At 68.4% G+C, this 56,253-nt stretch carries 58 protein-coding genes (2 of these 58 running past the window's edge); 40 read left to right on the top strand and 18 right to left on the bottom strand.

The features are described 5' to 3' along the window. The 5 genes from ACH46_RS08505 to ACH46_RS08525 all read left to right on the top strand — a co-directional run. On the top strand, positions 1-1,432 hold the 3' portion of the coding sequence (locus ACH46_RS08505; protein ID WP_062395160.1) for a YifB family Mg chelatase-like AAA ATPase. Its footprint begins 32 nt before the window's first position; only the last 1,432 of its 1,464 coding nucleotides appear in the window; its start codon lies off the left edge, out of view; its stop codon occupies positions 1,430-1,432. Then, the gene (gene dprA, locus ACH46_RS08510; RefSeq protein WP_062392522.1) at positions 1,429-2,583 is read left to right on the top strand and encodes a DNA-processing protein DprA; all 1,155 of its coding nucleotides are present in this window, start codon (positions 1,429-1,431) and stop codon (positions 2,581-2,583) included. The genes ACH46_RS08505 and dprA overlap by 4 nt, the downstream gene beginning before the upstream one ends. Positions 2,584-2,627: 44 nt before the next feature. Beyond that, a complete protein-coding gene (locus tag ACH46_RS08515) occupies positions 2,628-3,203 on the top strand; it encodes a hypothetical protein (RefSeq protein WP_157851028.1) in 576 nt (191 codons plus the stop codon). After that, complete coding sequence (locus tag ACH46_RS08520) at positions 3,200-3,424, top strand: hypothetical protein (RefSeq protein ID WP_062392524.1); 225 nt, start codon at positions 3,200-3,202, stop codon at positions 3,422-3,424. Before ACH46_RS08515 ends, ACH46_RS08520 begins: the two co-directional genes overlap by 4 nt. 75 nt (positions 3,425-3,499) lie before the next feature. After that, positions 3,500-4,363, top strand: a complete 864-nt coding sequence (locus tag ACH46_RS08525) for a siderophore-interacting protein (RefSeq protein ID WP_062392525.1) — start codon at positions 3,500-3,502, stop codon at positions 4,361-4,363. Positions 4,364-4,378: 15 nt separating this feature from the next. On the opposite strand, the gene ACH46_RS08530 is transcribed toward ACH46_RS08525, so the two are convergent. Next, complete coding sequence (locus ACH46_RS08530; protein WP_335334168.1) at positions 4,379-5,740, bottom strand: MFS transporter; 1,362 nt, start codon at positions 5,738-5,740, stop codon at positions 4,379-4,381. A gap of 262 nt (positions 5,741-6,002) precedes the next feature. Between ACH46_RS08530 and ACH46_RS08535 the strand changes: the two genes are divergently transcribed. Beyond that, positions 6,003-6,899 carry a tyrosine recombinase XerC gene (locus ACH46_RS08535; RefSeq protein WP_062392527.1) on the top strand — a complete coding sequence of 299 codons (897 nt, stop codon included), beginning with the start codon at positions 6,003-6,005 and terminating at the stop codon, positions 6,897-6,899. Between the two features lie 19 nt (positions 6,900-6,918). Here ACH46_RS08535 and ACH46_RS08540 read toward each other — a convergent pair whose 3' ends face one another. Next, positions 6,919-7,404 carry a M23 family metallopeptidase gene (locus tag ACH46_RS08540; protein WP_226995814.1) on the bottom strand — a complete coding sequence of 162 codons (486 nt, stop codon included), beginning with the start codon at positions 7,402-7,404 and terminating at the stop codon, positions 6,919-6,921. A 401-nt stretch (positions 7,405-7,805) separates the two neighbouring features. Here ACH46_RS08540 and rpsB point away from each other — a divergent pair, with 401 nt between their 5' ends. The 6 genes from rpsB (at position 7,806) to rlmN (ending at position 13,131) form a co-directional block, all read left to right on the top strand. Beyond that, on the top strand, positions 7,806-8,639 hold the full coding sequence (gene rpsB, locus ACH46_RS08545; RefSeq protein WP_062392529.1) for a 30S ribosomal protein S2: 834 nt from the start codon (positions 7,806-7,808) through the stop codon (positions 8,637-8,639). A gap of 125 nt (positions 8,640-8,764) precedes the next feature. Next, positions 8,765-9,589, top strand: a complete 825-nt coding sequence (gene tsf / locus ACH46_RS08550; RefSeq protein ID WP_062392530.1) for a translation elongation factor Ts — start codon at positions 8,765-8,767, stop codon at positions 9,587-9,589. A gap of 156 nt (positions 9,590-9,745) precedes the next feature. Continuing rightward, positions 9,746-10,498 carry a UMP kinase gene (gene pyrH, locus ACH46_RS08555; protein WP_062392531.1) on the top strand — a complete coding sequence of 251 codons (753 nt, stop codon included), beginning with the start codon at positions 9,746-9,748 and terminating at the stop codon, positions 10,496-10,498. A gap of 66 nt (positions 10,499-10,564) precedes the next feature. After that, a complete protein-coding gene (gene frr, locus ACH46_RS08560) occupies positions 10,565-11,122 on the top strand; it encodes a ribosome recycling factor (RefSeq protein ID WP_062392532.1) in 558 nt (185 codons plus the stop codon). Continuing rightward, positions 11,119-11,979 (top strand): phosphatidate cytidylyltransferase, encoded by an 861-nt coding sequence (locus ACH46_RS08565; RefSeq protein ID WP_062392533.1) that lies wholly within the window; start codon positions 11,119-11,121, stop codon positions 11,977-11,979. Before frr ends, ACH46_RS08565 begins: the two co-directional genes overlap by 4 nt. A 45-nt stretch (positions 11,980-12,024) precedes the next feature. Further along, positions 12,025-13,131 (top strand): dual-specificity RNA methyltransferase RlmN, encoded by a 1,107-nt coding sequence (rlmN, locus tag ACH46_RS08570; RefSeq protein ID WP_062395161.1) that lies wholly within the window; start codon positions 12,025-12,027, stop codon positions 13,129-13,131. A gap of 94 nt (positions 13,132-13,225) precedes the next feature. Here the strand turns inward: rlmN and ACH46_RS08575 are convergent, their stop codons facing one another. After that, complete coding sequence (locus ACH46_RS08575) at positions 13,226-13,489, bottom strand: DUF2631 domain-containing protein (protein ID WP_062395163.1); 264 nt, start codon at positions 13,487-13,489, stop codon at positions 13,226-13,228. A 65-nt stretch (positions 13,490-13,554) separates the two neighbouring features. On the opposite strand from ACH46_RS08575, the gene dxr reads away from it, so the two are divergent. The 5 genes from dxr to ACH46_RS08600 all read left to right on the top strand — a co-directional run bounded on the left by dxr (position 13,555) and on the right by ACH46_RS08600 (position 20,218). After that, a complete protein-coding gene (gene dxr, locus ACH46_RS08580) occupies positions 13,555-14,724 on the top strand; it encodes a 1-deoxy-D-xylulose-5-phosphate reductoisomerase (RefSeq protein ID WP_193392958.1) in 1,170 nt (389 codons plus the stop codon). A 40-nt stretch (positions 14,725-14,764) separates the two neighbouring features. Continuing rightward, complete coding sequence (locus ACH46_RS08585) at positions 14,765-15,973, top strand: M50 family metallopeptidase (RefSeq protein ID WP_062392535.1); 1,209 nt, start codon at positions 14,765-14,767, stop codon at positions 15,971-15,973. Positions 15,974-16,311: 338 nt separating this feature from the next. Then, positions 16,312-17,463 carry a flavodoxin-dependent (E)-4-hydroxy-3-methylbut-2-enyl-diphosphate synthase gene (gene ispG / locus ACH46_RS08590; protein WP_062392536.1) on the top strand — a complete coding sequence of 384 codons (1,152 nt, stop codon included), beginning with the start codon at positions 16,312-16,314 and terminating at the stop codon, positions 17,461-17,463. Positions 17,464-17,483: 20 nt separating this feature from the next. Next, positions 17,484-18,320: a GNAT family N-acetyltransferase gene (locus ACH46_RS08595; RefSeq protein WP_062392537.1), complete on the top strand. Its 837-nt coding sequence runs from the start codon at positions 17,484-17,486 to the stop codon at positions 18,318-18,320. A gap of 68 nt (positions 18,321-18,388) precedes the next feature. Beyond that, positions 18,389-20,218, top strand: coding sequence for a penicillin-binding transpeptidase domain-containing protein (locus ACH46_RS08600; RefSeq protein ID WP_062392538.1), 1,830 nt, complete (start codon positions 18,389-18,391; stop codon positions 20,216-20,218). 8 nt (positions 20,219-20,226) lie between these two features. Here ACH46_RS08600 and ACH46_RS08605 read toward each other — a convergent pair whose 3' ends face one another. The 3 genes from ACH46_RS08605 to ACH46_RS08615 are packed head-to-tail and all read right to left on the bottom strand — an operon-like array spanning position 20,227 to position 23,087. Then, positions 20,227-21,000 (bottom strand): heme ABC transporter ATP-binding protein, encoded by a 774-nt coding sequence (locus tag ACH46_RS08605; RefSeq protein ID WP_062392539.1) that lies wholly within the window; start codon positions 20,998-21,000, stop codon positions 20,227-20,229. Between the two features lie 4 nt (positions 21,001-21,004). Then, entirely contained in the window at positions 21,005-22,105 is a 1,101-nt protein-coding gene (locus ACH46_RS08610; RefSeq protein ID WP_062392540.1) for a FecCD family ABC transporter permease, read from the bottom strand. Further along, positions 22,098-23,087: a heme/hemin ABC transporter substrate-binding protein gene (locus tag ACH46_RS08615; protein WP_062392541.1), complete on the bottom strand. Its 990-nt coding sequence runs from the start codon at positions 23,085-23,087 to the stop codon at positions 22,098-22,100. Before ACH46_RS08615 ends, ACH46_RS08610 begins: the two co-directional genes overlap by 8 nt. Positions 23,088-23,202: 115 nt before the next feature. Between ACH46_RS08615 and map the strand changes: the two genes are divergently transcribed. Together map and ACH46_RS08625 are read left to right on the top strand one after the other, a co-directional pair. Continuing rightward, the gene (gene map / locus ACH46_RS08620) at positions 23,203-24,069 is read left to right on the top strand and encodes a type I methionyl aminopeptidase (protein ID WP_062395165.1); all 867 of its coding nucleotides are present in this window, start codon (positions 23,203-23,205) and stop codon (positions 24,067-24,069) included. Between the two features lie 14 nt (positions 24,070-24,083). Next, complete coding sequence (locus tag ACH46_RS08625) at positions 24,084-24,911, top strand: alpha/beta fold hydrolase (protein ID WP_417935284.1); 828 nt, start codon at positions 24,084-24,086, stop codon at positions 24,909-24,911. 17 nt (positions 24,912-24,928) lie between these two features. Here ACH46_RS08625 and ACH46_RS08630 read toward each other — a convergent pair whose 3' ends face one another. Continuing rightward, positions 24,929-26,359: a mycothione reductase gene (locus tag ACH46_RS08630; RefSeq protein WP_062392542.1), complete on the bottom strand. Its 1,431-nt coding sequence runs from the start codon at positions 26,357-26,359 to the stop codon at positions 24,929-24,931. Continuing rightward, a complete protein-coding gene (locus tag ACH46_RS08635) occupies positions 26,320-27,333 on the bottom strand; it encodes an alpha/beta hydrolase (protein ID WP_226995815.1) in 1,014 nt (337 codons plus the stop codon). Before ACH46_RS08635 ends, ACH46_RS08630 begins: the two co-directional genes overlap by 40 nt. 239 nt (positions 27,334-27,572) lie before the next feature. Between ACH46_RS08635 and mqo the strand changes: the two genes are divergently transcribed. Together mqo and ACH46_RS08645 are read left to right on the top strand one after the other, a co-directional pair. Then, positions 27,573-29,012: a malate dehydrogenase (quinone) gene (gene mqo, locus ACH46_RS08640; RefSeq protein ID WP_417935297.1), complete on the top strand. Its 1,440-nt coding sequence runs from the start codon at positions 27,573-27,575 to the stop codon at positions 29,010-29,012. Positions 29,013-29,141: 129 nt separating this feature from the next. Then, positions 29,142-30,782: a GAF domain-containing sensor histidine kinase gene (locus ACH46_RS08645; protein ID WP_062392543.1), complete on the top strand. Its 1,641-nt coding sequence runs from the start codon at positions 29,142-29,144 to the stop codon at positions 30,780-30,782. A 17-nt stretch (positions 30,783-30,799) separates the two neighbouring features. Here ACH46_RS08645 and ACH46_RS08650 read toward each other — a convergent pair whose 3' ends face one another. Then, the gene (locus ACH46_RS08650) at positions 30,800-31,486 is read right to left on the bottom strand and encodes a hypothetical protein (protein WP_062392544.1); all 687 of its coding nucleotides are present in this window, start codon (positions 31,484-31,486) and stop codon (positions 30,800-30,802) included. Further along, a complete protein-coding gene (locus ACH46_RS08655; protein ID WP_062392545.1) occupies positions 31,476-32,129 on the bottom strand; it encodes a response regulator transcription factor in 654 nt (217 codons plus the stop codon). The genes ACH46_RS08650 and ACH46_RS08655 overlap by 11 nt, the downstream gene beginning before the upstream one ends. Positions 32,130-32,229: 100 nt before the next feature. On the opposite strand from ACH46_RS08655, the gene ACH46_RS08660 reads away from it, so the two are divergent. The 3 genes from ACH46_RS08660 to ACH46_RS08670 all read left to right on the top strand — a co-directional run bounded on the left by ACH46_RS08660 (position 32,230) and on the right by ACH46_RS08670 (position 34,948). Further along, positions 32,230-33,198 (top strand): acyl-ACP desaturase, encoded by a 969-nt coding sequence (locus tag ACH46_RS08660; RefSeq protein WP_062392546.1) that lies wholly within the window; start codon positions 32,230-32,232, stop codon positions 33,196-33,198. Positions 33,199-33,264: 66 nt separating this feature from the next. Continuing rightward, complete coding sequence (gene cobA, locus ACH46_RS08665; RefSeq protein ID WP_062392547.1) at positions 33,265-34,485, top strand: uroporphyrinogen-III C-methyltransferase; 1,221 nt, start codon at positions 33,265-33,267, stop codon at positions 34,483-34,485. Position 34,486: 1 nt separating this feature from the next. Beyond that, positions 34,487-34,948, top strand: coding sequence for a hypothetical protein (locus tag ACH46_RS08670; RefSeq protein ID WP_062392548.1), 462 nt, complete (start codon positions 34,487-34,489; stop codon positions 34,946-34,948). A gap of 64 nt (positions 34,949-35,012) precedes the next feature. Here the strand turns inward: ACH46_RS08670 and ACH46_RS08675 are convergent, their stop codons facing one another. Both ACH46_RS08675 and yaaA read right to left on the bottom strand, forming a co-directional pair. Next, entirely contained in the window at positions 35,013-35,855 is an 843-nt protein-coding gene (locus ACH46_RS08675) for a DUF559 domain-containing protein (protein ID WP_226995816.1), read from the bottom strand. A 131-nt stretch (positions 35,856-35,986) separates the two neighbouring features. Next, on the bottom strand, positions 35,987-36,727 hold the full coding sequence (gene yaaA, locus ACH46_RS08680) for a peroxide stress protein YaaA (RefSeq protein WP_062392549.1): 741 nt from the start codon (positions 36,725-36,727) through the stop codon (positions 35,987-35,989). A gap of 60 nt (positions 36,728-36,787) precedes the next feature. Between yaaA and ACH46_RS08685 the strand changes: the two genes are divergently transcribed. Next, positions 36,788-38,518 (top strand): proline--tRNA ligase, encoded by a 1,731-nt coding sequence (locus ACH46_RS08685; protein WP_062395173.1) that lies wholly within the window; start codon positions 36,788-36,790, stop codon positions 38,516-38,518. A 4-nt stretch (positions 38,519-38,522) separates the two neighbouring features. Here ACH46_RS08685 and ACH46_RS08690 read toward each other — a convergent pair whose 3' ends face one another. Both ACH46_RS08690 and ACH46_RS08695 read right to left on the bottom strand, forming a co-directional pair. Further along, a complete protein-coding gene (locus tag ACH46_RS08690; RefSeq protein WP_062392550.1) occupies positions 38,523-38,948 on the bottom strand; it encodes a ferritin-like domain-containing protein in 426 nt (141 codons plus the stop codon). After that, on the bottom strand, positions 38,945-39,454 hold the full coding sequence (locus ACH46_RS08695; protein WP_226995817.1) for a twin-arginine translocation signal domain-containing protein: 510 nt from the start codon (positions 39,452-39,454) through the stop codon (positions 38,945-38,947). The genes ACH46_RS08690 and ACH46_RS08695 overlap by 4 nt, the downstream gene beginning before the upstream one ends. Before the next feature lie 124 nt (positions 39,455-39,578). On the opposite strand from ACH46_RS08695, the gene rimP reads away from it, so the two are divergent. From rimP to ACH46_RS08725, 7 genes are all read left to right on the top strand, one after another. Next, positions 39,579-40,145 carry a ribosome maturation factor RimP gene (rimP, locus tag ACH46_RS08700; RefSeq protein ID WP_062395174.1) on the top strand — a complete coding sequence of 189 codons (567 nt, stop codon included), beginning with the start codon at positions 39,579-39,581 and terminating at the stop codon, positions 40,143-40,145. Between the two features lie 39 nt (positions 40,146-40,184). Beyond that, complete coding sequence (gene nusA / locus ACH46_RS08705) at positions 40,185-41,228, top strand: transcription termination factor NusA (protein WP_062392552.1); 1,044 nt, start codon at positions 40,185-40,187, stop codon at positions 41,226-41,228. Between the two features lie 75 nt (positions 41,229-41,303). Beyond that, entirely contained in the window at positions 41,304-41,549 is a 246-nt protein-coding gene (locus ACH46_RS20780) for a YlxR family protein (RefSeq protein ID WP_335334164.1), read from the top strand. Positions 41,550-41,651: 102 nt separating this feature from the next. Further along, a complete protein-coding gene (gene infB / locus ACH46_RS08710; RefSeq protein ID WP_062392553.1) occupies positions 41,652-44,474 on the top strand; it encodes a translation initiation factor IF-2 in 2,823 nt (940 codons plus the stop codon). Between the two features lie 3 nt (positions 44,475-44,477). Then, positions 44,478-44,942, top strand: a complete 465-nt coding sequence (rbfA, locus tag ACH46_RS08715; protein WP_062392554.1) for a 30S ribosome-binding factor RbfA — start codon at positions 44,478-44,480, stop codon at positions 44,940-44,942. Next, a complete protein-coding gene (locus ACH46_RS08720; RefSeq protein ID WP_062392555.1) occupies positions 44,939-45,907 on the top strand; it encodes a DHH family phosphoesterase in 969 nt (322 codons plus the stop codon). Before rbfA ends, ACH46_RS08720 begins: the two co-directional genes overlap by 4 nt. Positions 45,908-45,920: 13 nt before the next feature. Then, a complete protein-coding gene (locus tag ACH46_RS08725) occupies positions 45,921-47,195 on the top strand; it encodes an MATE family efflux transporter (protein ID WP_062392556.1) in 1,275 nt (424 codons plus the stop codon). Positions 47,196-47,204: 9 nt separating this feature from the next. Here ACH46_RS08725 and ACH46_RS08730 read toward each other — a convergent pair whose 3' ends face one another. Then, positions 47,205-47,537, bottom strand: a complete 333-nt coding sequence (locus ACH46_RS08730) for a GNAT family N-acetyltransferase (RefSeq protein WP_062392557.1) — start codon at positions 47,535-47,537, stop codon at positions 47,205-47,207. A 107-nt stretch (positions 47,538-47,644) separates the two neighbouring features. Between ACH46_RS08730 and ACH46_RS08735 the strand changes: the two genes are divergently transcribed. Both ACH46_RS08735 and ACH46_RS08740 read left to right on the top strand, forming a co-directional pair. Beyond that, positions 47,645-48,238, top strand: a complete 594-nt coding sequence (locus tag ACH46_RS08735) for a TetR/AcrR family transcriptional regulator (protein WP_082399514.1) — start codon at positions 47,645-47,647, stop codon at positions 48,236-48,238. A gap of 29 nt (positions 48,239-48,267) precedes the next feature. Beyond that, positions 48,268-48,630, top strand: a complete 363-nt coding sequence (locus ACH46_RS08740) for a DoxX family protein (RefSeq protein WP_062392559.1) — start codon at positions 48,268-48,270, stop codon at positions 48,628-48,630. Here the strand turns inward: ACH46_RS08740 and ACH46_RS08745 are convergent. Then, positions 48,623-50,158, bottom strand: a complete 1,536-nt coding sequence (locus ACH46_RS08745) for a class I adenylate-forming enzyme family protein (protein WP_193392976.1) — start codon at positions 50,156-50,158, stop codon at positions 48,623-48,625. The two genes, ACH46_RS08740 and ACH46_RS08745, sit on opposite strands and share 8 nt — an antisense overlap. Then, positions 50,158-51,138 (bottom strand): phosphotriesterase family protein, encoded by a 981-nt coding sequence (locus ACH46_RS08750; RefSeq protein WP_062392560.1) that lies wholly within the window; start codon positions 51,136-51,138, stop codon positions 50,158-50,160. The genes ACH46_RS08745 and ACH46_RS08750 overlap by 1 nt, the downstream gene beginning before the upstream one ends. A gap of 129 nt (positions 51,139-51,267) precedes the next feature. Between ACH46_RS08750 and ACH46_RS08755 the strand changes: the two genes are divergently transcribed. Genes ACH46_RS08755 through truB form a run of 3 tightly spaced genes read left to right on the top strand, consistent with a single transcriptional unit; the run spans position 51,268 to position 53,817 of the window. Then, entirely contained in the window at positions 51,268-52,245 is a 978-nt protein-coding gene (locus tag ACH46_RS08755; protein WP_062395177.1) for a metallophosphoesterase family protein, read from the top strand. Further along, positions 52,242-52,916, top strand: a complete 675-nt coding sequence (locus ACH46_RS08760) for a 4'-phosphopantetheinyl transferase family protein (protein ID WP_062392561.1) — start codon at positions 52,242-52,244, stop codon at positions 52,914-52,916. Before ACH46_RS08755 ends, ACH46_RS08760 begins: the two co-directional genes overlap by 4 nt. Before the next feature lies 1 nt (position 52,917). Further along, on the top strand, positions 52,918-53,817 hold the full coding sequence (gene truB / locus ACH46_RS08765) for a tRNA pseudouridine(55) synthase TruB (protein ID WP_062392562.1): 900 nt from the start codon (positions 52,918-52,920) through the stop codon (positions 53,815-53,817). Position 53,818: 1 nt separating this feature from the next. On the opposite strand, the gene ACH46_RS08770 is transcribed toward truB, so the two are convergent. After that, positions 53,819-54,499: a metal-dependent transcriptional regulator gene (locus ACH46_RS08770; protein WP_193392959.1), complete on the bottom strand. Its 681-nt coding sequence runs from the start codon at positions 54,497-54,499 to the stop codon at positions 53,819-53,821. A gap of 79 nt (positions 54,500-54,578) precedes the next feature. Between ACH46_RS08770 and ACH46_RS08775 the strand changes: the two genes are divergently transcribed. The 3 genes from ACH46_RS08775 to ACH46_RS08785 form a co-directional block, all read left to right on the top strand. After that, positions 54,579-55,544 (top strand): bifunctional riboflavin kinase/FAD synthetase, encoded by a 966-nt coding sequence (locus tag ACH46_RS08775; RefSeq protein ID WP_082399516.1) that lies wholly within the window; start codon positions 54,579-54,581, stop codon positions 55,542-55,544. A 132-nt stretch (positions 55,545-55,676) separates the two neighbouring features. After that, positions 55,677-55,946, top strand: coding sequence for a 30S ribosomal protein S15 (gene rpsO / locus ACH46_RS08780; protein WP_062392564.1), 270 nt, complete (start codon positions 55,677-55,679; stop codon positions 55,944-55,946). A gap of 102 nt (positions 55,947-56,048) precedes the next feature. Next, positions 56,049-56,253, top strand: partial view of a VOC family protein gene (locus tag ACH46_RS08785; protein WP_062392565.1) — the 5' end (the start) only. Its footprint extends 260 nt past the window's final position; 205 of the gene's 465 nt are visible here — the first part of the coding sequence; the start codon lies at positions 56,049-56,051; its stop codon lies beyond the right edge, outside the window.

Below are 56,253 nucleotides of genomic sequence, written 5' to 3' on the forward strand. Positions count from 1 at the left end.
ACTGCCGGGCGTGACGATCAGCGGCAACGTCGACGCGTCGCTGCGGGAGGCGAAGGAGCGGGTGCGGGCGGCGGTCGCCAACAGCGAGATGAAGTTTCCGTCGACCAAGGTGACGATCGCACTGGCGCCGGCGATCCTGCCGAAGGTCGGGCCCGGGTTCGACCTCCCCATGGCTATCGCGGTGCTGCTTGCGGCGCACGAGATCTCGCCCACCAAGCTCGAGGACACGGTGATGCTCGGTGAGCTGGCGCTCGACGGGCGCCTGCGGCCGGTCCGCGGAGTGCTGCCGCTGTTGCTCGCCGCGCGCGATGCGGGCTTCGCTCGGGCGGTGGTGCCGATCGGAAACGTCGCCGAGGCGACCCTCGTGTCGGGGCTGGACGTCGGAGGGGCACAGTCGCTGTCGGACGTGGTGCGGTGGTTGGACGGGGACGTCGTCCTCGACACCGTGGACGGTGAACCCGTCGAGATCGCGCCGGCGGTCGTGCCGGACATGGCCGATGTCGCCGGGCAGGCGGCGGCGCGCCGCGCACTGGAGATCGCCGCGGCTGGGGCTCATCACCTCCTGATGACCGGCCCACCCGGAATCGGGAAGACGATGCTGGCGAGCCGTCTGCCGGGAATCCTGCCGACCCTGAGCTACGAGGAGTCCCTCGAGGTGACCGCGATCCATTCGATCGCCGGGACCCTGCCCGCGCATCACCCGCTGATCACGTCGCCGCCCTTCGTCGCACCGCACCACAGTGCGGGCATGACCGCGCTTCTGGGCGGCGGCACCGGCATGGCGAAGCCGGGATCGGTGTCCCGCGCACACCGCGGAATCCTCTTCCTCGACGAATGCGCAGAAATGGGAGCCAAGGTGCTCGACGCTCTCCGGCAGCCCCTCGAAGAGGGCGAAGTGCGGATCTCGCGGCGCGACGGCACTGCCGTGTACCCGGCGCGCTTCCAGTTGATCCTCGCGGCGAACCCGTGCCCGTGCGCCCCCGCGCACGACATCGACTGCATCTGCACGTCGATCCAGCGAAGGCGCTACCTGGGCAAACTGTCGGGGCCGTTGATGGATCGGATCGACCTGCGCGTGCAGATGGAGCCGCCGGCCAACAGTGCGCTGATGACCGAGGCGGGGGAGTCCAGCGCGGTGGTTGCAGCGCGCGTCGCAGAGGCCCGTGCTGCGGCGCGCGAGCGGTGGTCCGCGGACGGCTGGTTGACGAACACCGAGGTGCCGGGCACCGCCCTGCGTCACCGGTACCGACCGTCTGCGACGGCGCTGAGACCGCTGGAACAGGCATTGCGGCAGGGTCGCGTAACGACACGCGGTGCCGATCGGGCTTTACGAGTCGCCTGGACCATCTGCGACTTGCGCGGGGGAGACATGCCGAACGAGGACGACGTCGTCGCGGCACTGACGTATCGGGATCGGGGAGGACGAGCATGAGCGGGACGACCAACGAATCGAAGTTGAGCGACGACGAACTGCGGGCATGGGCGTACCTTGCGACCGTCGCGGAGCCTCCGTGCGCACCGCTCATCGCACTGGTCGAGGACCTCGGCGCGATCGAGGCGGCGAAGGCCGTGCGGAAGCGATCGGTGCCGTCGCAACACCGCAAAGTCCTGGTCCCGACCGAGGCTCGGGCGGCCTACGACACCGCGGACATGGACCTGGAGACCTGCGACCGGATCGGCGCCAGGCTGATCACCAGAGACGACGCGGACTGGCCCGAGTGGCAGCTCCTCGCTCTGGATCAGGCAGAGACCGCGCTGCGTGGCGGCGGCCCGCTCGCATTGTGGGCACGCGGGCCGCTGACGTGCGCCGAGGTCACGGACTCGTCATTGGCGCTGGTCGGGTCGCGGGCGGCGTCGTCGTACGGCGACTACGTGTCGGGCCAGATGGCGGGCGGACTGGCCGAGGCCGGATGGGCGGTGATCTCCGGCGGTGCGTACGGCATCGACGGCGCTGCCCACCGCGGAGCGCTCGCCGCGGGCGGCAAGACGGTCGCCGTCCTCGCCTGCGGCATCGACCGCGACTATCCGACGGGCCATGCACAACTCCTGCGCGAGATCGGTCAGCGGGGGCTCATCCTCACCGAATACGCTCCGGGAACCACGGCCGCGAAACACCGGTTCCTGACGCGGAACAGGCTGGTGGCAGCACTTGCCTCCGGGGTGATCGTGGTGGAGGCCGGTCGTCGATCGGGGGCGGCGAACACCGCCGCGTGGGCCACCCGGATCGGTCGCCCACTGGGCGCCGTGCCGGGCGCGGTCACGAGCGCGACGTCGGTCGGGACCAACTCCATGATCGCCGACGGTGCTGCCACCTTGATCGCCGACGCGGACGCCGCGATGGCGCTCGTTGCGCCGGACGGGCACGACACGAAACCCGCGGCACGGCGGCGTAACACCGATGACCTGTCCGACGAGCAACGGCGGGTGATTGAGGCACTGCCCGCGCGAGGCGGGCTGACGGTCGACGAGATCGCGTTCATCTCCGGAATCCGCGTCGACGGGGTGCTGAAGGCGCTGGGGTCGTTAGAACTCGCAGGCTTGGTGGACGGGTCGGCGGGAACGTGGCAGTTAGTTCGGGGGTAACTCCATCCGCTGATCCACCAGATCGCGACGTGGTCAGACAGGAGGTGTTCGAGTCCGATACCCATGAGCGGGAGGCGCTGGAACTCGAGTTCGCGGATTGGGCTGCGGCACGTACGGCGGAAGAACGCGCAGCGGTTGCGCGATGGCAAGGTCCAGATCGCTTCTACCAGCGGGTGCAGAGTCCTGCCGAACATGACTTCGAGGCTCAAGATGTCCGCGACGCCATCATCGACCTCGCCACGTCGCACGTGATGAGCGCCGACCGACGACTGTGGCGTGGAATCCGTTCGTGTCAATCGACATTCGGCGTGGACGCGGCGAGCTTGGAAAACGTTGTCGGCGACGCTGCGACAACCGATCGCCTGACTGCGGCTACACCTCTGCGGGTAGTCGCTGAGAGCGAATTCTCGAAGCCCGCGCTGGACGGAGGCGGCGCACTGTTGTGCATCGTCGCGAGGAAGGGAACACCGGCGGCCTTCCTCGCGACTGTAGGCCGCCGTGACATGGCCTACCAGTGTGAAGTGGTGTTCCCGCCAGGTCTACGGATGCGTATGCTCAGGGTTGATCGGTCGGTTCTGATCCCGGTCGTCGTTGTCGAGTTCCAGAGGAGATCCAGGTGAGTCGCTTCACTGACGATTTCAAGCTGATCCCCGTCGATGAGTACATGCCGGCCACTGCACGGGAACTTCTCCGGCACCTCGGCGTCCTCGATGGTGCGCGCGTCGATCAGATGGCCGCTGTTGAGCGGTTCGTGGTGCAGAGGCGCGCGGATCTGCGACCTTCTCTCGTCAGCAGTCTGCGTCGAAGCGGATTCGCCGAGGCATTGGGCCACGTGGCCTAGGCGCTGCAACAGCATCCCCAACGCTGTTAGCCTGGCCTAAGACATTCACGTCACCTGCTGTAGCAAGGAGTTCGCGTGGCGAAGCGGCTGAACACGATGGCGGTCCTGCGGACCGAACAACTGACACCTCACATGGTGCGCGTGTGGCTGGGCGGTGACGGATTCGACGACTTCCTGCCGGTCGGCGGCGACGGCACCCCGGAGAACCCGGCCACCGACATGTACGTCAAGTTCGTCTTCGCGCCCGACGGTGTGGAGTACCCGCAGCCGCTGCAGGTGGAGGAACTCCGAGCGACGCTGCCGCCCGAGCAGCAGCCGATCCTCCGGACCTACACCGTCCGCCGCTACGACCCCGCCGCCCGCGAGATCGCCGTCGACTTCGTCGTCCACGGCGACGAGGGCATCGCCGGACCGTGGGCGCGCAGTGCGCAGCCGGGCGAGACCATCAACTTCCTCGGCCCCGGCAGCGGCTACCGCCCCGACCCCGAGGCGCCGTGGCATCTCCTCGCCTCCGACGAAGCAGGGCTGCCCGCCCTGTCCGCGGCGCTGGAAGCGCTGCCCGACGACGCGATCGCGAAGGTGTTCATCGAGGTCGCCGGCCCCGAGGACGAACTCGACCTGGTCGCTCCCGCGGGCGCCGAGATCACCTGGCTGCACCGCGGTGCGGGATCCGGCGAGGCACCCGACGACATCGCGGGCGACAACGCCCCGCTGGTCGCCGCGGTCAAGGCCGCCGACTGGCTCGACGGGGAACCGCACGTCTTCATCCACGGCGAGGCGCAGGCCGTCATGAAGAACCTGCGCGGCTACGTCCGCAAGGAACGCGGCGTCAGCGCCAAGCGGGCGTCGTCGATCTCCGGCTACTGGCGTCGCGGCCGCACCGAAGAGGGCTTCCGGCAGTGGAAGGCCGACCTCCGCAAGGCCGAAGCCGCGAACTGAGGAGCGCGATGCCGATCAGCAGTCGACCGGATCGAGGGTCAACCGACTCCTCGGCACGGAGAATGCTGCGATCGCGGCGAACACACAGGTGACGAGTGAGATGATCGTCGCCCACATGTAGCCGTCGACCGTCGGGAGCGGCATCGGTCCGGCCGGGCCGTCGACCAGGACGACCGACGCGGCCAGGATCATCGACACCACCGCGGTGGCGAGCGAGGTGCCGATCGATCGCATCGTCGAGTTGATGCCGTTCGCCTCACCGGTCTGGGTGACCGGCACCCACTCCATGATCAGCGACGGCATCGCCGAGTACGCGATACCGAGACCGGCACCGACGATCACGTTCACCACGATCAGCCACTGCCAACTCGCGGCCCACGGACCGACCAGCATCACCAGGAACGTGACGTAACCGAGCCCGATGATGAGGCTGCCGACGCCGAGCGCGATGCGGGAGCCGAACCGGCGCGACATCCAGGCGCTGACGTACGAGAACGCGAACATCACCAGACCGCCGGGCATCAGAACAAGAGCCGCCTGCACCATCGGCAGTCCGGTTCCGATGGGCGCGGACTCCGGCGCCATGAGGATCTGGATCGGCATCATCTGCATCGCGTAGAACACGAAGCCCGCGGCGACCGACGCGATGTTCGTCAGCAGGATCGGGCGCTGCACGTTGATCGCGACGTCGATCAGGGCGTTCGGATGCCGGTGCTCGTACCGCCACCACAGGGCGGCGGACACTGCGAAGGCGGCGAACAGACCGAGCGTCGGAACGCTGAGCCATCCCCACTCGTGTCCCTTCGAGAGCGCCAGCAGGATGCATGTCAGGAAGACGCTGAGGCCGAGGGCGCCGACGGCGTCGAACCGCCCGCCGGTGGCGATGGAACTCGCCGGGACCAGTAGTGCGACGACCACCATCACCACCACCGCCACGCCCGCGCTCACCCAGAACAGGGCGTGCCAACTGATGTGCTGGGCGATCACCGCGGCGAACGGGAGCCCGAGGGAGCCGCCGACGCCGAGCGAGGCGCTCATCGCGCCGATCGACGAGCCGAGCTTGGCCGGCGGGACGATGTCGCGGATCAGGCTGATGCCGAGCGCGATGGTGCCGATACCCATGCCCTGCAGTCCGCGGCCCACCAGGAACGGGATCAAGTTCGACGAGACGGCGCACACCAGCGACCCGATCGCGACCGCGCCGAGGCTCGCCAGCAGGACGCGCCGTTTGCCGATCATGTCGCCGAGGCGCCCCGAGATCGGCGTGACGACCGCGCCGGTCAACAGGGTGATGGTCAGGGCCCATGACGCGTTGGTCGGGGAGCTGTGCAGCAGTCGAGGCAGGTCCGGGATCAGCGGGACGATGATGGTCTGCATCAGAGCGACGACGATGCCCGCCGCGCACAGAACCGCTACGGCGAGCTGTGAATTGGCCGACGATCCCTGCGGGGAGGCGGCGGGTTGGTCCGCGCGGAGCGGCGTCGTGTGCACTGTCGGGGCAACTCTCTGCAAATGAAACAAGTCAGCAATGCTGGAAAGCATTCATTGCTGGAAAGCATTCATTGTCTCGCGTCGTCCGCGTACTCGCGAGTCCGTTGTGCGGGACGTTGTTTCGCGGCTCGGCGGGTACCGTTCGGGTATGACCGACGTGCTGGCGGACTTCGCCGACTACCTGAGCTTCGAGAAGGGGCACAGCAAGCACACGGTGCGCGCCTACACCGGCGACGTCCGCGGTCTCATCTCGTTCGCGGGTGCCCGCGGCGTGGCCGTCGAAGACCTGGACCTGCCGTTGCTGCGCGCGTGGCTCGCCGAACACGCACGACGCGGCGCCGCACGCACGACCGTCGCCCGCCAGGTGTCGTCGGCGAAGACGTTCTGCGCGTGGGCCGTCCGGCAGGGCGTCCTCGCCGTCGATCCCGCTCAACGACTGCAGGCGCCGAAGGCGCACCGGACGTTGCCGGCCGTTCTTGCGCCGGAGCAGGCTGCGGCGGCCGTCGACGCGGCCGCGTCGCGCAACGACGACGAACCCGTCACCCCCGTGGCGCTTCGCGACCGCGTGATCCTGGAACTGCTCTACTCGTGCGGCATCCGCGTGGGGGAGCTGTGCGGGCTCGACCTAGGTGACTTGGACGGCGACCGGCGCGTGATCCGCGTGATCGGCAAGGGCGACAAGCAGCGGACCGTCCCGTACGGCGGGCCGGCCGCGAAGGCCGTCGACGACTGGCTCCGCCGCGGTCGCCCGGAGCTCGCGACATCCGCCTCGGGCGAGGCTCTGCTGCTCGGAGTCAAGGGCGGGCGCCTGGATCAGCGGATGGCGCGGACCGTGGTCCATCGCGCCACCGAGGCCGCCGGCCTGTCGGTGGGCCCGCACGCCCTGCGGCACAGTGCCGCGACCCACCTCCTCGAAGGCGGTGCCGACCTGCGCGTGGTGCAGGAACTGCTCGGCCACTCGTCGCTGGCGACCACCCAGCTCTACACGCACGTTAGCGTCGAACGGCTCCGCGCCGTCCACCAGCAGGCGCACCCGCGCGCCTGAGTCGTCAGCGCTCGATTCGTCACTGCACCGGCTTCAACCGAACCCGCAGCAGGCCCAGCAGCCCCAGCGGATTCAGGTAGTCCGCGGTCCGGCCCGAACCGCGTCGCGCACCCCAGTGCAGGCACGCGGCGGTAGTGCATCCGTCGTGCCCGGCATCGAGATAGCCGATCACCTGGCCCGTCCGGACGTGCTCGCCACGCCGCACCTGCGGAGTCACCGGCTCGTACGTGGTGGTGATCCCGTCGGGATGCAGGACGGACACCACGCCGCGATCCACCACCGAACCCGCGAACGTCACGGTGCCGGCGCGTGCGGCGAGGACCGCCGTCTCCCGCTGCGTTCCCAGATCGACGCCGCGATGCCCCGACAACCAGCGCTTCGCCGGCGGATCGAATGCCCGCGTCACCGACGGGCGCGGCTGCAGCGGCCAGTCGTACGCGGGGCGGGCGGTGGCCGGGGGTTGGGGGAGGAGGAGTAGGAGGACGAGTCCTGCGACACTGTTCATTGTTCGACGTCTCATACTGATTAGACGCAGCGGGCCTGGATATGGATCCGTTGGCGTGTCGGGGGTGTTGGGCTCCAGCCCGTGTGGCGCAGTATCTCGACCGATTCTCGGGCTTCGCCCTCGTGAATCGGCTCGATCTGTCGCTCCGCTTCAGTTTCGACCGACGCCTCGGCTAACGCCTCGGAAGTCGGCTCAACCTGCGACTCCGTCGCAGTTTGGATCCGTTGGCGTGTCGGAGTAGTCTGGCCGACGCACTCGGGTATGTCCCGGGTGACTTCGCGCGCCCGCGAAGAACCATCCAAACACGCGGTCCCGGAACCTTCCGGGTGTGTCGAGATGGCGGGCGCCAGGGCCGGCCTCAACCCCGAGAACCGGCGACAACTGCGAGAGAAGGAATATTCATGGCTGTCGTGACCATGAAGCAGCTGCTTGACAGCGGCGCACACTTCGGGCATCAGACCCGCCGTTGGAACCCGAAGATGAAGCGATTCATCTTCACCGACCGCAACGGCATCTACATCATCGACCTGCAGCAGACGCTGTCGTACATCGACCGCGCCTACGAGTTCGTCAAGGAGACCGTCGCCCACGGCGGCACCGTCCTCTTCGTCGGAACCAAGAAGCAGGCGCAGGAGTCGATCGCCGCAGAGGCGACTCGCGTCGGCATGCCGTACGTCAACCAGCGTTGGCTCGGTGGCATGCTCACCAACTTCAACACCGTGCACAAGCGTCTCCAGCGCATGAAGGAGCTGGAGACCATGGAGCAGACCGGTGGCTTCGAGGGTCGCACCAAGAAGGAAATCCTCATGCTCACGCGTGAGAAGAACAAGCTGGAGCGCACCCTGGGCGGCATCCGCGACATGGCCAAGGTTCCCTCGGCCGTGTGGATCGTCGACACCAACAAGGAGCACATCGCCGTCGGCGAGGCGCGCAAGCTGAACATCCCGGTCATCGCGATCCTGGACACCAACTGCGATCCCGACGTCGTCGACTACCCGATCCCGGCGAACGACGACGCCATCCGCAGCGCCGCCCTGCTCACCCGCGTCATCGCTTCGGCCGTGGCCGAGGGCGTTCAGGCACGTGCGGGCAAGACCGCGGGCGACGCCAAGCCGGAAGCCGGCGAGGGCGAGCCGCTCGCCGAGTGGGAGCAGGAACTGCTCGCCGAGGCGACCGCCCCGGCAGCGGCTCCGGCCGCCACCGATGGCGCAACCGAGGCTCCGGCCGCAGAATAAGAACTGCTGAGTTGCAAGAAACGGACCCCGGCATCACCTGACAGGGTCCTCTCTCCGGCGAGGTGAAACCTCGCCGGAGAATCTTGTCTCTCGATCACAAATCGAAGAAGGAGGGTCGCCACCCTATGGCGAACTACACCGCTGCGGACGTCAAGCGTCTGCGCGAACTGACCGGCTCGGGAATGCTCGACTGCAAGAACGCTCTTGCGAACAACGACGGTGACTTCGACAAGGCCGTCGAGGAGCTTCGTATCAAGGGCGCCAAGGACGTGGGCAAGCGCGCCGCACGTGCCACCGCCGAGGGCCTCGTCGCCGCTCGCGACGGCGTCATGGTCGAGCTCAACAGCGAGACCGACTTCGTCGCCAAGAACGACGAGTTCCAGAAGCTCGCCGACGACGTCCTGGCCGCCGCCATCGAGGCACGCACCAACGACGTCGACGCGCTGCTGGCCGCCAAGCTGGGCGACGGCACCGTCGCCGACGCCGTCGAGGCCCTGTCGGCCAAGATCGGCGAGAAGCTGGTCCTGCGTCGCGTCGCATCGTACGACGGCCCCGTCGCCGTGTACCTGCACAAGCGCGCCTCGGATCTGCCGCCGAGCGTCGGCGTCCTGGTCTCGTACACCGGCGAGGGCGACGTCGCCGCGGAGGCCGCTCGCGGCGCCGCCATGCAGGTCGCTGCGCTGAAGGCCAAGTACGCCAGCCGCGACGAGGTCCCCGCGGAGATCGTGGAGCAGGAGCGCCACGTCGCCGAGGAGACCGCCAAGGCCGAGGGCAAGCCGGAGAAGGCTCTGCCGAAGATCATCGAGGGCCGTGTCAACGGTTTCTACAAGGACGTCGTCCTGGTGGACCAGCCGTCGGTCACCGACTCCAAGAAGACCGTCAAGGCCATCCTGGACGAGGCAGGCGCCGCCGTCGTCGCGTTCACCCGCTTCGAGGTCGGCCAGGCCTAGTTCAGGCCCCGACCTGGTCGTGAACCAGGCGCGAAACAACGCTTCCGGCCCCGGAATCCGCCCGCGAGGGACGATTCCGGGGCCGGATTGCGTGAGGGGGCGATGCCGCACCCTAAGATGGAGGAAGTTTGTGCCCGAACTCGAGCGAAGGAAGAGATGAGCGAATCGCAGTCGACCGCAGACGAGGCTAGGACCGGCTTCTCCCGAGTGCTCTTGAAGCTCGGTGGCGAGATGTTCGGTGGAGGCTCCGTCGGACTGGATCCGGATGTCGTCGGAGCGGTGGCCGACCAGATCGCCGAGGTCGTCGCCTCCGGCGTGCAGGTGGGCATCGTGATCGGCGGAGGCAACTTCTTCCGCGGCGCGGAATTGCAACAGCGCGGTCTGGACCGCTCGCGCTCGGACTACATGGGCATGCTCGGCACCGTCATGAACTGTCTGGCCCTCCAGGACTTCCTGGAGAAGCGTGGCGTCACCACGCGCGTTCAGACCGCGATCACCATGGGACAGGTGGCCGAGCCGTACCTGCCGCTGCGTGCTGTCCGCCACCTGGAGAAGGGCCGCGTCGTGATCTTCGGTGCAGGCATGGGCATGCCCTACTTCTCCACCGACACCACCGCGGCGCAGCGAGCGCTGGAGATCAAGGCCGAGGCCGTCCTGATGGCGAAGGCCGTCGACGGCGTCTACTCCGACGATCCGCGCACCAATCCGAACGCTGAGCTCTTCCGTGAGATCACCCACCGCGAGGTCATCGAGAAGGAGTTGAAGGTCGCCGACGCGACGGCGTTCAGCCTCTGCATGGACAACAACATGCCGATGCTGGTGTTCAACCTCCTGGAGCGTGGAAACATCGCACGTGCGGTCGCCGGAGAGCCCATCGGCACCCTGGTCCGCACCGTGACCGAGAACTGATCGGCGCCGGACCGACCTCCGGGCATCACCAACGCACGCACGACACGTAAAGGAACGCGAGATCCCATGATCGACGAAGCTCTACTCGAAGCCGAAGAGAAGATGGAGAAGGCGGTCGACCATCTGCGGAACGACATGGCCTCCATCCGCACCGGCCGCGCCAACCCGGCGATGTTCAACAAGATCGCGATCGAGTACTACGGTGCGATGACTCCGATCACACAGGTGTCGAGCATCAACGCCCCGGAACCGCGCCTGATCGTGATCAAGCCGTACGAGCCGTCGACCATGCACGACATCGAGACCGCGATCCGCAACTCCGATCTCGGCGTCAACCCGACCAACGACGGCAACGTCATCCGCGTCGCAATCCCGCAGCTCACCGAGGAGCGTCGCAAGCAGCTCGGCAAGCAGGCCCGCGGCAAGGGCGAGGACGCCAAGGTCACCATCCGCAACGTCCGCCGCAAGGCCGTCGACGAGCTCAAGCGCATCCAGAAGGACGGCGACGCCGGCGAGGACGAGGTGGTGCGCGCGGAGAAGGACCTCCAGAAGACCACCGACTCCTACACCGACACCGTCGACGAACTGGTCAAGAACAAGGAAGCCGAGCTGCTCGAGGTATGACGAGCACACCGGAAGGCGCTCAGGCGCCCGCGAAGGGGTCGCGCGCGGGACGCAACCTGCCCGCCGCCATCGGCGTCGGCTGCAGCCTCGGCGCGGTGCTCATCGCCGTCCTGCTGCTGGTGCCGTGGGCCTGGTACATCGTCGTCTCGATCGCCCTCGCCATCGCGACCTGGGAGGTCGTCAAACGCCTGCGCGACGGCGGCTACGCCGTCCCGGTGATCCCGATGCTGGTCGGTGGTCAGGCGATCATCTGGCTGTCGTGGCCGTACGGCCTCGAGGCGTCGTTCGTCGCGATGGCGGCGACCGTCCTGGTCATGATGGTGTGGAAGCTGGTCGGCCAGGGACTGTCGAACGCGCCGGAAAACTACATGCGCGACCTCTCCGTCGCGGTGCTGGTCCTGGCGTGGCTGCCGATGCTCGCGACGTTCGGTGTCGACATGGTCCGGCAGGACCTCGGCAACATGCGGGTCTTCACCCTCGTGATCGTCGTGGTCTGCTCCGACGTCGGCGGCTACGCGGCGGGCGTCCTGTTCGGCAAGCATCCGATGGCGCCGGCCATCAGCCCGAAGAAGTCGTGGGAGGGTCTGGCCGGGTCCGCGATCGTCGGCACCATCGGCGCCACCGCCTGCGCGTACTGGCTGCTCGAGACTCCGCACTGGTGGATAGGCCCGATCCTGGGCCCGCTGCTGGTGGTCGTCGCCACCACCGGCGACCTCGTCGAATCGCAGATCAAGCGCGACCTCGGCATCAAGGACATGGGAACCCTGCTGCCGGGCCACGGCGGAATCATGGACCGCCTGGACTCGCTGCTGCCGTCCGCCTTCATCACCTGGGTCGTTCTCGCGCTCCTGCTGTGATCTGCTGAGATCGCCCCGCGCGGAAGTCGTGCGAGAATGGACGGCGTGACTTCTCTGCCTCTCGTGTTCGACGCCCCCAAACGCGGCATGCCGCCCAAGCACTTCGCCGACTTGGACGCGCAGGGCCGCATCGACGCGGTCGCCGAGCTCGGGCTGCCCAAGTTTCGTGCGAATCAGCTGGCCAAGCACTACTTCGCGCGTCTGACCGCCGACGTCGATGAGATGACCGACCTGCCCGCGGGCAAGCGCGACGAGGTCGGGGAGAAGCTGTTTCCGACGCTGATGACGCCGGTCCGGCACATCTCGTGCGACGACGACAGCACCCGCAAGACGTTGTGGCGCCTGCACGACGGAACTCTGCTGGAATCGGTCCTCATGCGGTATCCGGAGCGGAACACGCTGTGCATCTCCTCACAGGCCGGTTGCGGTATGGCCTGCCCGTTCTGCGCGACGGGGCAGGGCGGCCTCGACCGCAACCTCTCGACCGGCGAGATCGTCGACCAGGTTCGGGCCGCCGCCCGAGCGCTCCGCGACGGTGAGGTCGGCGAGCCGGGACGACTGTCGAACATCGTGTTCATGGGCATGGGGGAGCCGCTCGCCAACTACAAGCGCGTGGTCGACGCGGTCCGCAAGATCACCTCACCCGCTCCCGACGGCTTCGGCATCTCGGCCCGCTCGGTGACCGTCTCGACGGTGGGTCTGGCACCCGCGATCCGTCGCCTGGCCGACGAGGGCCTGTCGGTGACTCTCGCGGTGTCTCTGCACACGCCCGACGACGAACTCCGCGACACCCTGGTCCCGGTCAACAACCGCTGGTCGGTCAGCGAGGTCCTGGAGGCCGCCCGCTACTACGCCGACCAGACCGGTCGCCGGGTATCCATCGAGTACGCCCTGATCCGCGACGTGAACGACCAGCCGTGGCGCGCCGACCTGCTCGGCAGGAAGCTCCGGGCCGCCCTCGGCTCCCTGGTCCACGTCAACCTGATTCCGCTGAACCCGACGCCGGGCTCCGAGTGGGACGCCAGCCCCAAGCCGGTGGAGGCCGAGTTCGTGCGCCGCGTCCGCGAGCACGGCGTGTCGTGCACCGTCCGCGACACCCGGGGCCAGGAGATCGCCGCGGCCTGCGGTCAGCTCGCGGCAGAGGAGAAGTAGCCGCCGTCGAATCGTCGACAGACGAGAAACCCCGGACCAGGCGGTCCGGGGTTTCTTCGTCAGTCTGCGACTGCGCGGTCGGTCAGTCGCGCGGTCAGCGCTTCCAGGCGCCCTTGCGGGGGATCATCTGGAAGAGGGCGTAGCCGATCAGCGCGACGGCGATGACGACGAGGTAGATGTCCTCGACGTGACCGACGTGGTTGCCCTTCAGCATGCCGAGCAGGATCAGACCCACGACGACCGCTGCGACGGCGATCGACTTGCGGGCGACACCGTGCCAGCCGAAGCGGGCCGACGGTGCATCGGCGGGCTCGCGCACCCATCCGGTATCGATGGTTGCGACCTCAGTGCTTGCCACGTTCACTCCTTATGACGACCGGTAGTAGTCCGGGCTACAGCATAACCCGAGCCGCATGCGGAACAATGTGGGGTGTGACGACGCGTGTGTTGATTCTGGGATCCACGGGATCCATCGGTACTCAGGCCCTGGAAGTGGTGGCCGAACATCCCGACCTGTTCCGAGTCGTGGGGCTCGGTGCCGGCGGCGGCCACCTGGAGCTTCTGGAGAAACAGGTGGCCGAGTGCGGGCTGTCGCCGTCGCAGGTCGCGGTCGCGAACGCCGATGCCGCAACGCGATTGAGCGAGCGACTGGGCGGAACCGTCATCGGCGGCGACGACGCGATGGTCCGCCTCGTTGAGACGGTCGAGGCCGACGTGATCCTCAACGGTGTCGTCGGCGCCCTCGGTCTGGGACCGAGTCTGGCCGCCCTGAAGTCCGGCGCCCGCCTCGCCCTCGCGAACAAGGAGTCCCTCGTCGCCGGCGGTGCGCTGGTGCTGGACGCGGCCGCGCCCGGACAGATCGTGCCCGTCGACTCCGAGCACTCGGCCATCGCCCAATGCCTGCGCGGCGGCACCGCCGCCGAGGTGGACCACCTGGTGCTGACCGCGTCGGGCGGACCGTTCCGCGGATGGACCGCCGAGCAGGTGCGCGACGTGACCCCCGAACAGGCCGGGAAGCATCCCACCTGGTCGATGGGCCCGATGATCACCCTGAACTCGGCCACCCTGGTCAACAAGGCCCTCGAGGTGATCGAGGCGCACCTGCTGTTCGACGTCGACTACGACCGGATCGACGTGACCGTACACCCGCAGTCCATCGTTCACTCGATGGTGACCTTCGTCGACGGGGCGACCATTGCGAAGGCGTCGCCGCCGTCGATGAAGCTGCCGATCGCGCTGGCACTCGGCTGGCCGAACCGGGTACCCGGATCGTCGACGCCGTGCGACTGGTCCACCGCGTCGAGCTGGACCTTCGAGCCCGTGGACAACGAGGTGTTCCCGGCGATCGATCTGGCGCGGGCCGCGGGCAAGCGTGGCGGCAGCCTCACCGCAGTGTTCAACGCGGCCAACGAGGTGGCGGCGGAGGGCTTCTTCGCCGGTGCGATCACCTTCCCGCGCATCGTCGGCACCATCGCCGACGTGCTCGCCGACGCCGATCAGTGGTCGGCGCGTCCGGGTACTGTCGAAGAGGTGTTGGAAGCCGACCGGTGGGCACGACGACGTGCCGCCGAGTTGGTGTCCGCACAGTCGTGACCGTGCTCATGCGGATGAGCCGTCGGATGGAGAGTTCTTCGTGAGTCTGGTGCTCGGCGTCGCGTTGTTCGCGCTTGCCCTGCTGGTGTCGATCGCATGGCATGAACTCGGTCACATGTGGGCCGCGCAGGCCACCGGCATGAAGGTGCGCCGCTACTTCGTGGGCTTCGGCCCCACCGTCTGGTCCACCCGTCGCGGGGAGACCGAGTACGGCATCAAGGCGCTGCCGCTCGGCGGTTTCTGCGACATCGCGGGCATGACTCCGCATGAGGAGCTCACCGACGACGAGCTCGAGCGCGCGATGTACCGACAGCCGACCTGGAAGCGGCTCGTGGTGCTGTTCGCCGGGCCGATGCAGAACTTCATCCTCGGCTTCGTGCTGATCGTCGTTCTCGCCCTCGGCTGGGGACTCCCGATCCTGGGGAACAAACCCGTCTTCGCGAGCTCCACCGAATGCGTGGCGCTCACCACCGACGCGAAGGGCCTGCCGGTCCCGTGCTCCGGACCGGCGCCGTCCGCCGCTGCCGGCGTCAAGGTGGGGGACCAGCTCATCGCCGTCGACGGCCACACCGTCTCCGACCGCGCCGACCTGATTCAGCGCGTGCAGGAGTCCACCGGCAGCGTGGTCCTCACCGTGGAGCGCGACGGCGTCCGCCAGGACCTGACGGTCCCGGTGACCAGGGTGCAGCGGATGGTCCAGCGCGATGGCGAAGCCCCGCACTCCGCCGAGGTCGGCGCGATCGGCATTGGACTCTCGACCGAATACACCCGCCAGTACGACGCCCTCTCCGTCTGGGGCGGCGCCGTCGGATTCACCGGCGACCTGCTCAACGAGACCTTCAAGGCGCTGCTCTCGCTGCCGTCCAAGGTGACCGGCCTGTGGCACGCCGTCACCGGAGGCGAACGCGCGGCCGACAGTCCCGTCAGCGTGGTCGGCGCCTCGGTCCTGGGCGGAGAAGCGGTGGAACGCGGCTACTGGGACATGTTCTTCGGCCTGCTTCTGAGCATCAACTTCTTCCTCGGCGCGTTCAACCTGGTTCCGCTGCTGCCCCTCGACGGCGGCCACATGGCCATCGCCGTGTTCGAGAAGTTCCGCAACATGATCCGCCGCTGGCGCGGCAAGATCGCCGCCGGTCCGGTGGACTATTACAAGCTGCTGCCGATCACGTACGCGGTGGTGATCGTGATGGGCGGCTTCATGCTGCTCACTCTGACCGCCGACATCGTGAACCCGATCAAGGTGTTCTGACCCGGCATTGCTACCCGGGCCGGTTCGGACGGCTCACGGACGGACGGGGAGGTCGGCGCCACCCGGAGAGGGGTTGCCGCACCATTTGTCGACCAGTAGCACCACTTGTGTCTCCCGCACTCGGTCGCGACCGAGTGCGGGAAACAGAGGTGGTGCGACTCGCCCACAAGTGGTGCGGGAAGACCCGCCCCACACCGTCGCGATCCGACTGTCCTGCGGCAGTGCCTTCAACTTCTTCGCGATGTCGGCGCGGTGCCGCACCCGGTGACGAACCTCCGAAGTCGGTAGACTCGAACGCGCGCGCTGCGCGTCCCCAGATCTGCTAGGAGAGTTTGCACATGACTGGAATCGGCCTCGGCATCCCGATGGCTCCTCCGCCCGTACTGGCCCCGCGCCGCAAGACGAGGCAGATCATGGTCGGGAAAGTCGGTGTCGGTAGCGACCACCCGATCTCGGTTCAGTCCATGTGCACCACCAAGACGCACGACATCAACGCGACACTGCAGCAGATCGCGAAACTGACGGCCGCCGGATGCGACATCGTGCGCGTGGCGTGCCCCACGCAGGACGACGCCGACGCGCTCTCGGTGATCGCGAAGAAGTCGCAGATCCCGGTGATCGCCGACATCCACTTCCAGCCCAAGTACATCTTCGCCGCGATCGACGCCGGGTGCGCCGCCGTCCGCGTGAACCCCGGCAACATCAAGGAGTTCGACGGACGCGTGAAGGAGGTCGCCAAGGCGGCCGGGGATGCGGGCATCCCGATCCGCATCGGCGTCAATGCCGGTTCGCTCGACAAGCGCCTCATGAAGAAGTACGGCAAGGCCACCCCGGAAGCACTCGTCGAGTCGGCGCTGTGGGAGGCGAGCCTGTTCGAGGAGCACGGTTTCGGCGACATCAAGATCTCGGTCAAACACAACGATCCCGTCGTCATGGTGGAGGCCTACCGGCAACTGGCCGCTCAGAGCGACTACCCGTTGCACCTCGGCGTCACCGAGGCGGGCCCGGCGTTCCAGGGCACCATCAAGTCGGCCGTCGCCTTCGGTTCGCTCCTGGCCGACGGCATCGGCGACACGATCCGCGTGTCCCTGTCCGCTCCTCCGGAGGAGGAGATCAAGGTCGGCGACGCGATCCTGCAGTCGTTGAACCTGCGTCCCCGCAAACTGGAGATCGTCTCCTGCCCGTCGTGCGGTCGCGCCCAGGTCGACGTCTACAAGCTTGCCAATGAGGTCACCGCCGGACTCGAGGGCCTCACGGTCCCGCTCCGCGTGGCCGTCATGGGCTGCGTCGTGAACGGTCCGGGCGAGGCGCGGGACGCCGACCTCGGTGTCGCCTCCGGCAACGGCAAAGGCCAGATCTTCGTCAAGGGCAAGGTCATCAAGACCGTCCCGGAATCCGAGATCGTCGAGACTCTGATCGCGGAAGCGCTGCGTATCGCGGAGGAGACGGGGGAGACTGGAGACGGTGCTCCGGTCGTTTCCGTGGGCTGAGACAGGCAGGAGGTGCGGCAGTGCTGGGGATCCTCGGTGACCGTCCGCTCGGTGCCAAGGACGGCGATGCGGTAGGTCGCGCGCTCGACCTGGATCCCGTCGCGTCGTGCATGGTCGCGGCCAGGGTGGAGGCGTACGGACTGTCGCCCCGATTCCTCGGTGGGGAACTGTGGACCGCCTCCAAACCGGGGGCTTCGCTGGCCTTCTCCGGCGCCAATCTGATGCCGCTGATCGGTGGTGCCGCGGACCTGGACGTGTTCGCCGAACGCGCCCTCGGCACACCGCGGATCTGCTCGTCGGTCGTCGGTGCCGCCGACCTGGTGCTCCCGCTCTGGGAGCGGCTCGATCCGGAGTGGGGCACCCCGCGAGAGATCCGCGACGATCAACCGCTGCTGTCGCTGACCGGCTATCCGACCATCGCGCCCGATCCCGAGGTGCGGCTCGTCACGATGTCGGATCTCGACGTCTACTTCCCGGCCGCGGTCGCGATGTTCATCGGTGAGGTGGGCGTGGATCCGTGCGCCGGCGACGACGGGCGGTCGTATCGCCGCCGCCTCGCCGCGCTCATCTCCGCCCGCCGCGTCTTCGCCCGCTTCGACGGCGGCCGCGTGGTCTTCAAGGCCGAGATCGGGTCGATGTCTCGGAAGGTCGGCCAGATCCAGGGTGTCTGGGTGGACCCGGAATGGCGCGGTCGGGGACTCGGCGCCGTCGGCACCGCCGCCGTCGCCTCGGCCATCGCGAGGCAGGGCCGGACGTCGAGCCTGTACGTCAACGGCTTCAACGGTGCCGCGCGCGAGACCTATCGACGCGTCGGGTTCCGGCAGGTCGGAACCTTCGCCACCGTGCTCGTCGACTGAGACGACACGATCCGCATGCACCCGGCGGTGCCGTGGATGCGGTGGTCGCACCCCTATGATGGGGTCCGATGTCGCACCGTCCCTGTAATCGCCGCAGCCGGGTCGTCGTTCCGTGCCTGCTCGTCGTCGTGACGCTGCTGCTGTCGATCACCGCGTGCGGCACCCAGGACGACGGCCCCCGCTCGACGGCGGAGAGCTTCTTCAACCGGTTCGCGGCCCAGAACTTCGCTGACGCGGCCCGATCGACCACCGACCCGACGAGCGCGGAAGCGCGACTGCGGAGCACCTGGAACTCACTGTCCCCGAAGTCCCTGCACGCGGCACCCGGGCGCGTCGACATCAACGGCGACGTCGCGACCGTGCCGGTCTCGTACACCTGGGACCTGGGACGCGGCCGCATCTGGAAGTACACCGCGACCGTCGCGCTGGGACGCAGCGACACCGGCTGGTCGATCCGCTGGAAGTCGTCCGTCGTGCACCCGAAACTCGGGACCGACCAACAGCTCTCGCTGGATCAGACCGATCCGCCGCGCGCAGCGGTGAACGAGTCCGACGGTTCCGAGGTGATGGTCGACGGAACGGTGGTCGCGGTGTCCTTCGACGCGTCGAAAGCGGCCGAGAGCGGCACCGTCAGCGACTCGGTGCAGCGCCTGGTCCAGGTGCTGTCGCCGCTGATCCCGGGACTCAACGCGCAGGTAATCGCCGAGAAGTCGACCGCGCAGGACGATCCGCTGCCGATCGGCCGGATCGCCCAGGCCGATTTCGATCGGCTCCGCGACCAGCTCGCGGTGCCCGGGATCGTCTCGTCGGAGCAGGCGGTCCTGATGCCGCGCGATGAGAACTTCGCGCCGTCGGTCCTGGCGAGCGTTCGCAACACGGTGGCCGACGAGCTGACTGGAGACAGCGGGTGGCGTGTCACGGTGCGCAATCCCAACGGTCTGGTCGCGGACGTCCTCGCCGACGAGTCCGGGAAGCCCGCGCCCGCCGTCCTGCTGACCCTGTCGCGCACCGTTCAGGATGCGGCGCAGCGCGCGGTGAACGCGGTGGCGGGCAAGCAGGCGATGCTGGTCGCGGTGCAGGCCTCCACCGGAAAGATCCTGGCGATCGCCCAGAACCGGGACGCCGACCGCTCGGGACTCATCGCGACGTCGGGCCTGTACCCGCCGGGTTCCACGTTCAAGATGGTCACCTCGGCGGCGGCCTTCCATGACAAGCTGTCGAATCCGCAGGCGATCGTGCCGTGTCCCGGTGAGATCCAGATCGGGGAGCGACTGATCCCGAACTACGACAGCTTCGCGCTCGGTGCGGTGCCGCTCCGCACCGCGTTCGCACAGTCCTGCAACACCACGTTCGCGTATCTCGCGAGCCAGATGGGGGCCACCGCCCTCACCTACGCCGCCACCGCCATGGGCCTGGGCCCGAAGTACACGGTGCCCGGTCTGGACGTGAAATCGGGATCGGTGCCGGTGGAACCGGAACTGGTGCAGCGCAGCGAGGACGGCTTCGGCCAGGGCAAGGTCCTCGCCAGCCCGCTCGGCATGGCGCTGGTCGCGGCCGCTGCGGGATCCGGGCACGCGCAGGTCCCGTCGCTGATCGTCGGGCGGGAGACGAAGGTCGTCGGACCCACCGCGACCCTGGAGGACGACGTCTACCAGCAGCTGCGTCCGATGATGCGCGCCGTGGTCACCGAAGGCACGGCGACGCCCCTCGCCGGATCCGGCGAGGTGTTCGGAAAGACCGGTGAGGCCGAGGTGGCGGGTGGATCGCACGCATGGTTCGCGGGTTACCGCGGGGACATCGCCTTCGCGACCCTCATCGTCCTCGGCGGCGACTCGACCAACTCGGTGCTCGTCACCCGCGACTTTCTGAACATGCTGCCCGGCGACTATCGCCCCTGATCGGCTGCTCAGCGAGCGGGGGTGATGATGCGCTCGCCGGTCTCGGGATGGTCCGAGATCACGACGGGGTGGTCGTAGGTCTCGCTGAGGAGTTCCACTGTCATCACCTCGTCGACGGGCCCGGTCGCCAGGAGCAGTCCCTCCTTCATCACCGCGACACGGTCGGCGTACGCGGCCGTCAGGGACAGGTCGTGCACCACCAGGACGACGGTGGCGCCCGCGGCGGCGCGACGCCGAAGGATCGTCAACACCTGCTCGGTGTGGCCGATGTCGAGGGCCGCGGTCGGCTCGTCGAGCAACAGGACGGGGGTGTCCTGAGCCAGTGCGCGAGCGAGCGACACGCGCGCCTGCTGACCGCCGGAGAGTTGCGCGAACGGTCGGTCGACGAGGCCCCCGAGATCGCACTCGGCGATCGCCGCGTCGATGATCTCCTCGGAGTGTCGGGCCTCCGGCGTCCGAGTCCACGGGAAACGCCCCATCTCGACCACCTCGCGCACCGGGAACGGAGTGTCGGCCCGGTTCTGCTGCGTGACGAGGGCCCGCGCGCGGGCGAGGGTGCGGGAATCGGTGCGATGCACGTCCAGCTCGCCGATCCGAACGGTGCCCGCGGACGGTTCCCGCACTCCGGCGAGCACCGACAGCAGCGTCGACTTGCCGCAGCCGTTGGGCCCCACCAGCGCGAGGATCTGCCCGGGGCTCGCGGTCAGGTCGATGCCGTGCAGGATCGGGCGTTTGCCGATGCGTGCGTCGACGCCGTCGACGGTCAGAGCGTGTTCGATCACCGTGTCACCACCGCCCGGCGGCGTTGCGTTGCCGCAGCAGAAGGAAGAAGACGGGACCGCCGATCAACGACGTCAGCATGCCGAGGGGGAGTTCGCCCCCGGTGAGCGTCCGTGCGCCCAGGTCGGCGGCAGCGATCACCAGGGCACCGCCGAGCGCACTCGCAGGCAGCAGCCAGGCGTGCTTCGGTCCGACCAGCAGTCGCATCACGTGCGGCACGATCAGGCCGACGAACATGACGATGCCGGTGAACGCCACGCCTGCCGCGGTCAGCATCGCGACCAGGACGATCACCTGGCGACGCACAGCCTCAACGTTGACGCCGAGCGAGGCGGCCTGCACTTCGCCGAGGGCGAGCAGGTCGATCTTCCGGATCAGGACCATGCCGCCGGCCAGCCCGGCGATCGCGAGGGGCGCGACGATCTTGACCTGCGTCCACGACACGTTGCCCGCGAGGGAGCCCAGCTGCCAGAAGACGATCTGCTCACGCGCCGCCGTGGAGGCGATGTAGGTCAGATAGGCGATGACGCCCAGACAGAAGGCGTTCACCGCGATACCGGTCAGGACCAGCATGATGGTCGACGACGCGCCGTCCCGGATCGAGAGCACGTAGACGCCCGCCGTGGTGATCAGCCCGAACAGGGCGGCGGCCCCGGCGATGGCCCACCCGTCGGTGCCGGTGCCGCCGATGACGATCATCAGGCAGGCGCCGACCGCGGCACCCGACGAGACGCCGATGATGCCGGGTTCGGCGAGCGGGTTGGCGAGGACGCCCTGCAGCAGACAGCCCGCCGTGCCGAGCGCCACGCCCACCAGCAGGCCCAGGAGAATCCGCGGGAAGCGGGACACCCAGAGGGCGTTCTCACCCTGGGGATGCGACGGCAGCGGCCCGATGTCCAGGTGCCAGTGATGCGCGATGGATCCGAGCACCTCGATCGGCGGGATCCGGACCTGCCCGGTGCCCGCGGAGATCACCACGACGACGCCGAGGAGCACCGCGGTGCCGAGCAGGATCCACAGGGCACGAGTGCGTCCGGGAGCGGCGCGCCTCGGAGGCGCGGTCGCCGGTTCGACGGCGGTGCTGTGAGAGTCGGTGGTGTCAGACATAGATCGCCTTTGCCAGCGCGCTGAGGACGAGGCCGGTGTCCGGACCGAACATCAGGATCTGGGTCTCGTCCATCGCGACGATGCGACGGTGCCGACCGGCGTCGGTGTCGGCGATCGCGGGCAGCCGCAGCACCTTGTCCATGCCGCCGACGGAGTCGGCCCCCTGCGTCATCACCAGGATCACCTTCGGATTCGCGCGGATCATCGACTCGGCGCTGACCTGTGTGAACGCCGCTGTGAGGCCCGCCTCGGTGCCCGCGTCACGACCGCCGAGCGCCGCGATCAGGTCGTCGGCGCCCGACCGCGGTCCGGCGAGCAGGATGAGGTGCTCTCCGCGGATGTAGAGGAAGCCGATCGTCGGGTCGCCCGACGGCTGCGGAATCAGTGCGCGGGCGTCGCTGATCTGCTTCTCGGTGCGGGTGACGAGCTTCGCGCCGGCGTCGGGAACGCCGAGAGCGCGGGCGACATCGGTGATGAGCGCGGAGTTGCCCTCGATGGAGCGTTTGCCGGTGAACACCTCGACGGGGATGCCCGCGGCGCGGAGCTGGTCGACGGCGCCTGCCGGGGTGGCGTCCTCGGTCACGAGCACGATCGACGGGTTCTGGGCGAGCACGCGTTCGGGATTGATCGCATGCCCGGTCTCGGTCACGTAGGGCAGATCCGCGGCGGACGGGAAGGTGGTCGACCGATCGCGGCCGACCACATGCGGCCCGAGACCGAGCGCGAAGACGATGCTGCCCAGCGTGCCGTTGCGATCGAGTGCGATGATCCGCTCGGCGCGCGGACCGGGTTGCAGACCGGGGGAGACCGGCACGATGTCGGGGTTCGGCAGCGTCGCGGTGGTGGGACCGGAGCGGAGGGCGGCCTCGGTCGCCGTGGCCCGCGCACGCGTGTCGATGGGTTCGGTGGTGCATCCGGTGAGGATCAGCGCCGCGCCGAGCAGCGCGATCAGGAGCGACGCCGCGGATCGCGAGAAAGCCATTACCGTGACATCCGCCTTCGTTCCGCGCCGCTGTGTTAGGTCCACCTTACTGTTCGACGACCGGTGAGTGCACATCGGTGCGGCGCGAATCACGGTGCGCCGTAGAATCACCGGCATGACAGTTCGTGCCCCGCTGGTCCCCGGTGTCGTCTCGCCGACGCTGCCCGTTCCCGACTCCATCCCCCGTCCCGAGTACGCGTGGAAAGACACCGTGAACGAGGGCAGTGAACCGTGGGTGCAGACGCCGGAGACCATCGAGAAGATGCGTGTGGCCAGCAGGATCGCGGCCAATGCGCTCGCCGAGGCCGGTCGCGCCGTGGCACCCGGTGTCACGACCGACGAGCTCGACCGCATCGCGCACCAGTACATGATCGACCACGGCGCCTACCCGTCGACGCTCGGCTACAAGGCGTTCCCGAAGTCGTGCTGCACTTCGCTGAACGAGGTGATCTGTCACGGCATCCCGGACTCGACGGTGATTCAGGACGGTGACATCGTCAACATCGACGTCACGGCCTACATCGACGGCGTCCACGGCGACACCAACGCCACCTTCCTGGCGGGCGACGTCTCGCAGGAGGCGCGCGACCTGGTGGAGCGGACCCGGACCGCCACCGAACGCGCGATCAAGGCGGTCAAGCCCGGCCGCCCGCTCAACGTGGTGGGTCGCGTCATCGAGGCGTACGCCAAGCGGTTCGGCTACACGGTGGTCCGCGACTTCACCGGGCACGGCATCGGCGAGACCTTCCACAACGGCCTCATCGTCCTGCATTACGACGAGCCCAGTGTCGACACCGTGCTGGAGCCGGGCATGGTGTTCACGATCGAGCCGATGATCAACCTCGGGGATCTGCCGTGGGAGATGTGGGACGACGACTGGACCGTCGTGACCGCGGACCGCAAGTGGACGGCCCAGTTCGAGCACACTCTCGTCGTCACCGAGGAGGGCGCGGAAATCCTCACTCTGCCCGACGTCGTCTGACATATCCTGTCTGGGTGACCACCTCGCGCCTGACGGTAGAACATGACGGTCTGATCTTCGACGTCGAGCAGAGCGGCCCCGCCCGCGGACCCTGGGTGGTCTTTCTGCACGGCTTCCCGGTGAACTCGCAGTGCTACGACGCGGTGGTTCCCCGTGTACACGAGGCGGGTCTGCGTACTCTGCGCATCGATCAGCGCGGCTACAGCCCGGGCGCCCGGCCCGACGGCGTCGACGCCTACCGACTCGACAAACTGGTGTCGGACGTCATCGGAATCCTGACCCACCTGAACATCTCGTACTCGATGCTCGTCGGCCACGACTGGGGCGGGATCGTCGCCTGGCATCTGGCCGCGCGGTACCCGGACCGGTTCACCGGACTGGTGGCGGTCAGCACCGGGCATCCCTCCGCGATGCGCGACTCCCTCGAAGCCGGGTCGGATCAGCGGCAGCGGTCGGCGTACATCAAGAACTTCGTCGCCGACGACGCCGAGGAGAAGCTCGCGGCGCGCAACGGGATCCTGCTGCGTCGCGCCGGCGTCACCGCGGAGGAGCTCAAGCCGATCCTGGCGCCGGGCGCCCTGACCGGACCGCTGAACTGGTATCGCGCCAACTTCACCGGCAACATCGCCGAGGCACTCGCGTGCCCGCCTGTCGAGATCCCCGCGACCATGCTGTGGAGCGACGGCGACGCAGCCCTGGGCCGCGAGCAGGCCGAGTTCAGCGGCCGCTACGTCTACTCCGACTTCCGATTCTCGGTCCTCAAAGGCGTCGACCACTGGATCCCGGAGAACGCGTCGCGCGCCCTGGCGACGGAGATCTCGCTGCGCTCGTCGCGGTTCTAGTCGACGTTCCGACGTTCCTAGTCCAGCTCCAGCCCCAGCAGGGCGTTCTCCAGCACCTCCGGCATGGCCGGGTGGATCCAGTACTGGCCGCGCGCCATCTCCCGGGCACCCAGCCCGAAGCTCATCGCCTGGATGACGGGCTGGATGACGGTGGACGCCTGCGGGCCGATGAGGTGGGCGCCCAGGATCTCGCCGGTGGCGCGATCGGCGATCAACTTGCAGAAACCGGTGGTGTCCTCCATCGCCCAGCCGTAGGCGACGTCGCCGTAGTTCTGGACCTTGACGGTGATGTCTCGGCCGGTGTCGCGGGCCTGCGCCTCGGTGAGGCCGACCGCCGCGATCTGCGGGTGCGTGAACACCGCGAACGGCACGTAACGGTGGTCGAACGCTGCCAGGTCGTCGGATCCCCACCCGCGCAACAGGTTTCCCTGCACGATGCGCTGCTCGTGGTTGGCGACGTGCTTCAGCTGGTACGGCGAGCTCACGTCGCCGAGCGCCCACACGTTCTCTGCGGGAGTGCGACCGTGGGCGTCGACCGGGACGCGGCCGTCGTCGAGCAGGGCGACGCCGATCGACTCCAGACCGAGCCGGTCGCCGTTGGGCGTGCGGCCGGTCGCGACGAGGACGGCGTCCGCCTCGACCGGGTCGCCGTCGGCGAACTCGAGTCGGATGCTGCCGTCCGCCTGCTGCGCCGCGCCGGTCATCGTCGCGTTCAGTCGGACGGTCCACTCCTGTGCCGCGAGGTCGGTGAACCGCTCGCTGACGTCGTCGTCGAGGGCGCGCAGCAGGCGACCGCTGCGTGCGATGACGGTGACGTCCACGCCGAGCGCACCGAAGACGTGCGCGAACTCGGCGGCGATATAGCCGCTGCCGACGATCGCCAGTCGCTTCGGCAGCGCGGGCAGGCGCATCACGTCGCTGTTGGTGTAGTAGCGGATCCCGGAGCCGGCGATCACCGGCGGCACGTCGGAGCGGGAACCCGCGGCGATCACGACCTCGCGGGCCAGGACCTCGTCGCCCGCATCGGTGACCAGGCGGTACCGGTCGCCGTCGCGGCCGTCGAACCGGACGTGGCTGGTGTACACGGTGACGTTCTCGCAGCGGTCGACGCGGTACTCCTTGCCGCCCTCCGAGATCGGATCGATGCGGCCGAAGACCCGGTTGACGATCGCCGGCCAGTCGACGGAGTTCACCGACGCGTCGACGCCGTACGTCGACGCCGTCCGAGCGCTCGCCGCGACGTCGGCGGCGTAGACGAACATCTTGGTGGGGATGCAGCCCACATTGAGGCAGGTGCCGCCGTAGACGCCCTCCTCGAAGATCGCGATGCCGGCCGCGTCGAACCGCTCGTCGGGGATCGAGTTGCCGCTGCCGGATCCGATGATCGCGAGGTCGACCTGCTGGGTGGTCACTGCTGTGCTCCTTCGCCGAACATCGTGGTCAGCCATGTCTGGACCTCGCCGTACGCGATGCGGCGGGGTGTTTCGAGAGAGAGGAAGACGTCGTGGCGGGCATCGGGGACGGCGACCGCCCACACGCGGCGGCCGATGGCCCCGGACCATTGGGCGATCTGCTTCACGTCGAGGACGCAGTCCGCGGTGTCGACCTCCGGGCGGTACTTCTCGGAGAACCAGGACTTGGCGGATCGCAGCACCAGGGCGGGGACGCCGACGTCGATGCCGCGGTGGAGGCGGTGCTGGCCGGCGCGGACCGCAGACAGCCACCCGAAGGTGACCGGGAAGCCGGTGAGCGGCTTGCAGCGGAGGTCGTACGACCACTCGCCGTGACGACTGACGTGCAGGCTCTCGCCGTACGCGTCGGAGAGGTCGCGGGGGACCAGCACGCGGGGCCGCGCCTTGCTCACGCCCTTGATGACGAGGCCGACCGCGTCGGTTCGGAGCACGGCCTCACCCTGAAGGTCGAGCCACGGGCTGTTCAGGATCAGCCCCTTCACGCGGTCGTGCCGATCGGGGTCCGTCTCGCGGAGCCGGTTCAGCCACAGCGGCGTGATCAGGCCTCCCGTGGAGTGCCCGATCACGAGGACCTGCGACTCGGGATCGTCGGCCTCGTCGACGATCACGTCCAGAGCCGCGGTCAGCTCGCGGTCGTAGTACTTCAGGTCCGAGATGTAGTGCGGTTGGTCGCCGTCGCGCAGGGACCGTCCGCATCGTCGCAGGTCGACCGCGTAGAAGGCGTAGCCGCGGTCGGTGAAGAACTCAGCGAGCTCCTCTTGGAAGAAGTAGTCGGTGAAACCGTGCACGTAGAGGACCGCGCCGTTGCTGGTCGCGGCGAGGGGCGCGCGGACCAGCGTCGCATCGATCGGTCCGTCGCCGTCGGGGTCGTCGCCGAGCGGGATGCTCAAGGACTGGAATCGGTCGAGGAATTCATCGGGTCGCCACTGTCGGCTCTTGACGATGCTCACGCGCTCCACAATAGGGTGCGACGCCGCCGTCGCGCTGGTCACCGACCCCGAAGCGATCGCTTGGTCGGGGTGGCACGCGGTGTCACACACCCCACAATTGCAGTGACCGATGCTGCCTCCGACATCACAATGGTGAACAATGAGTCGGAATACAGGTCGTGAATACCCTATGGGTGGAGGAGTTCAGCAGCGTGGCCAAAGTGATTAAGACGGATGTAGCGCTGGTCGGCGCGGGAATCATGAGCGCCACGCTCGGCGCCCTGCTCCGTCAGTTGGAGCCCAGCTGGTCGATCAGTGTCTTCGAGCGCCTCGAAGCGGCGGCCGCCGAGAGCAGCGACCCGTGGAACAACGCCGGTACCGGTCACTCGGCGCTGTGCGAGTTGAACTACACCCCGGCCGACGCGAACGGTGACATCGACATCACCAAGGCGCTGAACATCAACGAGCAGTTCCAGATGTCGCGCCAGTTCTGGTCGTTCGGCGTCGACAAGGGCATGCTCGGCGCGCCGGACGAGTTCATCAACCCGATTCCGCACGTGAGCTTCTGCCACGGGCAGGACGGCGTGGACTTCCTGCGCAAGCGTCACGCGGCGCTGTCGAGCCAGACCCTGTTCGAGGGCATGGAGTTCATCGACGACGACTCCGTCTTCGCCGAGCGTCTGCCGCTGATGTCGGCGGGCCGTGACTTCTCCGACCCGGTCGGCCTCAACTGGTACCAGAACGGCACCGACGTCGACTTCGGTGCCCTGACCCAGCAGCTGCTGAACTACGTCGGCCGCGACGCCGACCTGTACTTCGGCCACGAGGTCCGCAACCTGACCAAGCAGTCCGACGGCTCCTGGCTGATCAAGGTCCGCAACGGACGCTCGGGCGAGAAGATCCAGGTCCAGGCCAAGTTCGTCTTCGTCGGCGCAGGCGGCGGCGCCCTGCACCTGCTGCAGAAGTCGGGCATCAAGGAGGCCAAGGGCTTCGGCGGTTTCCCCGTCAGCGGCGAGTTCTTCCGCTGCAAGAACCCCGACGTGATCTCGCAGCACTCCGCCAAGGTCTACGGCCAGGCCGCCGTCGGTGCTCCGCCGATGTCGGTGCCGCACCTGGACACCCGCGTCATCAACCACAACCGCGGTCTCCTGTTCGGTCCGTACGCCGGCTGGTCGCCGAAGTTCCTCAAGTCCGGCGGCATCATGGACCTGCCGAAGTCGGTGAAGCCGGGCAACCTGTTCCCGATGATGTCGATCGCGCCGCAGGAGTTCGGTCTGCTCAAGTACCTGATCTCCGAACTCGCCGCGAGCCCGGCCGACCGTGTCCGGACCCTGCAGGACTTCGCTCCGCGCGCCGTCGGCGAGGACTGGGAGCTCATCACCGCCGGACAGCGCGTCCAGGTGATCCGCAAGCACGGTGCCGGCGGCAAGCTCGAGTTCGGCACCGCCGTCGTCGCCGAGGGCGAAGGCACGCTCGCCGGTCTGCTCGGTGCCTCGCCGGGTGCGTCGACCGCGGTCCCGGCCATGATCTCGGTTCTGCAGGAGTGCTTCGGCGACACCCGCTTCGAGGGCTGGAAGAGCAAGCTCACCGAGATGATCCCGTCGTACGGGCAGAAGCTGAACGACAACCCGGCGCTCTTCCGCGAACTGTGGGATTGGACCAGCCGGAGCCTGCAGCTCACCGGCGGCGACGACCGCTAGTTCAGACCGCCGACGGCGTACCATCACGGCAACGCCTTCGCACCACAGGACCAGTGCTGATGCGCTGGTCCTGTGGTGCGTTTTCGGCGCTGTTCCGGCCGCACGACCACCATCAGGAGACGATTCACAGTGACGCGCAGACGTGACCTCGCCGGAGTCCATGCGGCGCTCGACGCCCTCGCGGACGCCAGCGTCGGCGATCCCACGACGATGCGTGACCTGCTGGAGGCGGTGCTGCTCGTGGGGCGCGGCCTGGAACTGGATCAGGCGCTCCAGCGCATCGCCGAGGTGGCCGCCGACGCCCTCGACGCGCGCTACTGCGCGGTCGGCGTCCGCGGGCCGGAACTGAGCCTGCAGGCCTTCGTCCACACCGGCATCTCGCCGGAGATCCGGGCCACCATGGGGCCGCTGCCCGTCGGACGCGGCGTCCTCGGCGAACTGCTTCACCATCCGGAGGTGTTGCGGATCCGGAAACTCTCGGATCATCCTGCGTCGATCGGCTTCCCGCCGAATCATCCGCCGATGGACACCTTTCTCGGCGCGCCGATCATCGTGCGCGACGAGCTGTTCGGCAGCATCTACCTCACCGAGAAGCAGGGTGCGCCGGAGTTCACGCCGCTCGACGAGAAGATCGTCGCGGTCCTCGCGGTCGCAGTCGGGATCGCGGTCGACAACTCTCGAGCCTTCGAGCGTGCCCAGGCCCGACTGCGGTGGATGCAGGTCATCGCCGACCGCGGCTCCGAGCCGCTCGCAGGCACCGACCTCGCCGACACCCTGGACGGCCTCTGTCGGGACGTCTCGGCGCTGACCGGTGCCGTGGACGTCTTCATCGTCAACGGCTCCGAGGTGGTCGGTCACACGGGGGCGATGCCGTGCGTGGAGGATCTCTTCGCGTTCGCCGATCCGGACGACGACGCCGCGTCCGGTCGGCTGGTGGTGCGGCAATTGGCACCGGGATCCCAGCCGTGGCTCCGGCGCGGCGCGAGCTGGGTCACGATCCAGCCGCTGCAGGGCGGGGTGGGGGACTCCGCGATCGTCGTCACGCGTGTCGACCGTCGGTACTGGACCGGCGAGGAGGTCGCCGGACTGCAGGGCACGGCCCGCGTCGCCTCCCTGGCGTTGGCCTACGCCGATCAGCAGCAGCTGACCCACGACATGCAACTGCTCGAAGACCGGCACCGCATCGCGCGCGACCTGCACGACCTCGTCATCCAGCGGCTGTTCGCGATCGGCATGTCGGTGCAGACCATGCAGGCCGCGCGGCAGGCCGTCGACTGCACGGTGATCGACGAGGAACGGCTGGAGCAGGTGATCACCGACCTCGACGGGACCATCGCGCAGATCCGGACGTCGATCTTCGACCTCCAGGGCATGCCGGGGCACGGGGGACAGGTCACGCTGCGGCGGCGGGTGCTCGACGTCGTCGCCGAGGTGGCGGCGCACGCGCCGATCGTGCCGAGCGTCGCGTTCGTCGGACCGGTCGACACCCTGGTGCCCGACGCGCTGGCACCGCACATCGAAGCCGTGCTCCGCGAGGGGATCTCCAACGCGCTCCGCCATTCGGGTGCGGGGCGGATCGGCGTGCGGATCGTCGCCGACGACGTGGTGACCGTGGAGGTGTCCGACGACGGTCGCGGCATCCCGCCGACCGCGGAGCAGTCGGGTCTGGCGAACCTCACCCGCCGTGCCGACACCTGCGACGGCAACTTCACCATCACCAGCAGCCCGTCGTCCGGGACCACCCTCACCTGGACGGCCCCGCTGCACTGACCCTGCGGTCGGCGGGGTCAGTCGGCCAGGCGCCGGTCCTGGACCTCGCTGTCGGGGACGATGATCACGTCGCGTTCTTCGGTGAGGACGTGCAGGAAGCCGGGCTCGGCTTCGAGGATGTAGCCGTCGATCACCCCGTTGTCGGTGGTGATCTGTTCGGCGCTCATCCACGGCGCGTCGTTGAATGCGGCCAGGGCGAGGAGCCCGGCCGCGGCGATCAGCGCCGTCTTCCGGGTGACGGCGAGAATCGCATCGTGCAGGACGCCGCGGTGGAGGACCATGCGCAGCGACACCACGATCACGCAGAATCCGGCCGCACCGACCAGCGTCCAGACGTTCCCGAAGGTCGTCGACAGGGTCACCGTGATGACGATGAGCACGATCAGCGACAGGATCGTCGTCACCTGCAGTGTTCCGCGATGCTGCGGGGCCGGCCACACGATGCGCATGAGCACGAGCGGCAGCAGCACCGCGACCAGGATCCCCGTCAGCAGCGGCTGCCCGACCACCGTCCCGAAAGCGATCGGGAAGGCGTCGGAGAAGTCGAAGGTGTCGGAGATCGCCGCCACCACATTCCAGTCCCAGTGCGCGACGGCCAGCATCCGCAGCACCAGGAAGGCGACGGCGATGCCGGCCGTCGCACCGAGTTCGAGGCGGAAGTCGCCGCCCGCGTCGCGCGTATCCGGTTCGGTCTCAGCGCTCACGGGCCCGCAACTCGGTCGCGAGGACGGCGACCTGGGTGCGACGCTGCATGTCGAGCTTCGAGAGGATCCGCGACACGTAGTTCTTGATCGTCTTCTCGGCGAGGAACATCTTGTCGGCGATCTGCCGGTTCGTCATGCCCTGGCCGATGAGGGTGAAGACCTCCTTCTCCTGCCCGGTGAGGCGAGCGAGCGGGTCGCTGGGCTCGCCGTCGCGCAAGCGGGCCAGGAGAGCCGCGGTGCTGCGGTCGTCGAGCAGCGAACCGCCCGCGCCGACCGTGCGCACCGCCGCCACCAGGTTGTGTCCCAGGATCTGCTTGAGGACGAACCCGGAGGCGCCCGCGAGAACGGCGGCCAGCAACGCGTCGTCGTCGGCATAGCTGGTCAGCATCAGACAGTGGACCTGGGGGAGGGCGCTCCGCACCGACCGGCACAGCTCGACGCCGTTGCCGTCGGGGAGCCGGACGTCGAGCACCGCGACGTCGGGTTTCGTCGCGTTGATGCCCACCCATGCCTCGTCGACGGTGGCGGCTTCGCCGACCACTTCGAGGTCCTCGGCGGTGCTCAACAGGTCGCGGAGGCCGCGGCGCACGAGCTCGTGATCGTCGACGAGGAAGACGCGGTGTTTGCGTGCCGTTTCGGTCATGGTCCTAACGCTACAACAGGACTCTGCGCGACTCGGGGCCCAATCTCGACGGGACCTTCGCCCCGAGAAATCGCAGGTGGCGACGACCAGAGTGAGAGACATGACCAGTTTGATCGGTAAACCGATGAGCGGCAGCGACCTGCTTCGCGAACTCCTGCCAGTCTGCGAGACCGAGGTGGAGCGTCACCTGAAGATGACCCTCGACTGGAATCCGCACGACTACGTTCCGTGGGACGAGGGGCGGAACTTCGAAGCGCTCGGCGGCGTCGACTGGGAACCCGGACAGTCCGCGCTGTCGGAGACCGCGAAGGCCGCGATGATCACCAACCTGCTCACCGAGGACAACCTGCCGTCGTATCACCGGGTGATCGCCGAGAACTTCAGCCTCGACGACGCGTGGGGCTACTGGGTCGGTCGGTGGACGGCCGAGGAGATGCGGCATTCGACGGTGATGCGCGACTACCTAGTCGTGACGCGCGGCGTCGATCCGGTGGAGCTCGAACGCATGCGGATGCTGCACATGATCGGCGGCTTCGACCCGCTGCCCGACGACGACGGTCAGCGCGACCACAGCTACGACATGCTGTTCGCCGTCGCCTACGTCTCCTTCCAGGAGCTCGCGACCCGCGTCAGCCACCGGAACACGGGCAAGGCATGTGGGGACCCGATCGCCGACCGCATGCTGCAGCGCGTCGCCGCCGACGAGAACCTCCACATGCTCTTCTATCGGAACGTGATGGCCGGGGCGCTGGACCTGGTGCCGGACGAGGCGATGGCGGCGATCTACCTGATCGTGTCCAACTTCCAGATGCCGGGCGCGACGATGCCGAACTTCCGGCGCAACGCCGTGTTGATCGCGAAGGGCGGCATCTACGACCTCCCGCAGCACATGTCCGACGTCGTGCTGCCGGTCCTGCGGAAATGGCGGATCTTCGAGCGCGACGACTTCGGTCCGCTCGGCGAGATGTATCGCGATCAGCTGTCGGAGTATCTGCAGCGGATGAACGTGAAGGTGGCCAAGTTCGAGGAGTCACGGGCGCGCGCGTTGGAGCGCGCCGCGGCCCGCTGACGGTCGGTCCGGCGAACGTCGGGCGCGGGCCGGGTCACAGCGGCCCACCGACTACGCTGATCTGTCATGGTGCACCCTCACTATCTGGCCGGACTCGACCTCCGCGGACGCCGCGTCGTGGTGGTCGGCGGCGGCAGCGTCGCCCAGCGTCGACTGCCCAATCTGATCGCCGCCGGCGCCGACGTTCACGTCATCGCCGTCGACCCGACGCCCACCGTCGAATCGGAGGTCGCGGTGACCGTGGAGCGTCGCGCCTATGTCGACGGCGACCTGGCCGGCGCCTGGTACGCGATGGCCTGCACGGACGATCCCGAGGTCAACGCGGCGGTGGTCGCCGAGGCCGAGCGGTCGCAGATCTTCTGTGTCCGCGCCGACGACGGCAAGCAGGGCACCGCGGTCACGCCCGCCTCCGGAACGCATCGCGACCTGCAGTTCGGGGTGCTCGCGAGCGGTGACCACCGACGGTCGGGAGCTGTCCGCGCCGCCATCACCGAGGCGCTGGCCGACGGTACGTCGTTGAAGGTGGACGAAGGTCGACGGCACGCGGCCGGCGTTGCGCTGGTGGGCGGCGGTCCCGGCGACTCCGACCTGATCACCGTCCGCGGCCGCAAGCTGCTCGCCGAGGCCGACGTGGTCGTGGCCGACCGGCTGGCACCGGTCGGCCTGCTCGACGAGCTGGGCCCGCAGGTGGAGATCATCGACGCCGCCAAGGTGCCCTACGGTCGCGCGATGCGCCAGGAACGGATCAACGAGCTGCTCGTGGAGCGCGCCCGCGCCGGCAAGTTCGTCGTGCGTCTGAAGGGCGGCGATCCGTACGTCTACGGTCGCGGTTTCGAGGAGCTGCAGGCCTGCGTGGAGGCCGGCGTTCCGGTGACGGTGGTCCCGGGCATCAGCAGTCCAATCGCCGGGCCGGAACTGGCGGGCATCCCGGTCACCCATCGCGGTGTCACGCACGAGGTCGTCATCGTCTCCGGACACGTCGGCCCCGACCATCCGGACTCGCTGACCAACTGGCCCGCGCTCGCGCAGATGCGCGGCACCATCGTCATCATGATGGCGGTGAAGCGGATCGACGAGTTCGCGAGCGCGCTGCTCGCAGGCGGTCGTGCAGGGGACACGCCCGTCGCCTTCATCGAGAACGCGTCGCGCGCCGACCAGCGACTGCTCCGCACGGATCTGGCGCACGCCGGACAGACGGCGCGCGAGGAGAACCTGATCGCGCCCGCAATCGCCGTCGTCGGCCCCGTCGCCGGGTTCACCGACGCCGATCGAGTTCTGGGATTCTGACATGAACGCACGCATCGCCGCCGGCGTCTCCGGTGCCTTCCTCCTCGCCGCCGCGATCTGCGCCTGGTGGGTCCATCCGGCCATCTCGGCCGTGCTGGTGAGCGTCTCGGTGATCGTGATGTCGGTGTGGCAGATCTACCGTCGACGCCGGGGCATCGCGCCCATGCCGCCGTCGATCGTGACCACCTACGTCGTCCCGCTGACGTTCGGTGCCCTCGCGGTGATCGCCCTCAACGGCTGGAACTACCGCATCGCGAGCCACGCCGGCTCCGACGGCGGCGAGTTCCAGATGCTCATCGGTCTGCTCACCGGCGTCGTCGGCATGTCCGCCGCCTACGGTTACGGTCGCCTCCGCGCGCAGAAGGCCCAGGTCGACGAGGTGGTCGAGGTGACCATCGCCGACGACCGTCGCACGCGCGGCGACGTCGACGACGAGCAGTGGTTCTTCCCTCAAGCGAAGTAGCCGCCGAATCTCGCGCTACCAACGCGTATAGCGGTCAGCCTTAAAGAAAACGGCCGATTCGCGCTCAGAACGTGGTGGCTGTGCGAGCAAGCTGGGGCAGGGGCTTGAGATGCTCCCGTCGCCGGACGATTTCGAGGATGAGCGGCTCGACCACATTCCACTGGTAGACCACCTGTTTGAAGGTGAGTCGTATGACGTTGTATCCCAGCGCTTTCGCATGGAGATCGCGGAGTCGGTCGTTCTCGAAGGTCTCCGGGTCCGCGTGATATGTGTATCCGTCGACCTCCACGATCAGCGATTCGCCGATGACCATGTCGACGCGCCCGACTTCGGGAATCTGCACCTGCGTGCGCACGCGCAGATTGTGGGACTGGAGGCGCAGGCGAGCCATGGTCTCGGTGCCTGATTCAGCTCGGCCGTCGCAACGTTGCAGTCTGTCGGTGATGCTGCGCGGCGCCGAGCCGAACCAGTATTCGAGTGTCGAGGGTGCAACGAGGCCCTTATTGAGGATCGAATCGCAGACGACGACGAAGTCCTCCTCCGGCAGGCACTTCGCCGCGTGCCGGAGGGCGGTCTCGAGATCGTCGACGGCGCCGCGTTCAGCGGGCTGGCGACCGCGTTGCCGACACCAGTGGGGGTGCAGCCGAGCTGTCGCGTCGTTCCCTCGGATGTGGACCTTGTCCATCGGCGGCACCCAGATTCCGTACAAGGCGAGTGCGGACGCGCACGACAACACGCCGCCGGCCGCGACCGCCTGAACGACATCGGGATGGGCTGTTGGCATCGCATACCAGTCCCGCCTGAGTTTGATGATGTCGCCGTCTGCCACTGCACGATCGATCTCTGCTCTTGAAGCGCGTTCCCGCAATGCGCCCCACCTGATTACCCCCGTATCCATGCTCAGCATGGTGCCGCACCCGTACGAGAATTATGTACGTTTTGCAGATATTGACGATTGCTCGCACAGTCACCACGAAAACCCCCGATTTCGCCACTTTTTTCGAAGGGTGGCCGCTATACGCGTTGGTAGTGCGGGAATCAGTCGGTGACGACGGTGATTTCCAGTGGCGACGTGATCTCCACCCGCTGGCCGGCGTCCGACAGGACGGCGGCGAGGGCGTTGATGTCGCGGACGTTCCGGCGGGTGCGGACCAGCTCGCGCGCCATCAGGCCCTTGTAGTGCTTGTTGAAGTGGCTCACCACCTTGCGGGAGCCGTCGGGGAACTCTGTCACGACCGTCGCGGTCACCGCGCCGTGCACCGGACCCAGCTTCTGGTAGACGCCGGAGCGCAGGTCGACGACGAAGTCGTCGAGGGCATCGAGGGCGGGGGAGAGCGCAGGCTTCCAGAGTGAGCCGAGCGTGCCGAAGCCGGGCAGCTTGGACCCGCCCGAGAGTCGGTACGCGGGGATCAGGTCGGTGGCGGCGACGACGCCGAACAGGGCCGAGCCGATCAGCAATCGGTCGGCGGCCTTGGCCTTGGTCGCGCGGGTCATGCCGGGGTAGTCGAGGGCGTCGTAGAGGACCCCGGTGTAACGGGTGATCGCGGTGCGCGTCGGGGACTCCCACAGATCGGCGTTGCGCTCCACCTCGGCCACCGCGGAGGCGCCCAGTCCCAGTGCTTCGCGCGATGCGTCCAGGTCTGCGGAGAGCTCGACGATCGCATCGGCGAGCTTCCGGCGGATCGGGGTCAGCTCGGGCAGCGTCAGGGAGTCGAGCTGGAGCGGTGCGGCCTTGCCGCCGTCAGATTTGGTCTCCGAAGGAGGAAGGATCACGAGCACGCGACCACCCTAACGAACCGCGGGCTGATCCCACTAAGCTGGTACATCGTGATCACACGGATGTCGAACCTGTTCCTGCGTACCCTCCGCGACGACCCGGCCGATGCGGAAGTCCCGAGCCACAAGCTCCTGGTCCGCGCGGGTTACATCCGTCGCGCCGCCCCCGGCGTGTACGAGTGGCTTCCGTTGGGCTTGAAGGTCTTCCGGGCTGTGGAGAACCTCGTTCGCGAGGAGATGGACGCCATGGGCGCCCAGGAGATCCTCCTGCCGGCCCTGCTGCCGCGTGAGCCCTACGAGACCACCGGCCGCTGGACCGAGTACGGCGACGCACTGTTCCGCGTCAAGGACCGCAAGGGCTCGGACATGATGCTCGGCCCCACCCACGAGGAGATCTTCACCCAGCTGGTGAAGAGCGAGTACAGCTCCTACAAGGACCTGCCGGTCACCCTGTACCAGGTGCAGACCAAGTACCGCGACGAGGAGCGCCCGCGCGCGGGTCTTCTGCGCGGCCGTGAGTTCGTGATGAAGGACTCGTACTCCTTCGACATCGACGACGCGGGTCTGCAGGCCTCGTACGACGCGCATCGCGCCACCTACCAGCGCATCTTCGACCGCCTCGGCGTCAAGTACGTCATCGTCGCCGCGACCTCCGGCGCCATGGGAGGCAGCGCCTCCGAGGAGTTCCTGGCCGAATGCGAGGTCGGCGAGGACACCTTCGTTCGCAGCACCGAGTCCGGATACGCGGCCAACGTCGAAGCCGTCGTCACCCCGGTCCCGGACGCGATCCCGCTCGACGGCCTGCCCGACGCGGTGGTTCATGAGACCGGCGACACCCCGACCATCGACAGCCTCGTCGACTGGGCCAACGGTGCCCTCGACGGCGAGTACACGGCCGCCGACACGCTCAAGAACGTCATGGTGAAGATCCGCAAGCCCGGCGGCGAGTGGCAGATCACCGCGGTCGCCGTCCCCGGCGACCGGGAGGTCGACTTCAAGCGACTGGAGGCGTCCGTCGAGCCGTCCGAGGTGGAACTCCTCGTCGACGCCGACTTCGAGGCGAACCCCGAACTGGTCAAGGGCTACATCGGTCCCAAGGCCGTGCAGGCCGCGGGCTTCACCTACCTGGCCGATCCCCGCGTCGTCAGCGGCACCCGCTGGATCACCGGCGCGGACCAGCCCGGCAAGCACTACGTCGATCTGGTGTGCGGTCGCGACTTCACGCCTGACGGCGTCATCGAGGCCGCCGAGGTGCGCGCAGGCGATCCGTCGCCGGACGGCAAGGGCGTCCTGGAAGCCGCCAAGGGCATCGAGATCGGCCACATCTTCCAGCTCGGCCGCAAGTACACCGACGCCTTCGCCTTCGACGTGCTCGGTGAGAACGGCAAGCCGGTCCGCGTCACGATGGGCTCGTACGGCCTCGGCGTCTCGCGCATGGTGGCGGTCCTCGCCGAGCAGATGCACGACGACAAGGGGCTCCGCTGGCCGCGCGAGGTGGCGCCCTTCAACGTCCACCTCGTGATCGCCAACAAGGACGAGGCCGCCGTCGCCGGTGCACAGCAGCTGGCCGCCGACCTCGACGCCGCAGGTCTGTCGGTGCTGTTCGACGACCGCAAGGCGTCGCCCGGCGTCAAGTTCAAGGATGCCGAGCTCCTCGGCATGCCGGTGGTCGTCGTGGTGGGGCGCGGTTGGGCCGACGGCACCATCGAGATCCGGGACCGCTTCACCGGTGAGACCGTCCAGGCACCGGTCGACGGTGCGGTCGACGCGGTGATCGCCGCGGCGCGCGGATAGTCCGCTACTGGCCGGGGAACGCCACCGTCAACGGTGTCACCCCGGCCACGCCGCGCCAGTACGACGCACGCAGAGCGCAGTCGGTGAGGCCGTCGAGCGCGATCCGTCGAACCGAGGAGTCGTCGGCCTGTTCCAGGAGGGCTCGGTAGGCGGTCTCGCAGTCGCGCTCCGCGGCGGTCGCGGCCTTGGCCGCGGTGTCCTGATCGGTGACGTCGACCGGGAGTGTGTAGCCCGCGGCGGGAGTGCGCTCGGATTCGCCGGCGGCGAGCAGCTTCTCGTTGAGCTGATCCCGGCGGACGCGGTGCGCTGCGATGTTCTCGGCGACCGTGGTGCGGACGTCGCGTTCGGTGAACGCAGTGATGACGCCGTAGGTGAAGACCGCGGTGTTCTCGGCGTCGGCAGCATCGTTGAGGGCGGTGGTCTGAGTCATGCGAGTTGCACTTTCGCGAGGGTCTGGCAGGAGGCGCTGACGGAGCCGAGCAGGCCGGCGACGTATCCGGAGGAGCCGACGGCGGTCTTGCCCGCGGCCGTCGCGGAGGACTCGATCTGCTTGCCCAGCGCCTCGACCGAGGCGGTCGGGGTCGTCGCCGGCGACTCGATCTGATCGGCGATGGAGGAGTGCAGACGGTTGATCTCGTCGCGCAGTGCCTTCAGGTGCTCGCCGCGCTGATCTGACACGGTCCGTAGGGCCTTGGCGTACTCGGTGCTGCGCGGCGCCAACTGCTGGGCGGCGGCCTGGTCGCGGAACGCGGCTTGGGCGTGCGGCAGGAGCGCTTCGGCGTCCCGCTGACGCTGCGACGGTCCCGTCTCGCAGGCCGACAGGGACCACCCGGCGGCGACCGCGACACCGACCACGGCGCTGCCGCGCAGCACGGTGCGGCGACTGATCGAAGAGTCCGGAGACGGGTCCCGGCGGCGGGAAGGCAGTGGTGTCACAGAGGACGATTCTGCCAGCCGCCCCGGTCGACTACACTCGAAGCCCGGTCAGGCGGGCGCGCCGGACCGGCACACGGACCCGGGTGAGAGACTCGACCGCGACGAAAACAGGAGGATGAGCGGCATGACAGGCGAGGCCCTGACCGCGAACATCAGCGAACTGGTGGCACCGGTGCTCGACCGCCTCGGTTACGACCTCGAAGACGTCGCCGTTCTCACGCCGCCCGGACGGCGCGACATCCGCATCGTGATCGACCGCGACGGCGGAGCGAGCCTCGACGACCTCGCCGACGTCAGCCGGGAGCTCGACCCCGTTCTCGAGGGAGCGAACCTCCTCGGCGAGACCCCCTACGACCTCGAGGTCACCACCCCGGGCATCGGCCGACCCCTGACGCTGCCCCGGCATTGGCGGCGCAACCAGGGACGGAAGGCGAAGGTCGAGTACCGGGTCGACGGCGTGGAGAAGTCCGTCGAGGTCCGGATCGGCGCGAGCGACGACACGCAGGTGACGCTGGTGACCGTCGATAAGAGCCGGATCACCAGCGTCGACGTCGCCTTCGCCGACATCGTCCGCGGCGTCGTCGAAGTGGACTTCAGCCGCCCCGGCGAGGCGGCGCTGCGCGCCTGCGGACTCTCCGACGAGGAGATCGCCCGCCGCCGTGAACCCGCCACGCACACCACAACCGAATAACCGACAACTCAATCCGACAAGCGAATAGGAGTCCCCACCATGCACATCGACATCAGCGCACTGCGGCTCATCGAGGCCGACAAGGGCGTCCCGGCCAACACCGTGCTCGAGGCCATCGAGACCGCGCTGCTCACCGCGTACCGACACACGGACGGCTTCGCACCGCACGCCCGCATCGACATCGACCGCAAGTCCGGCGAGGTCCGCGTGATGGGTCAGGAGCTCGACGAGGACCGCAACGTGGTCCACGAGTGGGACGACACGCCGGAGGGCTTCGGCCGCATCGCCGCGACGACGGCCCGCCAGGTGATCCTGCAGCGGCTGCGCGACGCCGAGAACGAGAAGACCTACGGCGAGCTGGTGGCGCACGAGGGCGAGGTGGTCGGCGGCGTGGTCCAGGCCGACGCCAAGGCCAACGCCCGCGGCATGGTGGTGGTGCAGATCGGCTCCGACTCCAACGCGACCGAGGGCGTCATCCCGTCCGCCGAGCAGGTGCCGGGGGAGAGCTACAAGCACGGCGACCGCATCAAGTGCTACGTCGTCGGTGTGGCGCGCGGACCCCGCGGCCCGCAGATCACCCTGTCGCGGACACACCCGAACCTGGTGCGCAAGCTGTTCTCGCTGGAGGTCCCGGAGATCGAGGACGGCTCGGTCGAGATCGTGGCCGTCGCCCGCGAGGCAGGCCACCGCTCCAAGATCGCCGTGCACACCGGCGTCTCCGGACTCAACGCGAAGGGCGCCTGCATCGGTCCGATGGGCCAGCGCGTCCGGAACGTGATGAGCGAACTGTCGGGCGAGAAGATCGACATCATCGACTACGCCACCGACCCGGCCGTCTTCGTCGGCAACGCGCTCTCGCCTGCCAAGGTCCTGTCGGTGACCGTGATCGACGAGGAGACGAAGGCCGCGCGGGTCATCGTGCCCGACTACCAGCTGTCTCTCGCGATCGGCAAGGAGGGGCAGAACGCCCGATTAGCGGCCCGGCTGACCAACTGGCGGATCGATATCCGGTCCGACGCCGGCGATGGTGGTCCGCGCGACACGGACGGTGGCACCGACGAGCCCGCAGATACGCTAAACTGACCCGTGGCCCTTCGAATGTCGGCACCTCCGGTGCGTACCTGCATCGGGTGTCGTCAGCGCGACAGCGCATCCGCGATGATCAAGATCGTCGCAGTGCGCGGTGCGGACGACACGACCCAGGTGGTCGTTGACGAACGAGGGAGACTGCCGGGACGAGGCGCTTGGCTGCATCGCGACGAGAGATGTCTGTCGCTTGCGGTGCGGCGCAGAGCATTCGGACCGGCACTACGGGATCGCGGCGTCGCTGTGAGCCCAGAGGATCTCGCCGAGGCGATCGGCGTGATCACCCATGAGGACCCCGCACGGGGTCAGGACAGGTAGCAGAAGACATGAGCACACCGTGAAGTCTCCACGATGAGCACGTTTACTGATTGAACCGAGGTCGTAGCGGGTAGCCCGCTCGACCTCCAAGTGAGGAGAGCAGTGGCAGGCAAAGCCCGCGTTCACGAACTAGCCAAGGAATTGGGCGTCCCCAGCAAGAAGGTGCTGGAACGACTCAAGGAGCAGGGCGAGTTCGTCAAATCCGCATCGTCGACGGTGGAGGCCCCCGTGGCCCGTCGACTGCGTGAATCTTTCCAGTCGGCAGGCAATGCCGGCGACAGCGCCGCACCGGCCAAGCCGGCGGCGAAGCCCGGTGCCAAGCCGGGCCCCAAGCCCGGACCGGCTCCCAAGCCGGCCCCGGCCAAGCCCGCAGCAGCGGCCAAGTCGGCCGCTCCGGCACCGAGTGCACCCGCACCCGCTCCGAGTGCGCCTGCACCGAGCGCTCCGGCGCCGAAGCCCGCAGCCGCGTCGGGCCCGAAGCCGGGCGCCAAGCCTGGTCCGAAGCCCGCACCCAAGGCTCCGGCTCCCAAGCCCGCAGCCGCGTCCGGCCCGAACTCGGGCGGTCCTCGCCCGGGTCCCCGTCCCGGCCCGCGTCAGCCGCGTGTCGGCAACAACCCGTTCTCGTCGGCCCCGTCGCCCGCACCGCGCCCGATGGGCCCGCGTCCGGGTCCCGGCGGCCCGCGTCCGGGTGGTCGTCCCGGCCAGGGCGGTCCTCGCCCCGGCGGTCAGGGCGGTCCCCGTCCCCAGGGCGGTCGTCCCGGTGCAGGCGGCGGTCGTCCGGGCGCCGGCGGTCCCCGGCCCACGCCGGGCAACATGCCTCCCCGTCCGAGCCCCGGTGCGATGCCGGCGCGCGCGGCGCGTCCTGACGCCCGTCCGGGCGGTCGCGGCGGTGCAGGCGGCCGCAGCGGCGGTCCCGGTGGCGGTGGCGGCGGCTACCGCGGCGGTGCTCCCGGCGGCGGCTTCCGCGGTCGTCCCGGTGGTGGCGGCGGCGGTCGCGGTCGCGGCGGCACAGCCGGTGCTTTCGGTCGTCCGGGCGGCGCCCCGCGTCGTGGACGCAAGTCCAAGCGTCAGAAGCGTCAAGAGTACGACTCGATGCGCGCACCGGAGGTCGGCGGCGTTCGGTTGCCGCACGGCAACGGCGAGGTCATCCGCCTCGCTCGTGGTGCCTCCCTGTCGGACTTCGCGGACAAGATCAATGCCAACCCGGCATCGCTGGTCCAGGCCCTGTTCAACCTCGGCGAGATGGTCACGGCGACCGAGTCGGTCAACGACGAGACGCTGGAGCTGCTCGGCGGCGAGATGAACTTCGTCGTCCAGGTCGTCAGCCCGGAGGACGAGGATCGCGAGCTCCTGGAGAGCTTCGACCTCACCTACGGCGAGGACGAGGGCGGCGAGGAGGACCTCGCGCAGCGTCCGCCGGTGGTCACCGTCATGGGCCACGTCGACCACGGCAAGACCCGCCTGCTCGACACCATCCGCAAGGAGAACGTCGGCGGCGGCGAGGCCGGTGGCATCACCCAGCACATCGGTGCGTACCAGGTGAACACCCACCTCAACGACGAAGATCGCCTGATCACCTTCATCGACACCCCGGGTCACGAGGCGTTCACCGCCATGCGTGCCCGCGGCGCGAAGTCGACCGACATCGCGATCCTCGTGGTCGCGGCCGACGACGGCGTCATGCCGCAGACGGTGGAGGCGTTGAACCACGCTCAGGCGGCCGACGTGCCGATCGTCGTGGCGGTCAACAAGATTGACAAGGAAGGCGCTGATCCGACCAAGATCCGCGGCCAGCTGACCGAGTACGGCCTCATCCCCGAGGAGTACGGCGGCGAGACGATGTTCGTGGACATCTCCGCCAAGCAGGGCACCAACATCGATGCGCTGCTCGAGGCCGTCCTGCTCACCGCGGACGCGTCGCTCGATCTGCGTGCCAACCCGGACATGGACGCACAGGGTGTGGCCATCGAAGCTCACCTGGACCGCGGTCGCGGCCCGGTGGCGACGGTGCTCATCCAGCGCGGCACCCTGCGGGTCGGCGACTCGATCGTCGCCGGCGATGCCTACGGTCGCGTCCGTCGCATGGTCGACGAGCACGGCGACGACGTCGACGAGGCCTACCCGTCGCGTCCGGTCGAGGTCATCGGCTTCACCTCGGTGCCGGGAGCGGGCGACACCCTGCTCGTGGTCGAGGAGGACCGCATCGCTCGGCAGATCGCCGACCGGCGCAATGCGCGCAAGCGCAATGCGCTGGCCGCACGCAGCCGCAAGCGGATCAGCCTCGAGGACCTGGACAAGGTACTCAAGGAGACCAGCCAGCTCAACCTGATCCTGAAGGGCGACAACTCGGGCACCGTGGAGGCGCTCGAAGAGTCCCTCCTCCAGATCGAGGTCGACGACGAGGTCTCGCTGCGCGTGATCGACCGCGGTGTCGGTGGCATCACCGAGACCAACGTCAACCTGGCGTCGGCGTCGGATGCGATCATCATCGGCTTCAACGTTCGCGCGGAGGGCAAGGCCACCGAGCTGGCCAACCGCGAGGGCGTCGAGATCCGCTACTACTCGGTGATCTACCGGGCGATCGAGGAGATCGAGGCTGCTCTCAAGGGCATGCTCAAGCCGATCTACGAGGAGTCCGAGCTGGGTCGCGCCGAGATCCGTGCGATCTTCAAGTCGTCCAAGGTGGGCAACATCGCCGGTTGCATGGTCCAGTCGGGCATCATGCGGCGTAACGCGAAGGCACGCCTGCTCCGTGACAACACGGTGATCGCCGAGAACCTGACGATCAGTTCGCTCAAGCGTGAGAAGGACGACGCGACCGAGGTCCGCGAGGGCTTCGAATGCGGTCTGACGCTCACCTACGCGGACATCAAGGTCGACGACGTCATCGAGGCGTACGAGATGGTCGAGAAGGCGCGGGACTAGATCATGGCAGATCCTGCACGGGCCGCACGGCTCGCGAAGCGGATCACCACCATCGTCGCCTCGGCGATCGGTGGGGAGATCAAGGATCCTCGGCTCGCTCACGTGACCATCACGGACTGCCGGGTGACCGGTGATCTGCACGATGCGACCGTCTTCTACACGGTGATGGGTGCGTCGGTGGACTCCGAACCCGACGTGGCGGAAGCGGCGGCCGGACTGGCCGCCGCGACCGGCGCGCTGCGGACCAAGGTCGGTGCCGGCACGGGCGTTCGGTTCACGCCGACGCTGCGGTTCGAGCTCGACACGGTTCCCGACGCGACACGCGCCATGGACGAGTTGCTGGCGCGTGCGCGTGCCCAGGACGAGATGGTCGCGCGAGCGGCACGCGACGCCAAGCCTGCGGGCGACAGCGACCCGTACCGCCACGACGACGAGGACCCCGACGAGTCCGAGGAGTCCGCCGGGTGAATCCGGCTTCGAGTGAATCGGTGGCCGCTGCGCTCAGCGCTGCCGATTCGATATCGATCATCAGCCACGTGCGACCGGATCCCGACACGCTCGGGAGCGCACTCGGCTTGGGGCTGGCGTTGGCCGGACTGGGGAAACGAGTGCACTGCTCGTTCTCCGGTCCGGAGACGCTGCCCGGTCCGCTGCAGCAGTTGCCCGGTGTCCACCTGTTGGTGGAGGCCGGGCGACTGCCCGCGGCGGACGTCGTCGTCTCCGTCGACGCCGCGACGGCGGGTCGTCTCGGCGAGTTGGAACCGCTGTTTCGGTCCGCGACCAAGTCGATCTGCATCGATCACCATGTCTCGAACCTCGGGTTCGCCGACCTGGACCTGATCGACGCGGAAGCGGACTGCACGGCGTCGGTCGTCCTGCGAGTGCTCGACGAGCTCGGCGCACCGCTCACCGCGGACATCGCCACCTGCCTGTACGCAGGTCTGGTGACCGACACAGGGTCGTTCAAATGGGCTCGCCCGACGTCGTTCAGTGTGGCGGCGCGCCTGCTCGAGGCAGGTGTCGACGGCGGCCACTGGAGTCGCGTGCTGCTGGACTCGCACCCGTACTCCTGGCTCCAGATGGTCTCGAAGGTCCTGGCGCGATCGGTGCTCGACACCGATGCTGCGCAGGGGCGGGGACTGGTCTACGGCGTCGTCGACGCCGAGATGATGACCGAGATCAACTGGGACGAGTCCGAGAGCGTGATCGACGTGGTGCGGACCGCCCGAGAAGCCGAGGTCGCGGCAGTCTTCAAGGAGGTCGCCCCCGGTAAATGGGCGGTCTCGCTGCGCAGCAAGACCGACGTCGACGTGATGCCGGTCGCGCGGGCGTTCGGCGGCGGTGGACACAAGCGGGCGGCCGGGTACAGCGACTCCGGGACGGCCCGCGACGTCGTCGACCGACTCGTCGCTGAATTGCGGACGACGGGATAGTGCGATCACAGCCATGCTGCGGCTCGCCGCGTCCGCGTTGGTTGTGCTGATCGCGCCGCCGCTGTACCTGATCCTCGACCTGGCCGTGGTCGGCAGGCTCGGTGCCACCGAGCTCGCCGCGCTGACGGTGGCCACGTTGGTCCTGGCGACGATCAGCACGCAGCTCACCTTCCTCTCGTACGGCACCACCGCGCGCTCGGCCAGAGCATTCGGGGCAGGGGAGCGGGAGCGCGCGGTCGACGAGGGCGTTCAGGCGAGCTGGATCGCGGTCGGTGTCGGCACGCTCATCGTGGCCGTCGGTTATGCGCTGGCCCCGTGGATCACGCGAGCCCTGGTGCCCGACGCGACGGTCGCCGCCGACGCGGCCGACTGGCTGCGGATCGCGGTCTTCGGCGTCCCGCTGATCCTGCTCTCGATGGCGGGCAACGGATGGATGCGCGGCGTTCAGGACGTGCGTCGACCCGTGTACTTCGTCGCAGGCGGCTTCGCGGTGTCCGCGGTCCTGTGCATCGGCCTCGTGCACGGTGTGGGCGGGTTTCCGCGGCTCGGGCTGGAGGGCAGCGCGTGGGCGAATCTCGTCGGTCAGTCCCTCACCGGCATCGCCTTCGTGTGGCGGCTCGTGCAGGAGAGCGGAAGGCGGCTCAGGCCGGACTGGCCGGTGATTCGGGCGCAGCTCAGCATGGCCCGCGACCTGATCCTGCGCAGCCTGTCGTTCCAGATCTGCTTCATCTCGGCCGCCGCGGTCGCGGCGCGCTTCGGCGTCGCCCAGGTGGCGGCCCATCAGGTGGTCCTGCAGCTGTGGGACTTCACCTCGCTGCTGCTGGACTCGGTCGCGATCGCCGCGCAGCAGTTGGTGGGCGCGGCGCTCGGTGCCAAGGCGTTCGACGCCGCACGGAAGCTGTCCGCCAAGGTCACGGGAACGTCGGTCGCCATGGCCGCGGTGCTCTCGGTGATCCTGTTGCTCGGCATCTCCTGGCTGCCGAGGATCTTCACCGACGATCCGGCGATCCTCGACGCGATGCGCACGCCGTGGTGGTTCTACATCGTGATGCTGCCGATCGCGGCCGTCGTCTTCGCCCTCGACGGCGTGCTCCTCGGCAGCGGCGACGCGGCCTTCCTCCGGACTGCGACGCTGGCCGGTGCGCTCGGCGCCTTCCTTCCGCTGATCTGGCTGTCGTTGATCTTCGACTGGGGGCTCGCCGGGATCTGGACCGGCCTGCTGGCCTTCATGTGCGTCCGCCTGTTCGCAGTGGTCTGGCGGGTCCGCAGCGGCGCCTGGGTGAAGTAGGCCGGCGACTCAGTCCTGAGCCACGCCGGCCCGGTACTGCGGGAACCGGTCGAGGAACTTCTGAACGTACGTGCAGACCGGGACGAATTCGATGCCTGCGTCGTGCAGCTCGTCGAGCACGGATGACACCAGGAGCCGGGCGAAGCCGGCGCGACCGTACTTCTCGGTCACGACGGTGTGCAGGAGGACCACGCTGCCGTCGGGGCGATGCTCGTAGCCCTCGACGCCGATCAGCTCGTCGCCCGACCACAGTTCGTAGCGGTCCCGGTCGGGGAAGTGCCGGAGATCCGGTGCGGGGGAGAGGGTTACCGTCGGCGGCGGAACGGGGACAGGCGTGGTCATGACTCGAAAGTACCCTCGGCCGCCGCCGCGAGGGGCGAGCACGACGTGATTGCCGTCGAAGGTCCCGGGAGTTGGCTTCCTCGAACGACGGGAGTACGGTACTGAACATGTTCAATGAACAGGTTCAGTCAACGCGGGTGGAGCAGCGCGAGCGAACCCGCATGTCGGTGATCGCTGCCGCGCAGACTCTGTTTCGGCGGGAGGGCTTCCGCGGCACCACGATTCGCGGGATCGCCGCCGAAGCGGGAGTCAGTGTCGGCACGGTGATGGGTGTCGGCGACAAGGACGCACTCCTGCTGGCCTGCTACGACCGCTGGATCGGTCAGGTTCACGCGGCCGGCGACGGGAACCGCGCGCACGACGACGGTCTCGCCGTCCCGCAACGGATCGGAGAGGTGATCGCACCGTTCGTGTCGCTGTTCGGCGGCGACCTGGAACTCGCCCGCGAGTACGGCTCGATCCTCGCGCGCGGCACGCATCGGACCGAGGTGTTCACGAGCCTGGCCGTCGCACTGAACGACGCGTTCATCGGGGTCTACCGCGACGCGGGACTGGGCGAACGTGCCGCAGCCGCAGGCCGGGCCACCTACCTCGCGTACTTGGGTCTGCTCATGTCCACGTCGGCCACCGGCAGCGACATGAGCGGGTTCCGAGAGCAACTCGAAGACGTCGCCGCCGCCCTCATGGGCGCGGACTCCTGACCGCTCCCAGTCCAACGAAAGGAACGCCCGTGTTCGACGTCCCCTCACCCGTGTGGCCCACCGTCGTCTTGATCGTCATCCTGTTCGGTGACGCGCTCATGTCCGCCGTGCCAGTCCAGTTCATCCGAGACTGCATGGACGGCGTGAGGTTTCCCGTGGACGACTGGGGCTGGGCCCTGGTCTACGTCAAGCTCGTCGCCGTGGCAGGCCTGCTCGTCGGGATCTGGCAGCCGGGCGTCGGCGTCGCGGCGACCGCGGGCGTGATCGCCTATTTCGTCGCCGCCGCGATCGCCCACCTGCGTGCACGCTTCCTGAACTCCACGTTCTGGGTCAACTGCCTCGGCATGCTCGCGATCTCGATCGGCGTCCTCGTCTACTCGTACCTCATCTGATCGGCGGGCCCCACGTCACCGCGTCGCGGACTCGGCCCTTGACGATCTTGCCGCCCGGATTACGGGGGAGTGGCTCGTCGATCACGGCGACGTACTGCGGCACCTTGAAATCGGCGATCTGCTCGGCGACCGCCGCGATCATCCCGGTGACGTCGATCGGTTCGCCGCCGCCGTAGACCACCGCGCCGACCTTCTCGCCGAGGACGTCGTCGGGTACCGCGATCACCGCGGCCTCCAGGACACCCGGCACCGTCATCAGGGCGGCCTCCACCTCGATGCTGGAGACGTTCTCACCGCCGCGGTTGATGATGTCCTTGGTCCGGTCGACGATCCGGATGCGGCCCGCCGCGTCGACGCGCACCACATCGCCGGTGTGCAGCCACCCGTCGATGATCGTCGCGTCGGTCGCATCCGGACGCTGCCAGTACTCGGCCGTGATGTTGCCGCCGCGGACAACGAGTTCGCCGAAGGTCTCGTCGGCGTCGTCGAACGGGACCACACCGAGATCCACCGAGGCCACGGCGTAGCCGACCGAGTCCGCGTGATCGACGGCGTCCTCGTGCGGCAGGACGGTCATCAGCGACGCAGACTCCGTCATTCCGTATCCGTTCGCGACGCGCGCGGCGGGGAACGCCGCCTTCAGCGACTGGACGAGAGCGGGTGCGATGGGTGCACCGCCGTACGCCACCCATCCGACCCCGGCCGTGTCGAGGGCCGCGAGTCCCGGGTGCCGCAGCATCAACGCGTAGATCGCAGGCACGGTGACCATGAACGTGATGCGTTCCTCGGTGATCGCCGTGATCAACGCGTCCAGGTCGAGAGTCGGCATGATGACCGCGGTGCCACCGTAGAACGCGGCGACGAGCAGCTGGGAGTTGCAGCCGGTGACGTGGAAGAGCGGCACACAGATCAGTGTCCGCATCGCGGGGCCGATGTCGGCGGGGATGGCGAAGCAGCGGGCGACGTTCTCGGTGTTGGTCAGGAACGCCTCGTGCGTGGTCGGCACGCCCTTCGGGCGGCCGGTGGTGCCCGAGGTGTAGAACAGCGCGGCGACGTCCGACTGCGACGCCGACTCGTCGACGTACGGGGCGCCGTCCGGGAGCGGGACGCCGGGCGCGAGGTCGACGGCGGCACCGGAGTCGTCGAGGACGTACTGCACCTCGGGTTCGGTGGACCTGGTGTTCACCGCGACGACGATGCCGCCCGCGAACAGGATTCCCCAGAACGCGATCGTCCAGTCGACGCCCGCCGCGTACCGGAGCGCGACCCGGTGTCCGCGCTCCAGACCGCCCGCACGGAGACCGCCGGCGACCCGCGCCGCGCGATCCCACAGCTGACGGTAGGTCAGACGCGCACCGCCCAGTTCGACGACGGCCTCGGCATCCGGGGTGGTCTGCACGTGCCGGGCGAGCATGGCGATCAGCGACGCGGGCAGGTCGACGAAGTGCGGGACTCCCGCGTCGTCCACCGTGACTCCGTCCCGAGCGAACGGATTCGCCGACCGTCCGATCGGCACCACCGTATTCATCACGAGGCCGGGGTGAAGTACGCGCGCGGGTTATCGACGAGCATCGTGGTGATCTGCTCGTCGGAGACGCCGCGTTCACGGAGTGCGGGCAGCACGTCGTCGTGGATGTGCGTGTAGTGCCAGTTCGGGAGGGCGGCCTGGCGGGCGGCCTCGGGAAAGAAGTCCGAGTAGCACGACGCGTCGTGCGAGAGCACCATCTGGGAGACGAAGCCCGCAGCGACCATTTCCGCGACCATCCGCACTCGTGCCTCGAACGGCGAGAACAGGTCGATGCCGAAGCGGTCCATGCCGAGGACGGCACCGGTGTCCGCGAGCTTCTTCAGATAGTCGAGGTCGGTGGAGTCGCCGCTGTGCCCGAGGACCACCTTGCTCATGTCGCAGCCCTCCTCGTCGAAGACGCGCGCGGCGATCAGACCACCCTCGTTGCCGACGTGGGTGTGAACGGTGATGGGCGTCCCGGTCTCCACGTGAGCCTGTGCGACGGCGCGCATCACCCGCTCCACGCCAGGGGTGAGACCGGCCTCGTCGATCGCGCATTTGAGCAACCCGGCCTTCACTCCGGTGTCGGCGATACCGTCTCGGATGTCGCCGACGAACAGCGCGCTCATCGGATCCACGCCGAGGTCGACGGCCTTGCCCGGTCCGGTGAAGTGAAACTGCACCGGCTCGTCGTGATAGGTGTAGATGCCCGTCGCGACGATGATGTTGATGTCGGCCTGCGCGTTGATCCGTTGAATCCGCGGGATGTAGCGGCCGAGCCCGATGACGGTCGGATCGACGATGGTCCGGACGCCCCGCGAGGACACCTCGTTGAGCTTGGTGACCGCGTCGGCGACCCGCTCGTCCTCGTCCCACGGATCCGGGTAGTTCGGATAGTTCTCGCGGATCTCGGTTCCGATGGTGAACACGTGCTCGTGCATGAGGACTTGGCCCAGGTCGTCGACGTCGACCTGACCCTTGACGGTTTCTACGACGGTCATGCTGCTCCTTCATCGCGGGGTCCTCCGATCATGCGCGACCGCTGCCGACCGACGGTTCGGATTCGCGGAAGGTGTCGCACGGTGGGACGACGGCGAGTACGGTTCCGCCCGCGTGGCACCATGGTTCGCATGGCAACACTCTGGGCGATCAGCGATCTGCACGTCTCGCACCGCGGCAACGAGCCGATCCTCGACCAGATCAAGGCGACCTCGCACGACGACTGGTTGATCGTCGCGGGCGATGTCGCCGAACGCACCGACGACATCATCGACACCCTCCGGCGACTGAAGAACCGCTTCCACACGGTGATCTGGGTTCCGGGCAATCACGAGCTCTACACGACGGCGAAGGACCCGCTGCAGATCTTCGGCGTCGCGCGCTACGACTACCTGGTGCAGGCCTGCCGCGACATCGGCGTCATCACGCCCGAGGATCAGTACCCGCTGTTCGATCCGGGCGACGGCACGCCGCCGGTCCGGGTGGTCCCGATGTTCCTGCTGTACGACTACACCTTCCGGCCCGAGGGCACCGCCACCGCACTGCAGGCGCTGGCCGTCGCTCGGGAGGCGAACGTCGTCGCGACCGACGAGTTCCTGCTCTCGCCCGAGCCGTACGGCACCCGTGACGCCTGGGGGCGCGCCCGGATCGAGGCGACCCGCAAACGCCTCGAAGCGATCGACCCCGCGGAGAAGACGATCCTCATCAACCATTGGCCGCTGCGTCGCGAGCCGACCGACGCGCTGTTCTATCCGGAGTTCGCACTCTGGTGCGGGTCGGAGCTGACGGACGACTGGCACACCCGTTTCAACGCGCTGTGCTGCGTCTACGGTCACCTCCACATCCCGCGCACCACCTGGTACGACGACATCCGGTTCGAGGAGGTCTCCGTCGGCTATCCGCGCGAGTGGAGCCGTCGCGGTCTGCCCAAGCCGCTGCTGCGGAAGATCGCCCCCGACGACGGCCTGCGACCAGAAGACCTGCACGAGTTCGGCGCCCGCTTCGACATCCCGGAGGACTACGAGGAGCGCGCCGCGGAGTTCCGCGCGCGTGTGGAGCGGACCCGGGCGCGGCGTGCCGAACGGAACCGGAAGGACCCGATCCAGTGATCGAAGACCTCATGCCCGCGGGTGTCGGCAGCGCGGAGGCGTTCGGCGATCCCGACGGCCTCACCGTGCTGCCCGCCGAGGAGTCGCTGATCGCAAAGGCCGTCGCCAAGCGTCGCCGCGAATTCACCACCGCCCGGCACTGTGCGCGGCAAGCGCTGGGTCAGATCGGCATCGAGCCGGTCCCCATTCTGCGGGGCGAGCGCGGCATGCCGCTGTGGCCGCGGCAGGTGGTCGGCTCCATGACCCACTGCGACGGCTATCGCGCCGCCGTGACCGCGTACTCGATGCAGGTCCGCTCCCTCGGTATCGACGCCGAACCGCACGACGCGCTGCCGGAGGGCGTGCTCGATCACACCAGCATCGAGGCCGAACGCGAAGTCCTCGCCACCCGCGACGGCGACCTGCACTGGGACCGGCTGCTGTTCTGTGCCAAGGAGGCCACCTACAAGGCCTGGTTCCCGATCACCCAGCGCTGGCTGGGTTTCGAGGACGCGCATATCACCTTCCAGCGCGACGACTCGATCGGCACCGCCGGCGAGCCCTCCGGTACCTTCACTTCGACCATCCTGATCGACGGCGCGGTGATCGACGGCGGCACCCCGCTGTTGACGCTGCCCGGCCGCTGGCAGATCTCCCGCGGCCTGATCCTGACCACGATTGCACTCACCTGACATGGCAGACGCCTCCATCGAGAACGCCGGACTCCTCGTCGTCGACAAGGTCGCCGGGGTCACCAGCCACGACGTCGTCTCGCAGTGCCGCAAGGCCTTCAACACCCGCCGCGTGGGTCACGCGGGCACGCTGGACCCGATGGCGACCGGTGTGCTCGTGATCGGCATCGAGCGCGCCACCAAGCTCCTCGGCCTGCTGTCGTTGACGACGAAGTCGTACGCCGCGACCATCCGCCTCGGGCAGTCGACCGACTCCGACGACGCCGACGGCGAGATCGTCACGACCGCCGACGCATCGGGCGTCTCCGACGAGGAGACCGCCGCCGTCATCGCGACCCTCACCGGCGACATCCAGCAGGTCCCGACCAAGGTCAGCGCCATCAAGGTCGACGGCCGCCGCGCCCACGCCCTGGTCCGGGCGGGGGAGGAGTTCGAGCTTCAGGCCCGACCCGTCACCGTGCATCGCTTCGAGGTCCTCGAGACCCGACGCGACGGCGGTTTCGTCGACGTCGACGTCGAGGTCGACTGCTCGTCCGGCACCTACATCCGCTCCCTGGCCCGCGACCTCGGCGCGACTCTCGGCGTCGGCGGACATCTCACCGCCCTGCGCCGCACCGCGGTCGGACCGTTCACGCTGGAGCATTCGCGGACCATGGAGGAGGTCGCGTCGACGCCCGGTCTGAGCCTCGGGATCGACGACGCCGCCAAGCTCTGTTTCCCGCACCGCGACATCTCCGACGCCGACGCCGAATCCATCAGCCAGGGGCGCTGGTTGGAGCCGATCGGCATGAAGGGCATCTACACCGTCGTCGATCCGTCCGGCCAGGCCATCGCCCTGATCCAGGAGAAGGGCCGGCGTGCCAGCTCGGTGATGGTCGTGCGGCCGGCGACCCTGCGCTGAGTTACTGATCCAGGAAGATCGCGCGCGCTGCGATGTCGCCGAGGTGGATCGGCTCTGAATCGTCCACGCACACCGTGATAGTGCCGGCGAAGGGACGCTTCTCGGTGACGCGGATGCGGCAGTCGAGGTTGATGCCGATCTCCTCGAAGTAGCGGAGGATCTCGGGGTCGGCGTCGGAGATGCGGGTGATGACACCCGACTGGTCCACCTCCAGGTCGGCCAATTGCAAGGATCCTGCTTCCGGGACGATGCCGTCGGGGCCGGGGATCGGATCGCCGTGGGGGTCGCGCTTGGGGTGGCCGAGCTTCGCGTCGATGTGGCGCAGCAACTGCTCGGACACCGCGTGCTCCAGGATCTCCGCTTCGGCGTGCACTTCGTCCCACCGGTAGCCCAACTCGCGGACCAGGAAGGTCTCGAGCAGGCGGTGACGGCGGACCATGTCGACCGCTGCGACACGCCCGGGCTCGGTCAGCGTCACGGCGCCGTACGGCGCGTGGTCCACGAGTCCCTGATCGACGAGCTTGCGGATGCCCTCCGACGCGGTCGACGGCGACACACCGAGCTTCTCCGCGAGCAGCTTCGTCGTGACCTTGGTGTCCGACCACTCCTGCGAGATCCAAATGACCTTCAGATAGTCCTGGGTTACAGCGGTGAGTTCGCTCACCGGACGGGTGTCGGGCATGAGTACGACCTTACCCATTGGACTGAGGTTCGCTGAACGCTGCGCTGACCGTCGGAGCGTCAGGCCGTACTCTTGTCATGTGTTGCGTTGGCGAGGTTTGGACGAGGTCCCTGCTGGCTGGGGTCGATGCGTGGTCACCATCGGCGTCTTCGACGGAGTGCATCGAGGACATGCGCAGTTGATCGCGGCGGCAACGAAGGCCGCCGCCGAGCGCGGTGTGCCGGCAGTGCTCATGACCTTCGATCCGCACCCCTCCGAGGTGGTGCGCCCCGGCACCCATCCGCCGCAGCTGTCGTCGCTGCGCCGTCGCGCCGAACTGGCGGAGGAACTCGGGATCGACGTCTTCTGCGTGATCCCGTTCAACCTGACGCTGTCCGCGCAGTCGCCCGAGGACTTCGTGCACTCGGTCCTGGTCGAGGAACTGCACACCGCCGAAGTGGTGGTCGGCGACAACTTCACGTTCGGCCACAAGGCGGCGGGCGACGTTCCGAAGCTCCGCGAGCTGGGGGAGCGGTTCGGCTTCGAGGTCACCGGGATCTCCCTGTTCGGCGAACACGCCGTCACCTATTCCTCCACCTACATCCGCTCCTGCATCGCCGCCGGCGACGTGGAGCTCGCCGCCGAGGCGCTCGGCCGTCCGCATCGCGTGGAAGGCGTTGTGGTGCACGGGGAACGACGCGGCCGCGACCTCGGCTATCCGACGGCCAACGTGGCGCCACCGCCGCACGCGGCGATCCCCGGCGACGGCGTGTACGCCGCCTGGTTCTCGGTGCTCGACAGTGCGACCGAACCCGACGGCATCGTCCTGGGGCAGCGGTACCCGGCCGCCGTGTCAGTCGGCACCAACCCCACCTTCTCGGGGCGGAACCGGACCGTCGAGGCCTATGTGATCGACGTGAACGCCGACTTCTACGGCCAGCACGTGGCCGTCGACTTCGTCGCCCGCCTGCGCGGCATGGAGCCCTTCGACAGCGTCGACGCCCTCATCGCCGAGATGGGCAACGACGTGGAGCGGACCCGGACGATCCTCGACTCGGACGGCTGACCCGGCTCGCTGGATTTCGTTCCGGTTGTTCGCGCTGGTAACCTCGTCTGCTGGTGTCAGCTGCGGTCCGTGGTGGCGCACCCCCTGCTGGTGCAGGGTCTGGAGCACGGAACTGAAACAAGGAGATCTCTCATGGCTCTTACCGCCGAAGAGAAGAAGGCCGTCCTGTCCGAGTACGGACTGCACGAGACCGACACCGGTTCGCCCGAGGCGCAGATCGCTCTGCTGACCAAGCGCATCACCGACCTGACCGAGCACCTCAAGTTCCACAAGCACGACCACCACAGCCGTCGTGGTCTGCTGCTGCTCGTCGGCCGTCGTCGTCGCCTGCTCAAGTACATCGCGGCTACCGACATCAACCGCTACCGGTCGCTGATCGAGCGCCTGGGTCTGCGTCGCTAGGACGTACCACGTCTTCTTGAGAGCCGGCCGTGTCACCGCGAGGTGACGCGGCCGGTTTCTGTTTCTCCTGCGCGGCGTCGCGCGCATCGGGAGGATGGGGGCATGACCGAGCAGCTCGTGACCCCGGCCGTGACCTACCGCGACCCGAAGACGGCGACCGCGTGGCTCGCCGAAGCCTTCGGATTCACCGTCACGATGGCGATCGAAGGTCCGCCGGACCAGCCGGCGGCGTCGCACTACGAGATGGATGCGCCCGGCGGGGGTCGCATCATGATCGGCGGCACGTGGTCCGAGTGGACGCGCAGTC

Origin of the sequence: Gordonia phthalatica (genome assembly GCF_001305675.1) — a bacterium.
Taxonomy (GTDB): Bacteria; Actinomycetota; Actinomycetes; order Mycobacteriales; family Mycobacteriaceae; genus Gordonia; species Gordonia phthalatica.

Coding starts and splice junctions, on each gene's coding strand:
- ACH46_RS20780 (WP_335334164.1), top strand. CDS start 41,304: ATGATCAAGATCGTCGCAGTGCGCGGTGCGGACGACACGACCCAGGTG.
- ACH46_RS08685 (WP_062395173.1), top strand. CDS start 36,788: ATGTCGAACCTGTTCCTGCGTACCCTCCGCGACGACCCGGCCGATGCG.
- ACH46_RS08655 (WP_062392545.1), bottom strand. CDS start 32,129: ATGACCGAAACGGCACGCAAACACCGCGTCTTCCTCGTCGACGATCAC.
- ACH46_RS08630 (WP_062392542.1), bottom strand. CDS start 26,359: ATGGCTGACCACGATGTTCGGCGAAGGAGCACAGCAGTGACCACCCAG.
- pyrH (WP_062392531.1), top strand. CDS start 9,746: ATGAGCGAATCGCAGTCGACCGCAGACGAGGCTAGGACCGGCTTCTCC.
- ACH46_RS08535 (WP_062392527.1), top strand. CDS start 6,003: ATGACCGACGTGCTGGCGGACTTCGCCGACTACCTGAGCTTCGAGAAG.
- ACH46_RS08670 (WP_062392548.1), top strand. CDS start 34,487: ATGAACGCACGCATCGCCGCCGGCGTCTCCGGTGCCTTCCTCCTCGCC.
- ACH46_RS08730 (WP_062392557.1), bottom strand. CDS start 47,537: ATGACCACGCCTGTCCCCGTTCCGCCGCCGACGGTAACCCTCTCCCCC.
- dprA (WP_062392522.1), top strand. CDS start 1,429: ATGAGCGGGACGACCAACGAATCGAAGTTGAGCGACGACGAACTGCGG.
- rimP (WP_062395174.1), top strand. CDS start 39,579: ATGACAGGCGAGGCCCTGACCGCGAACATCAGCGAACTGGTGGCACCG.
- ACH46_RS08565 (WP_062392533.1), top strand. CDS start 11,119: ATGACGAGCACACCGGAAGGCGCTCAGGCGCCCGCGAAGGGGTCGCGC.
- ACH46_RS08755 (WP_062395177.1), top strand. CDS start 51,268: ATGGCAACACTCTGGGCGATCAGCGATCTGCACGTCTCGCACCGCGGC.
- ACH46_RS08750 (WP_062392560.1), bottom strand. CDS start 51,138: ATGACCGTCGTAGAAACCGTCAAGGGTCAGGTCGACGTCGACGACCTG.
- ACH46_RS08540 (WP_226995814.1), bottom strand. CDS start 7,404: ATGAACAGTGTCGCAGGACTCGTCCTCCTACTCCTCCTCCCCCAACCC.
- ACH46_RS08770 (WP_193392959.1), bottom strand. CDS start 54,499: ATGCCCGACACCCGTCCGGTGAGCGAACTCACCGCTGTAACCCAGGAC.
- truB (WP_062392562.1), top strand. CDS start 52,918: ATGGCAGACGCCTCCATCGAGAACGCCGGACTCCTCGTCGTCGACAAG.
- tsf (WP_062392530.1), top strand. CDS start 8,765: ATGGCGAACTACACCGCTGCGGACGTCAAGCGTCTGCGCGAACTGACC.
- ACH46_RS08610 (WP_062392540.1), bottom strand. CDS start 22,105: ATGTCTGACACCACCGACTCTCACAGCACCGCCGTCGAACCGGCGACC.
- ACH46_RS08530 (WP_335334168.1), bottom strand. CDS start 5,740: ATGCAGACCATCATCGTCCCGCTGATCCCGGACCTGCCTCGACTGCTG.
- rbfA (WP_062392554.1), top strand. CDS start 44,478: ATGGCAGATCCTGCACGGGCCGCACGGCTCGCGAAGCGGATCACCACC.
- map (WP_062395165.1), top strand. CDS start 23,203: ATGACAGTTCGTGCCCCGCTGGTCCCCGGTGTCGTCTCGCCGACGCTG.
- ACH46_RS08735 (WP_082399514.1), top strand. CDS start 47,645: ATGTTCAATGAACAGGTTCAGTCAACGCGGGTGGAGCAGCGCGAGCGA.
- ispG (WP_062392536.1), top strand. CDS start 16,312: ATGACTGGAATCGGCCTCGGCATCCCGATGGCTCCTCCGCCCGTACTG.
- cobA (WP_062392547.1), top strand. CDS start 33,265: ATGGTGCACCCTCACTATCTGGCCGGACTCGACCTCCGCGGACGCCGC.
- ACH46_RS08660 (WP_062392546.1), top strand. CDS start 32,230: ATGACCAGTTTGATCGGTAAACCGATGAGCGGCAGCGACCTGCTTCGC.
- dxr (WP_193392958.1), top strand. CDS start 13,555: ATGTGGGGTGTGACGACGCGTGTGTTGATTCTGGGATCCACGGGATCC.
- ACH46_RS08600 (WP_062392538.1), top strand. CDS start 18,389: ATGTCGCACCGTCCCTGTAATCGCCGCAGCCGGGTCGTCGTTCCGTGC.
- frr (WP_062392532.1), top strand. CDS start 10,565: ATGATCGACGAAGCTCTACTCGAAGCCGAAGAGAAGATGGAGAAGGCG.
- rpsO (WP_062392564.1), top strand. CDS start 55,677: ATGGCTCTTACCGCCGAAGAGAAGAAGGCCGTCCTGTCCGAGTACGGA.
- ACH46_RS08725 (WP_062392556.1), top strand. CDS start 45,921: ATGCTGCGGCTCGCCGCGTCCGCGTTGGTTGTGCTGATCGCGCCGCCG.
- rpsB (WP_062392529.1), top strand. CDS start 7,806: ATGGCTGTCGTGACCATGAAGCAGCTGCTTGACAGCGGCGCACACTTC.
- ACH46_RS08745 (WP_193392976.1), bottom strand. CDS start 50,158: ATGAATACGGTGGTGCCGATCGGACGGTCGGCGAATCCGTTCGCTCGG.
- ACH46_RS08615 (WP_062392541.1), bottom strand. CDS start 23,087: ATGGCTTTCTCGCGATCCGCGGCGTCGCTCCTGATCGCGCTGCTCGGC.
- ACH46_RS08675 (WP_226995816.1), bottom strand. CDS start 35,855: ATGCTGAGCATGGATACGGGGGTAATCAGGTGGGGCGCATTGCGGGAA.
- mqo (WP_417935297.1), top strand. CDS start 27,573: ATGAGCGCCACGCTCGGCGCCCTGCTCCGTCAGTTGGAGCCCAGCTGG.
- ACH46_RS08690 (WP_062392550.1), bottom strand. CDS start 38,948: ATGACTCAGACCACCGCCCTCAACGATGCTGCCGACGCCGAGAACACC.
- nusA (WP_062392552.1), top strand. CDS start 40,185: ATGCACATCGACATCAGCGCACTGCGGCTCATCGAGGCCGACAAGGGC.